This is a genomic window from Micromonospora globbae (genome assembly GCF_036184225.1).
GTDB lineage: Bacteria > Actinomycetota > Actinomycetes > Mycobacteriales > Micromonosporaceae > Micromonospora > Micromonospora globbae.
Genome location: NZ_CP108084.1, coordinates 5951139 through 6006591, shown reverse-complemented (window position 1 = coordinate 6006591; position 55453 = coordinate 5951139). Strand labels below are relative to the sequence as shown.

Below are 55453 nucleotides of genomic sequence, written 5' to 3'. Positions count from 1 at the left end.
TGTGGCCCGGAACGCCATCCGCCTACCCGCCCGGTCCCGCGACATTCGTTCGGGCCGGTGCGGACCGATCCCCGGCCGGGCCGCGGATCCGTGCAGTCCACACGGCATCGGTGAGCCGGGCGACCGGCGGTCGCGACCGGACGGGCAGCCCCTCCGCGGACGGTTCCGACAGGGTGCGCGGGCCGTCGGATACGCCACCGCGGCGCGGGGTGGGCGGGACGGGACGGTGGTGACCGGGCGCCCGGCCGACGACGGTGCCCCAGATACGGGGCAGCTCGACAGGACCCGGTCAACGAGGGTGGTCCGCCCGGGCCGTGGACGAGCCTCGCAATCGTCGCCGTGGGCGCGCCCGCGCCCGTCGCGGTCCGATCGGGTGCCGACGGCCTCAGCGGCGGCGGTTGCGGGCGCGGGATGAGCGCAGCCGGCGCAGCCGGCCGACGAGCACCGGCTCGGCGGCGAGCGCCGCCGGGTTGTCGAGCAGCGCGTTGAGCAGCTGGTAGTAGCGGGTGGCGGAGAGACCGAAGGCGTCCCGGATGGCCTGTTCCTTCGCACCGGCGTGCCGCCACCACTGCCGCTCGAAGGCGAGGATGGCGTGTTCCCGCTCGGTCAGGACCGGGCCGGAATCCGCCGGCGCCGCGCGGTCGCCGTCCTCGCGTACCGTCCCGGGCCCCGCGGTCTCCTCCGCCGTCCGGTCGCCGTCCTCACGTACGGTCTCGGCCGCCGGCGCGGAGCGAGGCGGCGGCACGGACGCGGACCCGGTGCGCCCGCGCGACGACGGCGGCCGGGTGGCGGCGTCGGGCGCTCCGGCGGGCGGCTCGGCGGCCGGGGCGGCGTCGGCGGACTGCATGGCGCTCCTCGGACGGACGGGCCGGCACCGCGACGCCGACCGGGGGGAACCCCAGCCTAACCAGGGGCGACGCGAGCCGCATCCGGGCGTGCCGGGGCCCGCCCGGTCACCCGGCGGGCCGCCCTCCCCGAACGGCCCGCCGTTGCGACCGGACGATCAGGAGATGTCGCGCCGGCGCATCGCCCAGAGCGCCGCACCGAGGATGACCGCGACGCCCACCACGAAGAGCACCGAGGACTGCTGCCAGGTGACGTCGAAGGTGTCCGGCTTGCACTCACCGAAGACCGTGGCGTTGCAGGACTGCCAGTCCTCCAGGGTCACCTTCTTCTGCATCCAGGCCACCGCGTACGTCGGCAGCAGCCACGCCTCCGGGAAGCGCACCCCGGCCATGTCCAGCAGGATGCCGAGACCGAACTGACCGACGACCATGACGGCGACGACGCCGCCGAGCGCCATGGCGGTGTGCCGTCCCAGCGAGGCCAGGGCGAAGCCCACCGCCGTGACGGCGAGCACCAGCGCCACGGCGCGCAGCCCGGTGAGGGTGAACGACTGCCACACCCCGGCCGTCATCTTCTCCGTGTTCCCGCGGAACGTGGCGACCAGCCAGAACCCGGCGAACCAGGCCACCGCGGCGGCCAGGGTCACCGTGAGCAGCCCGGTGAGCAGCGCCGCGAGTTTGGTCAGCAGGACGGTCAACCGCCGTGGCCGCCACAGCAGGAGGTTCATCATCCCGCCGGTGCTCCACTCGGCGCCCACGAAGGACGCGCCGATGACGAAGCCGACCAGCGCGAGGATGCCGGCGAACGGGATCAGCGTCTCGGCGAAGCTCTCGCGGAAGTCGAACGTCGACGGGAGGAACCACGAGGTCTCGATCGCCTCGCGGGGCGGCGGGCTGATCACCGAGCAGTCGTCGGGGTAGCGGCCGTCGTCGGCCGTACCGGCCGCCTTGGCCGCCTCGCAGGCCGCCTTCTCCTGCGCGGTCCAGCGCACCTGCTCCTGGTACGACTGCTCGGCCTGACGCTCGGCGCGGGCGATGGCGTCGGCGTCCAGCTTCTCGTTCGTGAGGAACGTCCCGACCACGACGGCGAGCAGCACGAGCAGGCCGAGGAGCGTCATGTAGCGGGTGAAGCGCCGCTTGACGAGCCGGCGCAGCTCCGTACGGTAGAGGCTCACGCCCCCCACCTCCCTCCGGCGGCGCCGGACTGCTCCGGCCCACCGACCTTCGTGGACTGGTCGACCTGCCGGTGCTGGCCGGGCACCGGCGCCGTGGCGGTCAGTTCGAGGAAGACGCTCTCCAGGTCGACGGTGACGGGCGTCAGCTCGCTCACGTAGAGGCCCTGCTCGGCGAGGAGCCGCGTGACCGTGGCCGGCTTGTCGACGCCGGCGAGCATCAGATGGTCCGCCTGCCCGGTGACGCGGACCCCGGCCCGCGTGAGCACCTCGGTGGCGGCCGGCAGGTCGGCGGCGGCCTCCAGGCGTACGCGCACCGCGCCGGAGGAGTGCTGGGCGAGCACCTCGTCGACGGGGCCGAAGGCCACCCGGCGGCCCAGCGAGATGATCGTGACCGAGTCGCAGATCAGCTGGATCTCGCCGAGGATGTGGCTGGAGAGCACGACGGTCATGCCGGACTCGGCGAGGGTGCGCATCAGCGTACGCATCTCGCGGATGCCGCCCGGGTCGAGGCCGTTGGCCGGCTCGTCGAGGATCAGCAGCTTCGGGTTCTTGAGCAGCGCCGAGGCGACGGCCAGGCGCTGCTTCATGCCGAGCGAGTACGTCTTGACCCGCTCGCCCGCCCGGTCACGCAGCCCGACGAGTTCCAGCACCTCGTCGACGCGGGTGGCCGGCACGTCACCGGCGGACGCCAGCAACGACAGCGTGTCCCGGGCCGTGAAGTGCGGGAAGAACTGCGGGCTCTCGACGATGGCGCCGACCTGCCCGGCGACGACCGGCAGGGCCTCCGGCACCTCCTGACCGAGGATCCGCATCCGGCCGGCGTTGGGCCGGATGAGGCCGAGCAGCGTCCGCAGGGTCGTCGTCTTGCCGGACCCGTTCGGACCCAGGAAGCCGTGCACCTGCCCGGCCTCCACCCGCATGTCGAAGCCGTCCAGCGCGTTGCGGGTCCCGCGCCGGCGGCTCTTGTAGGTCTTCCGTAGACCTTCGATCTCCAGGACAGCTGGCAAGCTGCACCTCCCCCGATGGTGGGCGTGACAGCCGACACCATACGCGGTATGCACCTCGGCTCAATACCCGGTATGCACGACGCGCCGCTCAGGCGCAGATGACGTGCACCCCGGCGGCGCGGAACGCCGCCACCACCTCGGGATTCGCGCCGGAGTCGGTGACCAGGGTCTCCACCCGGTCCACCGAGCAGATGCGGGCGAAGGCGTGACCGCCCAGCTTGGACGAGTCCGCGATGATCACCACCCGCTTGGCACGGGCCACCATGAGGCTGTTCATGGCCGCCTCACCCTCGTGGTGGGCGGCGGCGCCGAGCTGCGGATCGATGGCGTCGACACCGAGCAGGGCGACGTCCAGGGTTACCTCGCGCAGCAGCGCCCCGCCCAGCGGGCCCACCAGTTCGAAGGACTTCGGCCGGACCACGCCGCCGGCCACCACGACCTTCATGCGCGAGCGGACGAGCAGTTCGTTGGCGATGTTCAGCGCGTTGGTCACCACGGTCAGCTGGGCGCCCTCGGCGCTGGTGTTCAGGTCGGGACGCACGGCCAGGGCCCGGGCCACCTCGGTGCTGGTGGTGCCGCCGTTGAGGCCGACCACGGTGCCAGGCGAGACGAGCGCCGCGGCGGCCGTGCCGATCCGTTGCTTCTCGGCCGAGTGCTTGGCCGTCTTGTAGCGCAACGGCAGGTCGTACGAGACCCCGTTGGCCACGGCGCCGCCCCGCGTACGCGTGATCATCTGCTGCTGGGCGAGCTGGTCGAAGTCCCGCCGGATGGTCGCCTGGGAGACGCTCAGCCGCTCGGCCGCCTCCTCGACGCTGACGCGGCCGCTGTCGGTCAGCATCTCGAGCAGCGCGTTCCATCTGGCGTACCGGTCCACCGCGCGGGCCCTCCCAGCGACTGCACGATTGGTGATTGATTGCGTGCACACTAGTGCGCGAAACTACGAGGGCGCAAAACATCGACCTGCTCGATCGGCCCATCGGTTGCCACGAGCACCCCCGTTCGCGCAGAATGGCGCGCGAAAGCCGGGTAAATCGAGCCGTATTGCGCACGGCCGCCTGCTGCGAGGAGTCCTCATGGCGTACGTGGACGCGGAGATCGCGAGCCAGCCCGACTGCTGGCGCAGGGCGGCCGAACTCGCCGCCGGCGTCCGCGCCGACCTGCCCCGATGCGGCGAGCGGGTCGCCGTCGTCGGGTGCGGCACGTCGTGGTTCATGGCCATGGCGTACGCGGCCCTGCGCGAGCAGGCCGGCCAGGGCGAGACGGACGCCTTCCAGGCCTCCGAGTTCCCGGCCGGGCGGCGCTACGACCGGCTGGTCGCCATCACGCGATCCGGCACCACCACCGAGGTGGTCGACCTGCTCCGCGCGCTGCGCGGACACGTGCCGACGACCGTCCTCGTGGGTGACCCGGAGACGCCCGCCGTGCGGCTCGCCGACGCCACCGTGACGCTCTCCTTCGCCGACGAGCGCTCGGTGGTGCAGACCCGCTTCGCGACGACCGCGCTGGCCCTGCTGCGCGCGCACCTCGGCGAGAACGTGGAGACGCTGGCCGCGGACGCCGAGGTGGCCGTCCGCGCCCCGCTGCCGATCGAGCCGACCCGCATCGAGCAGGTCACCTTCCTCGGTCGGGGATGGACGGTCGGCCTGGCCCAGGAGGCCGCGCTCAAGTGCCGCGAGGCCGCCACGTTCTGGGCCGAGGCGTACCCGGCCATGGACTACCGGCACGGCCCGATCTCGATCGCCGCCCCCGGACGGCTCGTCTGGGCGTTCGGCACGCTTCCCGAGGGCCTCGTCGAGAACGTCACGGCCACCGGCGCCGCGTTCGTCCACAGCCGTACCCACGGCTGCCGGACGGTGCTGGGCAGTTGGGCGGCGGGCCGCACCCCCGTGGACCCGATGGCCGACCTGATCCTGGCCCAGCGGTTCGCGGTGGCGCTCGCCACCAGCCGGGGCCTCGACCCGGACGCGCCCCGGCACCTGACCCGGTCCGTGGTGCTCACGTGAGCGATCGCACCATCCGCCACGGCGGTGCGGCGGTCGCGCCGCCGGAGAACGGCAGGGTGGGCGGCGGTGACGTCGTCGTGGCCGTGGACGTGGGCGGCACCGGCATGAAGTGCGCCCTGGTCGGCCCGGACGGCGCCACCGTGCACACCGAACGGCATCCCACCGACGCGGGACGCGGACCGGCGGCCGTGGTCGACACCATCCTCGACGTCGCCGACGGGCTCGCCGCCAAGGCACGCGCCGACGGCCGCACCCCGGTCGCGCTCGGGATCGCCGTACCGGGGATCGTCGACGAGGCACGCGGCGTCGCCGTCTGGTCGGCGAACGTCGGCTTCCGCGACGTACCGCTGCGGGACCTCGCGGTGACGCGGCTCGGCCTGCCCACCGCGATCGGGCACGACGTACGCGCGGGCGGTCTCGCCGAGGCCCGGCTCGGCGCGGGACGGGGCGCCGGGCACGTCCTCTTCGTGGCCATCGGGACCGGCATCGCGGCCGCGCACGTGGTCGACGGTTCCGCGAGCGTCGGCGCACACGGCGCCGCCGGGGAGATCGGGCACATCCTGGTCCGCCCGGGCGGCCCGCGCTGCGGCTGCGGCCGGCCCGGATGCCTCGAAGCGGTCGCCTCCGCCTCCGCGGTCGGCCGCCGGTACGCCGAACTCGCCGGGACGCCCGCCACCGCCGCCGACGTGGCCGAGCGGGCCGCCGCCGGCGAGCCGCTCGCGGCGCAGGTCTGGACCGAGACCGTCGAGGCGCTCGCCGACGGGCTGGCCAGCGGGCAGGCCCTCTTCGACGTCGCCACGATCGTGGTCGGCGGCGGGCTCGCGCAGGCCGGTGAGCGGCTACTCGGCCCGCTCCGCGCGGCGCTGCACGAACGGATGACCTTCCACCGGGAGCCGCGGCTGGTCGCGGCGGCCCTCGGCGACGAGGCCGGCTGCCTCGGCGCCGCCCTGCTCGCACTCGACGCCCTCGGCGTCCCGAGAAGCATGGAGACGCGATGACCCAGCGGGTGAGCGGCAAGGTGGTGACCCCGACCGGAGTCATCCGGCAGGGCTGCGTCGAGTGGGACGGCGACCGGATCACCGCGGTGGCCGAGTACCCGTCGATCCGCGACGGGCACTGGATCCTCCCCGGCTTCGTGGACATGCACACCCACGGCGGCGGCGGCCACACCTTCACCACCGGGGACGCCGACCAGGCCCGGGAGGCGGCCACCTTCCACCTGCGGCACGGTACGACCACGCTGCTGGCCAGCCTCGTCAGCTCGCCGTTCGCGCTGATGCGGGCGGCCACCGCCGCGTTCCGCCCGCTCGTGGACGAGGGGGTGCTGGCCGGCATCCACTTCGAGGGGCCGTACCTCTCGACGGCCCGCTGCGGCGCGCAGAACCCCGAACACCTGCGCGACCCCTCCACCGACGAACTGGCCGAGCTCATCGAGCTGGGCGGCGACGCCATCCGGATGGTCACGCTCGCGCCCGAGCGGGACGGCGCGCTGGAGGCCGTCAAGCTGCTCACCGCGCACCGGGTCGTCGCCGCCGTGGGTCACACCGACGCCACGTACGACGAGACCCGCGCCGCCGTGGCGGCCGGCGCGAGCGTCGCCACCCACCTGTTCAACGGGATGCGGCCGGTGCACCACCGCGAGCCGGGCCCGGTCGTGGCGCTGTTGGAGGCGCCGAACGTCATCTGCGAGCTGGTGGCCGACGGGGTGCACCTGCACGACGGGATGCTCACGTTCGCCACCTCGGTGGCCGGTCCGGAACGGGCCGCGCTGGTCACCGACGCGATGGCCGCCGCCGGCATGCCCGACGGCGAGTACGAGCTGGGCGGCCAGGCCGTGACGGTCAGCGACGGCGTGGCCCGGCTGAGCCGCGACGGCGCCATCGCCGGCAGCACGCTCACCATGGACGCGGCGCTGCGGCACGCGGTCGCCGCCGGGATCCCCATGGCGGACGCGGCCCGGATGGTCGCCACCACCCCGGCCCGCGCCATCGGTCTCGGCGACCGGCTGGGCGCCCTCCAGGTGGGCCTGCGCGCCGACCTCGTGGTGCTGGACGACGACCTCAACGTGGTGCGTGTGCTGCGCGCCGGCGCCTGGCAGGAGTGACGCGTCAGCCGGCGGTGGGGATCTCCACGCCGAGCACCGCCTGCTCGTCGGGCCGGTGCACCAGCACCTCCGACAGGTACGACTGCACGGCCGGCGCCATGCCGACGTCCCGGCCGGCGCGCTCGGAGAGCAGCCACTTGTGCTCGATGATCTGCGTGAACAGCTCCTGCGGCTCCAGCTTGCGGCGCAGGTGCGCGGGCACGGCGCGGACCACCGGCTCGAAGACCTCGGTCAGCCAGCGGTGCGCGGCCTGCTGCTCGTCCGTGAGGTCGCTCTCGGCCCGGTACGCGTCCAGGTCGTTGAGGAGCTTGCGCGCCTGGTTCTCCTCGGCGTCCAGGCCGGTGAGGCGCAGCAGCCGCCGGCTGTGGTAGCCGGCGTCGACCACCTTCGGGCGCACCAGGTAACGCCCGTCGTCGATGGTCGACACGGCGATCTCGGCGACGTCGAACCCGAGCTCGTTGAGGCGGCGGATCCGGGTGTCGATGTCGTGCCGGGCGTCCCGCTCGACCTGCTGCTCGTAGGTGATCTCGTGCCAGAGCCGCTCGTACCGCTGCACGACCTCCTCGCTGACCTTCTCCGGGTCGATCGACGGGTGCAGCAGCCCCGCGGCCTCCAGGTCCAGCGCCTCACCGAAGATGTTGACCCGCGCGATCTCCAGGTCCTCGTTGCGCTGTCCATTGGAGAGCGACCGGTGCAGCGCGCCCGTCTCGGCGTCGACGAGGTACGCCGCGAACGCGCCGGCGTCCCGGCGGAACAGCGTGTTCGACAGCGAGCAGTCGCCCCAGAAGAAGCCGGTGAGGTGCATCCGGACCAGCAGCGCGGCGAGCGCGTCGAGCAGCCGGTTCATCGTCTCGGGCCGCAGGGTGTGCGAGAACAGCGCCCGGTAGGGCAGCGAGAACTGCAGGTGCCGGGTGATCAGCACCGGGTCCAGCGGCTCGCCGTCGTCGCTCTGCCGGTCGGCGACGATCGCCACCGCCTCCACCGCCGGGAAGTCGATCCGCTCCAGCGCGCGGAGCAGGTCGTACTCCCGCTCCGCGACCCGCTCGGCGGTCTCCTTCACGGCGTACACGTAGTCGCCGAGCCGGACGAAGCGGACGATGTGCCGGGAGATGCCCTGCGGCAGCGCCACCAGGTGCTGGGCAGGCCACTCCTCCAGCGGAGTCGACCACGGCAGGTCGAGCAGCGCCGGGTCCACGAGGGCAGACGTGATCCGCACGGAGACAAGCATGACAAGCGTCGCCCCCGAGCGCTTCCCATCGTGGCTGGGCCCACAGCGGCACCCGGTAGCGTGGTCGGGTGCGAGAGACCCCGGTGGTACGCGTGCGGCCGCGCCCGGTGCGGCCCGCCGGCTGGTGGTACGACGCGCTGCTGCTCGCCGCGCTGGTCGGGCTGACCGTGGCGCTCGTCACCCACCAGCTCTTCGGCGTCGACCGGGCGGTGGCGGACTGGGCGCAGGAGCACCGGCCGGCGGCCGCGTACTGGGTGGCCCGCGTGTTGAACCTGCTCGGCCAGGGCACGCCGCTGACCCTGATCGCGGTCGGTCTCGGGGTGCTGCTGGCCGTCCGCGTCCGCTCGGTCCGGCCGGTCCTGCCGCCGCTCGCGGCGTTCGTGCTCACGTACCTGACCATCGGGCCGCTGAAGGTGTGGACCGCCCGGCCAGCGCCGAGCGCCAGCGTGAAGAAGCCGTTCCTCCCGCCCGACCAGACCCTCCCGCTCTTCCAGGAGGACCTGCCGCTGCGCTTCGCGCAGTCGTACCCGTCCGGGCACGTGGCCAACGCGATCGTCTGGTACGGCATGCTCGCGCTGCTGCTCGCCCCGCTGCTGCGCACCTACGGGCGCACGATCCCGCCCCGGCTGGTCCTCGCCGTCCGGGTGCTGCCGCCGTTGATCGTCCTGACCACCACCACCTACCTCGGCTGGCACTGGCTCACCGACTCGGTGGCCGGTCTGCTGCTCGGCCTCCTCCTCGACCGGCTGCTGCACCGGGTGCCGTGGGACGACGTACCCCTGCCGGCCCGCCTGCCCGGATCGGCCCGTACCCGGCTGTTCACCTCCGGCCCGTAGCCTGACCCGACGTGAACCAGCTCGAACGCCGGTTGGGCGTACCCGACGCCGTGGTCATCGGGCTCGGGTCGATGCTCGGCGCGGGCGTCTTCGTCGTGTTCGGCCCGGCCGCCGCGGCGGCCGGCGGCGCCGGGCTGCTCCCCGCCCTCGTGCTGGCCGGATTCATCGCGTTCTGCAACGCGACCAGCTCCGCCCGGCTGGCCGCCCGCTACCCGGAGTCCGGCGGCACGTACGTGTACGGGCGGGAACGCCTCGGGCCGTTCGCCGGTTTCCTGGCCGGTTGGGGCTTCGTGGCCGGCAAGACGGCGAGCTGCGCGGCGATGGCGCTGACCATCGGGGCGTACCTCTGGCCGGGACACGCGCGGGTGGTGGCGGTGGCCGCGGTGCTCGCGGTGACGGCCGTGAACCTGCGCGGCATCGGCCGGACCGCCACCGCCACGAAGATCCTGGTGGCGCTGGTGCTCGCGGTGCTGGCGCTCGTCGCCGTCACCGGTCTGGCCGGCGGGCCGGTCGAACTGGACCGGCTGGGCGACCCCGGCGGCTCCGGCCGGGGCGTGCTCACGGCCGCCGGCCTGCTCTTCTTCGCCTTCGCGGGGTACGCCCGGATCGCCACGCTGGGCGAGGAGGTCCGCGACCCGGAGCGCACGATCCCCCGCGCGGTGCCCCTCGCGCTCGGCCTGGTGCTCGCGATCTACCTGGTCCTCGCCGTGGTCGCCCTCGGCGTGCTCGGCAGCGACCGGCTGGCCAACTCCGCCGCGCCGCTCGCCGACGTGGTGGCCGCCGCCGGGCTGCCCGGGCTGGCGTGGGTGGTGCGGGCCGGCGCCACCGTCGCGGTGACCGGGGTGCTGCTCTCCCTGCTCGCCGGGGTGGGGCGCACCCTGCTCGCGATGGCCCGCCGCCGGGACGTGCCGGGCGCCCTCGCCGCCGTCCACCCCCGGTACCGGGTGCCCCACCGCGCCGAACTGGCCGTCGCCGCCGTGGTGGTCGTCGTGGTGTCGCTCGGCGACGTCCGCCACGCCATCGGCTTCTCCAGCTGCACGGTGCTGGTCTACTACGCGATCACCAACGCGGCGGCGTTGACCCTCGGCCGGGATCCCCGCCGGAAACTGCCGGTGCAGGTGCTCGCCGCGCTGGGGCTGGCCGGCTGCCTGCTGCTCGCCGTCAACCTGCCCGCGAGCAGCGTGATCGCCGGCTTCGCGGTGCTGGCAGCCGGCGCGGCCGGCTACGCCCTCCGCGCCTCGCGGTCCCATCCACCCGGCCCGCCCTCCCGGTCCCACCCGCCCCGGTGATCATGAGGTTATTGCCCTCGTCGACGGCGTGTCGCGGCAGTAACTTCATGATCGACGGGGCTGGCTGACCCCGGGGCGCGGCGCGCGGTCAGCTGTTCGGGAGTGCGGGGTGGCGGCCGGGGGTGTCGTCGTCCGGACTGGCCTTCGGGGGCCCGCCGTTGCTGCCGTTGCCGCCGTTGCGGGGCGTCGCGTCCGGTTGGTCGCCGCCCGGCTGCACGGGCAGGGTCGGATGGGGCACCGGCGGCGCACACTGCCGGGTCAGCCAGTCCAGCCCGGCCCGGCGGGCGACCACGGTCAGCCGGTCGCCCGCGAAGATCACCTGCCGTGGGTCGAGGTCCCGCCACCAGATCGTCCGCCCGCCCCCGGCCGGTGTACGGGCGATGAGGCGTACCTGGCCGTCGCGGGACACGGCGCCGAGCGGGCGCCCGTCCAGCTCGGAGCCGGCCGCCACGGGCACCTCGGCCACCGGCAGCGCGTGCCGGCCGACCGGGATCGTGGCGATCACGGCCCGCTCGGTCAACGCGCCCGTGAAGGCGGGTGCCGCCAGGTAGGAGACCGACCGGGAGACACCGAGGTTGAACGCCTCCTCGACCCGCTCGGCGAAGTCGTTCTCGAACAGCCGCAGCACCACCCGCAGGTCCGCGCGGATGTCCCGGGCGGCGAGGGCCGCCTCCAGGTTCGCCACGTCGTCCGTGGAGACGATCACCAGTGCCTGGCAGTCGGCCACCGAGGCGGCCTCCAGCGTCTCCGGCTGGGCGGCGTCGCCGACGATGAGCGGCACCTCCAACTGCCGGGCCAGGGTGCCGCCGCGCGGCTCCGGGTTCTTGTCGATGGCCACGACCTCGACGTCGTACTCGCGCAGCTGGGCCATGACCCGCGTGCCCACGTTGCCGAGACCGACCACCACGACGTGCCCCGAGCGGTGCGGCTGGAGCCGGCCGGTGTGCAGGGCCAGCCGGGCGTTGACGATCCCGTCGACCACGACGGCGGTGATGAGCGGGATCAGCGCCAGCCCGGCGAGGTTCAGCACCACCTGCATGACCTGCTCGTACGCCGACTGCTCGGTGTCCGGGTCGGCGCCGCTCAGCGTGGTGACCAGGGTGAGGTAGAGCGCCTCGGCGGGCGAGACGTCCCCGGCCTGCGCGATCAGCGCCCCGAGCAGCACGACCACGGCGAGCACGAACATCATGGCGATGCCGATCTTGCGGGTGGCGAAGCCCCGGACCGCCCGCAGCAGCACGGCGACGGGCCGGCGCCGGCGCCGCGCCCGGACGAGCCGCCGCGCCGCGACCTCGGTGCCGGGTGGCTGGCCGGTCGCCTCGGCGAGCACCAGGTCGGCCGTGGACGGGTCGGCCGGGAGCAGCACCATCCGCTGCGGGTCGCTCTGGTCGGCCAGCCCGCAGACCACGTCCTGCTCGCGTACGTCGGCCCGGCGCGCCAGCCGCAGCGTACGGCCCCGGTGCTGGAAGTGCGTCGGGTCGACCTCGCCGAGCGCCGCCGCGACGAACGCCGGCGCGGCCATCTCCGCGTCGGAGAGCACCTCGACGGGAGCCTTGAGCAGCGTACGGACGCCGTCGGCGAGGGTGCCGTTGAACATCCGCAGCACCTGGCGGACGTGCCTGTCGACCGCCTGCGCGCAGAGCGCGGCGTGCAAATTGCCCACGTCGTCCTGGTCGAGCAGGGCCACCCCGGCCGCCCCGGGCAGGTTGGCGGCCCGGAACGTCGCCTCGTCGAGCCGGTCCGAGCGGACCACCCGGACGCCCTTGAGCGTCGCCACGTCGGCACCGTTGGAGCGGTGCCGCTCCGGCACCACGACGGTCACGCGCGCACCGCCGGCGGGGAGGTCGCTCTCCAGCAGGGCCTTGGCCACGTAGTAGGCCAGCGAGTCACGCCCGCAGACGACGTAGTGCGGGCGCGGATCGCCCGCTGGTCGGAGCCGCCAGTTCCACTCGACCGCCCGACGTGCCCGGTCCCGCCACGGCTCCCCCATGCCCGGATCGTAATCACGACGACCACGCTGAGCGAGACCTGCCGGTTCGTCCCAGGCCAGGCATGGGGCCCGGACCGGCGGGTAGAGCAGCCGCATGCAGACCTTCCTCCCGTACCCGGACTTCCTGGCCAGCGCCCGGGCGCTGGACCAGAAGCGGCTGGGCAAGCAGCGGGTGGAGACCATCCAGGTCCTGCGCGGGCTGACCTGGCCGACGTACGGGTGGCGCAACCACCCCGCCGTGAAGATGTGGGCCGGGTACGAGGAGGCGTTGACCCGGTACGGGCTGGACATGTGCGCCGTCTGGTCCGAACCCGGTCGGGCGGACACCTGCGCCGCCACCATGACCCGGGACCTCGCCGCGGCGTGCGGCGTCCAGACGGTCCGTACGCAGGAGGAACTGGCCGCCGCCGGTGAGCTGCCGCCCTGGCTGGGCCGGGAGGACCTGCACCTCAGCCACCGGTCCTCCCTCGTGCGGAAGGACCCCGCGCACTACCGCCCCCTCTTCGGCGACGTGCCGCCCGACCTCGAGTACGTCTGGCCCGCCTCGGACCGGGAGCGCCGCTGCCTCACGGCCGAGGCGAACGGAAGAGACCCTTCCTGACGTCATGCGTTAATGAGGGCACTTCCTTGTGTGCCGGCCGGAGGAGGTCCGCCATGGCGCTGTCCCGTCTGGTCGGTCGGCTGCTCGGCGTACGGCCGCACACGGTCGACCCCGGCGGCGGTGGCGCGCCGCGGGTGCCGCATCCGGTCGCGGCGGTCGTGGTGGGCGGCGGGGTCGCCGGCATGTCGGCGGCCGTGGTGCTCGCCGAGCGGGGCGTACGGGTCACGGTGCTGGAGGCGGCCAAGTCGCTCGGCGGGCGGCTGGGCGCCTGGCCGGAGCGGCTCGCCGACGGGACGCAACAGGTGGAGCACGGCTTCCACGCGTTCTTCCGGCAGTACTACAACTGGCGGGCGATCCTCCGGCGGATCGACCCGGCCCTGGGCTTCCTGCGGCCCGTGCCGGGCTATCCGATCCTGTCGGCGCGGTGGCCGACCGAGGAGTTCGGCGACCTGCCGGCCGCGCCTCCCCTGAACCTGCTCGCCCTGCTGGCGCGCAGCCCGAGCCTGCGCCTCGCGGACCTGCGGCGCATGGACCGCGACGCGGCCCTGCCGCTGCTCACCTACCATCCGGTGCGCACCTACGCCGACCTCGACGCGAGGACCGCCGACGAACTGCTCGACTCGCTGCGGCTGCCGGACCGGGCCCGCGCGATGCTCTTCGAGGTCTTCTCGCACTCGTTCTTCAACCACGAGGCCGAGATGTCGGCCGCCGAACTGGTCGCGCAGTTCCACTTCTATCTCCTCGGAAACGGGGAGGGGCTGGCCTTCGACGCGCCGGACGAGGACTACGCGACGGCGATCTGGGCGCCGCTGACCCGGCACGTCGAGCGGCACGGCGGGCGGGTGCTCACCGGGACGCCGGCCGCCGCGCTGCACCGCACCGACGGCGGCTGGCGGGTCGTGGGCGGTGACGGCGCGGCGTACGACGCCCCGTACGTCGTGCTGGCCGTCGACCCGCCGGCCCTCGCCGCGCTCGTCGACGCCTCCCCCGGCCTCGCCGCGCACGCCCCGCGGCTGGTGGCCCGGATGCCCGCGTTCGGCACGCCCGGCCCGCCGTACGCGGTGGCCCGCTACTGGTTCGACGGGGACGTACGCCCCGACCGGGCGGTCTTCAGCGGGGTCTCCCGCCAGTCCACGCTGGACTCGGTGACGCTCTACCACCGGCTGGAGCGGGAACCCCGCCGGTGGGCCGAACGCACCGGCGGCAGCGTGGTGGAGCTGCACGCGTACGCCTGCGAACCGGGCGTGCCCGCCGCGGAGCTGGCGGAGCGGATGCGCGCCGAGCTGGCGGCCCTCTGGCCGGAGGTGGCCGGGCTGCGGGTCCGCGAGCTGCGTGCGCGGGTGGAGGCGCGGGCGCCGGCCTTCACCCCGGGCAGCCACGCCGCACGGCCGGGGGTACGCACCGACGCGGCGGGCCTCCTCCTGGCCGGTGACGGCATCACCGCGGGCATCCCCAGCGCGTTGATGGAACGCGCGGCGGCCACCGGGATCATCGCCGCCAACCACATCCTGCGCGCCGAGGGTGGGGCCGCCGAGCCGGTGCGCTCGGTGCGTCCGCGCGGCCTGCTCGCGAAGCGACGGTGACCGGGCGGGCCGGGGAGCGCCGGCACGTCTACGGTGACCGGTACGTCCGGCGGACGCCGGCCCCGGCTCGCTCAGTCGGCCGGCGGCGTCCAGGCGAAGCGGGGCGTACGCCGTTCCCGGACGGCCGCGACGCCCTCCCGCGCCTCGCCGCTCTCCCGCGCCGTCCGGTGCCAGTGGGCGATCCGGTCCGGGCCGGCGCGGCCGTCGACGATCTCCTTGGCGGCCGTGACGCTGATCGGTGAGCGCGCGGCGATCATCGAGGTGATCTCCTCTACGCGGTCGGTGAGCCGCTCGCCGGCGACCACCTCGTCGACCAGGCCGATCCGCAGGGCCCGCTCGGCGTCGATCAGCTCGGCCGTGAACAGCAGGTGCTTCGCGGCGGACGGCCCCACGAGCCGGGCCAGCCGCCGCGTGGTCGGTGCGGGGTAGACGATGCCGAGCCGGGCGGGCGGCACGCCGAACCGCGCGTCGGCGGTGGCGATCCGCAGGTCGCAGGCGGCCGCGAGCTGGCATCCGCCGCCGACGCACGCGCCGCGTACGGCCGCGATGGTCGGCTTGGCGAAGGCCGCCAACCGCTCCTCGGCGACGACCGCGATGCTCCCGTCGCCTGCGGCCAGCAGTTCGTCGAGGTCGGTGAGGTCGGCGCCGGCGCAGAACGTGTCGCCCGCGCCGGTGAGCACCAGCGCGCGGACCGCCGGGTCGGTCTCGAGTTCGTCGAGCAGCGGCGGGAGCTGCCGCCACATGGCCGGGGTCATGGCGTTGCGCCGTGCCGGGTTACGGATGACCACCGTCGCCACCGGCCCGGCCACCTCGACGACGAGTTCCGCGTCCGCCACCGTCACCCTCCTCGCCCGGTGCCGGTGACCCTAACGGCGCGGGCCCGGCGGCCACCGCACGGGGTGGCCGCCGGGCTCGGACGATGCCGGTGTCAGCTCCGGCCGGTCCGCACGACCTGGGCGAGGACCGCCGTCACCCAGACCCAGCCGGCCGTCACGGCGACCCCGAAGCCGACCATGGTCACCGGCCCCGGCGCCACGATCATGGCGATCCAGGCCACCGCGAAGTAGGCGCCGACGGCCAGGCTCAGCCCGGCGCGGACACGGTCGCCCGACCGCGCCGATCGGCGGGCCAGCAGCACGGCGGCCACGATCAGCGAGACGAAGGCGACCGCCGCCGCGAGGAAGTGCAGTCCACCGTGCCAGCTGATCTGCCCCGGACCGCGGGGGGTGCCGGCGGGGAACCCGTCGCCCGGGTCGGCGCTGAAGACGCCGGCGCCCACCAGCCCGATCCCGTAGAGGGTGAACAGCCGCGGCAGCCAGACGGTGCCGTCGGGCGCGACCCGCGTGAGCGCCCGCGCGGCGCCGATGGCGAGCAGACCGGTGACCAGGAACGTGAGGATCTGGATCCAGCCCAGCTCACCCGTGCTCAGCACGCTCACCGGGTGGCGACGGAAGTCGAAGCCGTCCCGGGTGAAACCCTGGACGAGCGCGGACCCGACGAAGATCGGGCCCGCCAGCATGCCCCCGACCAGCAGGAGCCGGTCCCGGCCGACGGCCTCGGCCGGGCGCGCGAGGGGGAACGTCATCGCCTTGGTCACCGGTCCGCCCTCCTCAGCCCTGCTGCCGCATCTGGCCGATGCGGATCTTGTTTCCGAACGGGTCGCGGATGCCGAAGTCGATCCCGTAGGGCCGCTCGGTCGGCTCGTCGGTGATCTCGACGCCCTTGGCGACCAGCGTCTCGTACGTCTTGTGCGCGTCGTCGGTCGTGATGGAGAGCCAGCCCCCCATGGCGCCCTTGGTCAGCAGCTCGCGGACCTGCTCGGCGGTGGCCGGGTCGAGCGCCGGCGGGCCGGGCTTCTCCAGCAGGATCTCGCGGTCCCGGTCGCCCGGGACGTTCACCGTGAGCCACCGCATGAAGCCGAGGTCGACGTCGGTGTTCACCTCGAAGCCGAGCTTGCCGACGTAGAAGTCGAGCGCCTCGTCCTGGTCGAGGACGTAGATCTGGGAGCGGGTCAGTGCGTTCATCGTCATGCCCAAGACGCTAGAGGGCCGCACCGACCTGCTGCTTATCCAAAACTGCTGGGTCTGGTCCAGGCCTTCGTGAAGCAGGTCGGCACGTTCGCCGGCACCTTGCGCCTGCGGTACTCCGTCGGGGACTCCCCGACGATCTGCCGGAACGTGCGGCTGAACGTGCCGAGGCTGCTGAACCCGACGGCGAAGCAGATGTCGGTGATGTCCTGCTCGGTCTGCACGAGCAGGTACATGGCCCGCTCGACCCGCCGCCGCTGGAGGTAGCGGTGCGGGGTCTCGCCGAACGTGGCGCGGAACGTGCGGATGAAGTGCGCCTCGGACACGTGGGCGATGCGGGCCAGCGCGGGGATGTCCAGCGGGTCGGCGTACGCCCGGTCCATGGCGTCCCGGGCGCGCAGCATCGCCCGGTTGGATTCCTCGACCGCCCTGCTCATCGGTCCCCTCCGCGTGCCGTCACCCGACAGGCTAGTCCCCGGACCCGGCCGGCTCGACGGACGGCCGGGCCGGTGCCGGCCGCGGGCTTGCTCCTGACGTAACGGCAGGTCATAGCGTGGCCGCATGGGTGGTCGGCACGAGGTCGGACAGCGGTGGAGCGTGGGCGAGCTGGCCCGCGCGACGGGCCTCACGGTCCGCACACTGCACCACTACGACGCGCTCGGCCTGGTCTCGCCGGGCGAGCGGTCCGCGCGGGGGCACCGCCGGTACACGGCGGCCGACGTACGGCGGCTGTACCGCGTCCGCGCGCTGCGCCAGCTCGGCCTGTCACTGCCGGAGATCGCCGGGGTGCTCGACCGCACCGACGGGGAACCGGCGGACCTGCGGCGGCTCCTCACCGCGCAGCTGGGCGAGGTACGGGCCCAGGTCGCGCGGCTCGCCCGGCTGGAGTCCCAGCTCGGCGAGTTGGTGGCACAGCTGGACGCCGAGGACGTGCCGCAGCCCGAACGGTTCCTCACGACCCTGGAGACGATGTCGATGTACGAGCGGTACTTCACCGAGGACCAGCGTGACCGGCTCGCCGAGCGCCGCGACGCCCTGGGCACCGAGGCCGTGGACGCTGCCCGCGCCGAGGCGGGCACCCTGATCGCGGAGGCGATCCGGCACCACCGCGCCGGGACGCCGGTGACCGACCCGGCCGTACGCGAGCTGGCCGGCCGGTGGAGCGCCCTGGGCGCGCTGCTCGGCACCGACGGACCACGGGAACAGGCGTCGGCGCGCCGCTTCTGGGACGACCACCGCGAGGAGATCAGCCAGCGGATGCCGTGGCCCGCCGACGACTTCGTCGGCGCCGTGGAGTACCTGCGCCGGGCCCGGCTCGCCGTCGAGGCGGGCTGACCGCGGGTCGGCCGGCGGGCCGATGTCCACCGCGCCGGTCAGACCTGCCCGGCCCCGGCCATCCGCAGCAGCTCGACGGTGGCCGGGCCGGGCGGCGCGGCCGTCGGCACGGCGATCGAGACCTGCCACGCCGGCGCGTCCTCCGCCGCGAGCGTCGCCACGTGCAGCCCCTTGGCGTGCGCCTTCCGGGTCACCGGGGCGGGCACGAGGGCCACGCCGAGATCCTGGTGGACGAAGTCCAGCAGGGTGTGCACGTCGTTGACCTCGACCGAGATCCGGCGCTCGACCTGCGCGAACGTCTGGTCGTTGACGCGCCGGGCGCCCCAGTCGGCGCTGAAGTCGACGAAGTCCTCGCCGGCGAGCGCGGCCACGTCGACGGTGTCCCGCTCGGCGAACGGGTGCGCGGGGTGGCAGAGCAGCACCATCCGCTCGGCGGCCAGCGGCACGAGCCGTACGCCGTCCGGGGCGGGGCCGGGGAGCGCCACGAACCCCACGTTGAGCCGGCCCAGCCGGATCTGCTCGACGACGTGTCCCGAGCCGGCGTGGCGCAGCCGGATCTCCACGCCGGGATGCGCCCGGCGGAACGCGGCCAGCAGCGGGGGCAGGTCGATGACGCCGAGGCACTGCTCGGTGCCGACGGTGAGGCTGCCCCGCAACAGCCCCCGCACGGCGGCCACGGCGTCGCGGGCCGCCGCGGCGCTGGCGAGCGTCCGGTGCGCCTCGGCGAGCAGGGCCCGCCCCGCGTCGGTCAGCTCGACCCGGCGGGTGCTGCGCACGAAGAGCTCGGCGTCGAGATCCCGCTCCAGGGCACGGATGGAAGCGGATAATCCGGACTGCGCCACGCGCATCCGCTCCGCCGCTCGGGTGAAGTGCCGCTCCTCGGCGACGGCCACGAAGTACTCAAGGTGCCGCAGTTCCACGACTGAGCAGTCTAGGTGCTGAATCTGAGCGGTTTCTGCTGTTGGACGGCGGGGGCCGTCCCGTTGAAGGCTGGAGCGGGCGCCGCGAGGGCGGCCCCGTGACGAGGAGGTTCGTGCCATGCAAAGCCGCCGCATCGGCGACGTTCAGGTGAGCGCGATCGGTCTCGGTGGCATGCCGATGTCCATCGAGGGCCGGCCGGACGAGGAGCGCTCGATCCGTACCATCCACGCCGCGCTGGACGCCGGGATCAACCTGATCGACACCGCCGACGCGTACCACCTGCACGCCGACGAGGTGGGCCACAACGAGTCGCTCATCGCCAGGGCGCTGGCCACCTACGGCGGCGACACGTCGCACGTGCTGGTCGCCACAAAGGGCGGGCACCTGCGGCCGGGCGACGGCAGCTGGACGATCAACGGCTCCCCCGAGTACCTGAAGCGGGCGTGTGAGGCGTCGCTCAAGCGGCTCGGTGTGGACGCCATCGGCCTCTACCAGCACCACCGCCCGGACCCGAAGGTCCCGTACGCCGAATCCATCGGCGCCATCCGCGACCTGCTCGACGAGGGCAAGATCCGCATGGCCGGCATCTCGAACGCCGACCCGGACCAGATCCGCGAGGCCCAGGAGATCCTCGGCGGCCGGCTGGTGTCGGTGCAGAACCAGTTCTCGCCGGCCTTCCGCTCCTCCGAACCGGAACTGGAGCTGTGCGACCAGCTCGGCATCGCGTTCCTGCCGTGGTCCCCGCTGGGCGGCATCGGCCGCGCCGACCAGTTGGGCGGGCACGCCGCCGCCTTCGCGGCGATCGCCGAGCGCCACGGAGTCAGCCCGCAGCGGGTCTGCCTCGCCTGGCAGCTGGCCAAGTCCCCGGTGGTCATCCCGATCCCCGGCGCCAGCCGCCCGGAGACCATCCGCGACTCGGCCCAGGCGCCCGAGCTCACCCTCACCGCCGACGAACTCGCCAGCCTCGGCTGAGCCCCGACCCGCCGAACGGGGGCGGTGGCGCCGCGCCGCCACCGCCCCCGACCCAGACGAAGGAGAGCAGTGGACAGCACGTACGTCGCCGCGCCGGAACGGTACGGCAGCATGGAGTACCGCCGGTGCGGCCGCAGCGGCCTGAAGCTGCCCGCCGTCTCGCTCGGGCTCTGGCACAACTTCGGCGGCAACCGGCCCCTGGAGACCCAGCGGGCCATCCTGCGCCGCGCCTTCGACCTGGGCATCACCCACTTCGACCTGGCCAACAACTACGGCCCGCCGTACGGGTCGGCCGAGGAGAATTTCGGCCGGATCCTGGCCGGCGACTTCCGCCCGTACCGCGACGAGCTGGTCATCTCCACGAAGGCCGGGTACGACATGTGGCCCGGCCCGTACGGGGAGTGGGGCTCCCGCAAGTACCTGACGGCGTCGCTGGACCAGTCGCTGCGCCGGATGGGCCTGGAGTACGTCGACATCTTCTACTCCCACCGCTTCGACCCGGACACCCCGCTGGAAGAGACGATGGGTGCGCTGGACGCGGCTGTACGGGCCGGCAAGGCGCTCTATGTCGGCATCTCGTCGTACTCGCCGGCCCGCACCGCCGAGGCGGCGAAGATCCTCCGCGACCTCGGCACGCCCCTGCTGATCCACCAGCCGTCGTACTCGATGCTGAACCGCTGGATCGAGGACGGCCTGCTCGACGTGCTGGAGCGGGAGGGCGTGGGCTGCATCGGCTTCTCGCCCCTGGCCCAGGGCATGCTCACCGACCGCTACCTCGACGGGGTGCCCGCCGACTCGCGAGCACGCGCGCAGAGCTCCCTGTTCCCCGAGTGGCTGACCGACGAGAACCTGGGCAAGATCCGGGCCCTGAACGCCATCGCCGCCCGACGCGGGCAGAGCCTCGCCCAGATGGCGATCGCCTGGACGCTGCGCGACGCGCGGATGACCTCGACGGTGCTCGGCGCGAGCAGCGTCGCCCAGTTGGAGGCGAACGTGGCGGCGCTGGAGAAGCCCACGTTCACCGACGAGGAGCTGACCGAGATCGACAGGTACGCCACCGAGTCGGGGATCAACCTCTGGGCTACGTCGAGTTCGGCCTGACCAGCCGCGTCCCGTCCGGCCCCCCGAACCACGTCCCGTTCGGCCGGCCGCCACGGTGGCCGGCCCGGATCGGTGTCCGCGGCCGACCTAGGGTGATCGCCATGGCCGACATCGACTTCGCCACGCCGCCGACGCTCCCGCAGCCCAACGGGTACAGCCACGTCGCCACCATCGGTCCGGGCCACCGGCTGGTCTGGACGTCGGGTCAGGTGCCGATCGCCGCCGACGGCACCCCTGGGCCCGCTGGCGACTGGGAGGCCCAGACACGCCAGGCGATGCAGAACGTCGGCTTGGCCCTGACCGCCGCGGGCGCGACCTGGGACGACGTCTTCAAGCTCACCATCTACGTCGTCGACACCTCCGCGCTGGCGACCGTACGCGCGGTACGGGACGAGTTCGTCAACGTGGAACGGCCGCCGACCAGCTCGCTCGTCCAGGTGGCAGGTCTGTTCCGACCAGATCTGCTGATCGAGGTCGAGGCGGTCGCCGCGATCGCCGACCGCTAGACCCCACGTGCGAGCGTGCCTGGTGGATCTGGAGCCCCCGGCCGGGATCGAACCGGCGACATCTCGCTTACAAGCTCTGTGCACCGCATCCGCACACGTCCGGGAACGGCTGCAAGGTCGAAGCTCTGTCCGTCCCTGCGCTCGCCAGCGTGCCGCCGTCCGGCGGCGTTGCTGTCAGCGTTGCTGTCGACAGCCGTGCCGCCGGCCCGTCAGACTGACCCGTTTGTCCCCTGCTTCTGGTCCTGGTCCCGATCGTCGTGGACGTCCTGAACCCACGGATGCCGGCGACCCGGTTGCTGACGCTGCCGTGGGGCATGGCCGTCGAGCAGCTCCTCAGTGCCGTGGCTGTCAGGTGAAGAAGTCGGTGAGATCGCCCAGCGGCGTATTCGGCGGTGCCAAAGCGGCAGAGAAGAGCAACCACATACCGCGCGGCGGACTAAAGAGCGCCTCCATCATGCTGTTCCCGCCCATGTGGCAGGCTGCCAGCCATGCTTCCTCATGATCGTCAAAGCCAATCGGATCTGTCGTCGAGCCGATGGGCTGAGGGTGACATCGTCTGGAGGCTTAGAGGTGGAGCCGAAAAGAACACTAAAGGACGTCTCGTAACTCGGTGAAGGCGTTGCCCGGTAGGGGGTGGCCGGTCACCCTGCCAGGATGGTGTTGTGCAGGTGGGCGATACCGGAAGCGGTGTCGGCCAATGTGCGGGCGGCGCGGCGGTAGTCGCGCAGGATCTTGAAGCACTTCATCCTGGCCAGGGCGTGTTCGACCTGCGCTCGGACGGTGCGGTGCTGGGCGTTGAGGTCTTGCTTCCAGCCCGGTAGCGGGCTGCCGTCGCGTGGCTTGCGATACGGCATGATCACCTCGCGGTTGCCCTGGTAGCCGCCGTCGGCCATGACCGGTCGCCCGTCCAGCTTCTGATCAATGCCCGAGGTGCGGTAGACGATCGTGTCGTTGCGATTGCCTGGCTGCGGGTCGCCGAGGGCGATGACCAGGCGGGTGCTGGCGTCGATGGCAACCTGCAGGTTCGTCGAGTAGCGGTAGTTCTTGCTCGGAGCGGCCAGTCGGTGGTCCCGGGTCGGGATCAGGGTGCCGTCGACGATGGCGATCTGCTCGGCCGGCCGCCGCCGCGCCGGCGCCAGTGCGAGGAGCGGGCCGAGGGTGTCGATGACCCGGTGCGCAGCAGAGTGCGACACCCCGAACAGCGGGCCGATCTGTCGCATCGTCAGGTTGGTCCGCCAGTACGCGGCCACCAGCAGCACCCGGTCGGGCAGGTCGAGTGCCCACTGCCGGCCCGGCCGGCCGTCAGCGATGGCATCCCCGCCCCGCTCGGCGACCAGGCGGACCAGCCGCCGGAACTGGGCGGGCTGCAGCCCGGTGAACGGAAAAATCCACTCGGTCCGGGCTGCGGAGATCACCTGCACCCAGGCATCCTCGATGATCGTCCTCAGCAGACAGACACCGGGGTTACGAGACGTCCCTTAGTCGCCTCATACTCGCTTTCACGACAGCAGGAGGCTTGGGGTCTGCTGCACCGGTAGGTGACGACCGAGATGGCTTGCGCTGGTGGCGGGCTGGAAGGACGTCGCTGTGCCCAAGCCCTACCCTCGTGAGTTCCGCGATGATGTCTGCGGGTGGCCCGTGACCATGATCCGGGCGTGACGGTCGAGCAGATCGCGAAGGACTTAGCCCACCCGGTGACCCGTTCTGCCACCCGCCGAAACCCTGCCCCGGCGACGGAGGTCGCGCAGTGTCAGCTTGGGAATCGGATTGATTCACACGGTGGGTAGCCGCGCCGGCTGGTCGAGAAATGCGTAACGTTCGGGTTGAGGCCGTCGACGTGCCCAGCGTGAGCCGGTGTTGACCTCTGCATCGGGCACGCATCGGGCACGAGCTGCCAGAGCCGCTACTCGACCGTCATCCCGCCTGCCGCGCAGACAGTGGGGTGAATCGTTCGGTGCCGGTGACGCGGAGCAGGTCGAGCGCCGAGCTTTCGGGTGTGCCGGGTGCGGCCGAGTAGACAATGAGAGTTTGATCGGCGTCCGGTACCAGGAGGGTGTCGCAGTCGAGGATGAGCGGCCCGAGTTCGGGGTGCTGGATGGTTGTTGTGGTGGCGCGTAACTGTTCCGAACGCCCGGCTCGCCACAGGTCGTCGAACCGGTTGCTGCCGGAGCGCAGATCGGCGATGAGGCGGTTGAGGTCGGGGTCGCCGGGGTAGCGGGCCTGGGCGGTTCGCAGGCACCCGACGCAGTGGGCGGCCGTTGCCGCCTCCTCCTCCGGTGTCAGCGTTATTCGGTCCGGGTCGGTGCTCAGAAAGCGCTGCCGAATGAGATTGCGTTGCGCGGGTGGCCATTCGGAGAAGTCGCCGAAGAGCGCGGCAGCAAGGGGATTCCAGGCGAGGATATCGGACTTGGCCGACAACACCACGGCGGGCAGGTCCGACATCCGATCCAGGAGCCGCAGCACGCTCGGACGTATCAGCATCGGGACGCGTCCGGCCTGCGGCGGCTCGGATCCGGCCAGCCGGAATACGAGGTCGCGGTCGCTGTCGCTGAGTCGCAATACCCTGGTCAGCGCGCCGAGTACCTGGCTGGAGGGTTTGGGGCCGCGTCCCTGCTCGAGCCGGACCACGTAGTCGACGCTGAGGCCCGCCAGCTGAGCGACCTCTTCGCGGCGCAGCCCCGGTACCTGTCTGCGCGGCCCGGTCGAGAGGCCGACGTCGACCGGTCTCACCCGTGCGCGTGCGGTGCGCAGCACCGCCGCCAGTTCGGCTTTGTCCACGCATCCATCCTGCCGCAGCACTGAAGCCTGGGGGTGGTACCGCGGGTCCCATGCCTGGGCAGCCCTGGCGGGCGGCAGACGCGGCGGGGACGCTATCGGCATGGCATCAACGACGACTGCTCTGGTTACCGGGGCGAACAAAGGGCTGGGACGCGAAACCGTACGTAGGCTCGCGGGGCTGGGCTGGCAGGTGTTCCTCGCCGCGCGGGACACGACGCGCGGCATGGCGGCGGCGGCCGAGCTGGTCGGCGACGGGTTGAACGTGGAGTTCGTACCGCTCGATGTGACCTCGGATGAATCCGTCATCGCGGCTGCCGGAACGGTGAAGGCGCGTGCGGGGCGGCTGGACGTATTGGTGAACAACGCCGGCATCGGTGGCACGAACAGCGCTCCGGCCGATACCCCGGCGTTCGATCTGCGGGAGGTGTTCGAGGTGAACGTGTTTGGCCCGGTCCGAGTGACACACGCGTTCCTGCCACTGCTACGCGCCGCCGAGCACCCCCGGATCGTGATGGTGTCCAGCGGAATGGGATCGGTCGCCACAATCACCGATCCAAGCCTGAGCGGATTAGTGCCCCCCACTCTCGCTTATCCGGCGTCGAAATCGGCACTTAACATGATCACCACTCAATACGCCAGCGCATTGAGTAATATCAAGATCAATGCGGTCGATCCCGGCTACACCGCCACCGACATGACCAACAATTCGGGTTTCCAAACGGTGACCGAAGGGACCGATGCAATCGTACGGCTGGCCGATATCGGCCCCGACGGACCGACCGGTGGGTTCTTCGACCGCACCGGCCCCGTTCCGTGGTGACCGTGGCCGTCCGCTTCCGCGGACCGCTGACGTCCGGATCAATGGGCGCGGGATCGGCACCGCGTGTCCCCGCCGCTGATCCTGTGTCTGATTGTATGGGTGTGGGATCGAGACAAGAATGGTGAGCACTGTGGGAGACCGTGATTCGAGCAAGGGGAGCGACATCCTGTCGATCGGGTTGCATCCGAGCACCGTGGACTACAGCCGGTACCCCGGTCTGGACGAGGCGACTCTGGCCGCACGAATCGAGGCGGGCGAGGCTGCGCTGCGCGTGGCCGGATTCGATTTCGTGTCGTGCCAGGTGCCTGCTGTGCCGGACGAGGCCGAGGCGAAGGTGCGCGAGTGTGCCGCCACAGGGTCGTTTCGAGTCGCGATGATCGGGGCAGGTGTGCGGATGGCACCCGAGCACACCCTGCTGTTCGAACGGCTCGTAAATGTGCTCAATGAGATGCAGCCGGGTATCAAGTTTTGCTTCAACACCTCACCGGAAACCACGATCGACGCGCTGCGACGATGGGTGCAACCGACGCAGCGCGACAAGGGCTGACAATCGGAACCTTTGACCAGAGCCCGCAGGTCTACTGCGATGAGGCCGTGGTGGGGTTGCGGCACGTGTACCCCGGGCAGGCCCCGGCCTGCCGGCAATAGCCGACGCGAGGGGATCGCAGAGGCTCCGGGGCCAAGGGCGGCCCGCAGGGCCGTCGCGAAGCGATGCGAAGCACCCTTGCTCGCCGAGACGCTTGCAGACGAGACAGCTTGCCCGGTCACTGCAACACCGGGCCATCCCGTCGGCCATCGACCCGCCCTCTTGGGGAGCGGGCCGCCGCCCGGCCCGCCACATCAAGCGGACCTTGACGCAGGTTCGGACGCTGGCGGGTCGGGCGGTGGTCTGCTCGGCTCGCCCGGGTCGAGGGCAGGCGGGATGGCCACCGCAACCACCCACGGACCGTGACCCGCCGACGGAGCCCCGGCCATCCTGGAGCCGGAGCGCCCCCGCCGGAGGCGCACTAACCGCAACCCCGCGACCGCCGCCAACTCGCCGACGCGGCCGACGTGCCCTCCCCTAAGCCGCGCGGGCTGCTGGCCGCGCGGCCCGGCCGGCTGCCGGCCCACCACCTCCCCGGTCAACAGTCTGTCGTTCTGCGGCGGCCCTCCGGGCTCCCCGCTCTCCGCGCCAGCCGCCGGGCATCCGGCGTGACGGCCGCAAAGCGACAGCGGCAGCGGCCGGCGCGCGCCCAGGCGGCGGCGCGTGCGGCCCGTTGCGGGCCGCCTTGAAGACGTACAGAAACTTTGAACACATCGCCGGCTGCCGGTCGGCTCGTACGTGTGTACGACTACTCTCCTTCGGGTGGAGGTACGTGGTCGATGGTGGAACGGGAGTTGGGGCCGCTTGGCCCGACGGGACATCTGGCTGACTTCCGACGGCCGGCTCTGGCGGGTTCGCGGCCGCCTCGGCGGTGATGGAGGGCGCGAGATCATCCACGACTTCAACGACGAGGGATCCGCGCGGGCAATGGTCGACCGGATGATGAAAGCCTCGGCCGGCACGTGGCGTGATCTCACGGAGGCGATGCGGCAGGAGTCCAACCGCCGGCGCAGTGACTAACCTTGCCCGCCGCATGCATCTGCCCGGACGTGTACACCGCACCATGGCGGCAGGTTCGCCGCCCACACCCGCCAGCCGCCGTCGTCCCGCCGGGCCTCGAACCGCCACGGCTGTTCGGTGCCGTTGAGAATCGTCTGACCCCTCCACCAGATCGCCCTGACGTGCACCGTCACCGTCGCCCGGCCTTCGCCCTGGCTGTCGACGTCGATCGGTCCAACCGTCCCAAGCTTCGACGGCACCTCGCCACGCTGCATCTCGCCGCGGTAGTGGCGCCACTGCCGCAGCAGTTCGTCATGGTGCCTCGCGGCCAGCACCCGTGACAGCCCCAACTCCTCGCCGCTGCTCATCTGGAGCACATACACGTTCACCGCAGCGTCCGGGCTGGCTTCACCGCGCTCTGCCTCGGCCTGCTTCAGAACAGCCCACGACACCGGAACGGCGACGATCCCTGTACACAGCACCGCGACAAGCGAGAGCACTACCCATGGCCAGTGACGCGGTGAGCGGACAAGTGCCGGCTTGCGGGCCGCCCGACGATGCGGCAGAGCCGATCCCTCCCCTGGTCCCATGTACGGCAACATATGCCGATCTTGGCTTTCCATCTACAGCCAGCGACCGACTCGGCCTGTCGAGCGACCAATTCGGTTCGTACTTACGATGACGGCACCGTCTCAGTAGGAGGCACTCATGGGTAAGCGCGGTGACCTCTATCCGTTCCTAGACGGGCTGGACAGCCCGATGTTCGTCGTCACCACCGTCGACCCAAGATCGGGTGAGCGTGCGGGCTGCTTGGTGGGCTTCGCCTCGCAGTGCAGTATCGAACCCGACCGGTTCGTGGTGTGGCTGTCGCAGAACAATCACACGTACCGGGTCGCCATGAACGCTGAACTCCTGGCCGTACATAGTCTGGCTGACGATCAGCGTGATCTCGCTGAGCTGTTCGGCGGCCGGACCGGTGATGAGGTGGACAAGTTCGACCGGTGCGCGTGGCAACCGGGCGCATCGGGCGTTCCGATCATCGACGACTGCCCCCGCCGGTTCGTCGGCAAGATCCTCGACCGGGCTGTGTGGGGCAATCACACGGGGTTCCTACTCGAACCCCTGTGGGCTGCCGGTGAGCCTGGCCCGCCACCGCTGATGTTCTCCGCCGTCGCGGACCTGAGCGCCGGCCACGAGGCCTAGAACTCATGCTTCTCGATCAGTCCAGGTACGGTTAGCGCTGTTGCCAGAGGCGTTGAAGCGCGAGAGCGCGTGCCTCGATCAGCCGCATACGAGGCATCCACTCGCTCGGTTCGGTCCAGTCGGCCTGGCCGGTGATCTGGTCCGGGTGCTTCCGGTACAGCAAGCCTGATTCGGTGATGAAGAATCCGTCCGCAACCACGGAGGCCGCGAGCAACAAGCCGGTGTCTTCGCCGCCGGGCAAGGCCATCCACCCACCCAACGCGAAAGCTAGCTCTCGCCGAATGCACAGGGTTGCCGGATGCACTGGTAGCCGGTAGCTGTTCTGCTGGAAGTAGTTGAGCACATCGGTCCGTCGCAGCTTCCCTCCGGGCGGGTCCGCGTGCTGCCACCCGACAGTTGATCCGTCCGGCATCAGGTCAAGGACACTCGATGTCGTCCAGCCAACATCCGGGTGGCTAGTAAGGGCATCGATCTCGCGTGCCAGAGCGCCAGGGGTGAGCTGGTCGTCGGCATCGAGAACGCGCAAGAGAGCACCATCACTACGGGCCATGGCCATGTTGCGAGCGACGGCAGGACCGCCCGGCTTGCCGGTCGCAACGAAGATGCGGGAGTCAGCGGGCAAGGCAGCCGCTACGGCACCAGTGCGGCCGTCCTCCTGGACCAGCCATTGCCAGTCCCAACCCTCTGGCAGCTCCTGGGAGCGCAGTGATTCGTACGAGTCGGCGAGGTAGGGGATGCTAGGCCCGTGTACAGGTGTGATGACCGAGATCAGTCTTCTCACTCCGACCACCGCGCCAGCTTCGTCGTGTAGACGAATTCGGTTCGGTCGCCCGGGAGAACAACGTTCGAGACCTCAACCACGCAGTCGTTGGTGTCGATGGAGATCTTCCGGAGAATGAGCACCGACACTCCAGGCGGCAGGCTCAACGCCTCCGCTTCCTCGGGTCGGGGTGGCCGGGCGGTGATCTCGTCAACGATCCGGTCAAGCTCAATGCCGATGGTGAGTAGCTGGTGCTGAGTGCCGCCCGGCCATGGTTCGTTGTGTGCGTCGAGCAGAGCCGGATTCTCCGCGGCCACGTCATAGACCATGTACGAGGTGTTGAGGCTCAGCGGGACCCTTTCTCGCCGGGAGCCGGTCCGGTAGATGCGTTGCAGCATCTTCGCGCCTACCGGAACGCCGAACGTGCGTGCCAGCTCGGCGCTCGCCGGCACGGTGCGGTACTCCGCCGAGAACTCCAAGTCCTGCATGGTCAAGCCAGTGTCGCGCTCCGTCGCACCCGTCCGGCGCCGCTGGGATTCAGGCAGTCGCGCGCGGTCTTTCTCCCATTGGTACCTCTCGGGCGAGCGCCGCACAGGCTGACGTGGTGCTCGGACGAAGGTGCCTCGTCCGTGTAGGCGGTCCACGAGCCCTTCGGCTTCCAAGGTGTCCAGGGCTTGGCGGACAACCGGCAGGCTCACGCCGTACTCAGCCTTCAACGCCTGCTCGTTCGGCAGCTTGATGCCCGGCTGGAGTTCACCGGAGTGGATCTTCTCTCGCCAGTCTGCGGCGATCCGCTCCCATTTGGCCACGTCCCAACCCCTCCTCATGTCGCCCACCAGTTTAGGTCTTCATGAAGTCTTGACGCATCGAACAACTGCAACCTATGGTGTTCATGTCTTCATGAAGACATGAAGACTACGGAAGCGCACCGACATGCGGTGCCCCGAATGACAGGAGACAGCCCGTGAAGCTGTACGTGGACACCACGCGCAAGCAGGTGACGGCGTCGAGGGACCCGGAGCCGAAGAACGACCAGAACGGTCAGCAGAAGTCCGAGAAGAACACGGGCCGGCCCATGTGGTCCACCCAGGTCTTCGTTCTCGACGAGACGGGCGGCGAGGTCATCACCATCACCACGGCGGGTGAGAAGCCGGCGGTGAAGGTGGGTGACTTCGTCGAGGTCGAGCAGTTGGAGGCCATTCCGTGGGCGACCAACGGGCGTAACGGCGTCGCGTTCCGGGCGGTGTCGCTGAAGCCGAAGACTGGCACGTCGGCTGGCAAGTAGGTCTCTTCGCACGTCGTGCTGTGTGAGCCGCTGGTGTCCGTGGCTCGCTGAAGCGGCCTGACTGGTCCGCTGACCAACCTCTGAACGGTCCGGGAGTGTTCCTGACTCCTACGCTCCCGGCCTGGTCGCCACCGGCGGTGGTGACGAAAGGAAATTGGCCCGGGGTCGGTACTGACTCCTACATCTGCCGACCCCGGTGCCATCCACTCATCCGATCCCAACTCGCGATTGGGAGGACTCGTCGTGTCCAAGTCTAGCCCTCGCCGGTTCGCCGGCAAGTCAACCGGAACGGTGACGGTCATCGAGGCCAAGGTTCACCGTTCCTCCGCCCGCAACGCCAAAGTGGCGTTCATCCTGACGGCGGTCATCGTCGGCGTTCTGTCCGCCGTGGTGGCCGCCGCGTACTGGCACCCGATCGTGGCTCTGATCGTGGGTGCCCTGATCGGCGTCCCGTGCGGTGCGGCCGTCTGGCTGCTCGTCCGCGTCTGGCCGGTCCTTCGCCTGCTGTGGTGGTGGACGACCGAAATTGTTTTGGCGGTGCTGCTGCTGACCGGCTGGGTGCAGCTGGCCAACCACACCTCGACCGTGGTGATGCTGCTCGTCGTCGCCCTGGTCGTCGGCGTCCCCGCCGCCATCCCGGCGGTTCGCCGTCAGGTGATCGCCTGGGCGTGGTGCCTGGTCGTGCGGCACCGGCTGCGCGTGTGCTTCGCACAGTTCATCATCGCCAACCAGTCCGGCAGCCTGCCGCTGATCCTGTGGGCGCGTCCCACGCCGGTCGGTGAGCGGGTCTGGGTGTACCTGCGGCCTGGCTTGTCGGCCAAGGACCTGGAATCCCGCCTCGACAAGATCGCCGTGACCTGTCACGCCTCCACCGTGCTCATCGAGCGCGCTTCGGAGACCAACGCCGCGTATCTGCGGTTCGACATCAAGCGCCGTGAGGTGCTCACCGCCCACGTGGGCTCCCCGTTGGTCGACGCCATCGACCGGAACGCGCCCGTCTCGGCGTCGCCGTTGACGGTGCCCACCGCCCTGGACCTGCCGGACGTCGACGCGCCGACGATCACCCTCCCGGCCCAGGGCAAGCCCGCCGGCAAGAAGCCGCCGGCCAGCACGGCCAACGGCAGCAAGCCCGCGGCTGCGTCCTCGACGCCTGAGGACGACGTGTCGGACTGGATCTGACCCATGACGCAGATCGAGTACGACGAGGCCACCGACGGCTTCTACTTCCACTGCTACGCCTGCGGCCGCGACGGCCGGTCGTGGGACTACCGCCGTGACGCCGAGCTCGACGCCGACAGGCACGACGAGCAGCACGACGACGGCGTGATCTGACCCCAACCAACCCCGGGACGCGAGGAGCCCTACGGGCTCGTTCGTGTGGCTCCTCGCGCCCACCAACCCGCCCAAAGGGAGGGCACCATGACAGCCACATCATCCGCCCCCGCTGCTGGGGTGCCGGTGGGTCCTGGCCTGTCGATGTTCGACCCGATCTTCATCGGCATCGACGAGTTCGGCCAGCCCGTCTACCTGGACGTCATCTACCGCAACATCCTCATCGCCGGAGAACCGGGCGGCGGTAAGTCCGGCCTGGTCAACAACATCTGCGGCCACGGCGCGCTGTGCGACAACACCCGCCTCGTGCTCTTCGACGCCAAACTCGTCGAACTCGGCCCCTGGCGCGACCTGGCCGACGCGTTCATCGGCCCCGACATCGACCAGGGCATCGAGGTGCTACGTCGCCTCCTGGTCGTCGCCACCAACCGCTACACCTGGCTGCTGGCCAACCGGCGCCGCAAGCTCGCCCCCGGCGACGGCATGTCGGTCATCGTCACCATCATCGACGAACTCGCCATGTACTCCACCGTCCTGGGCACCAAAGCCCAGCAGGAAGAGTTCTCGTCCCTCCTCCGGGGCCTTGTGTCGCTCGGCCGGGCCTGTGGCATGCCCGTCGTCGCCGCCACCCAACGGCCGTCCTGGGACATCATCCCCGCCAGCCTGCGGGACCTGTTCGGCTACCGGGCCGCGTTCCGCTGCACCTCGCTGAACAGCTCGAACATCATCCTCGGCCAAGGCTGGGCCGAGCAGGGCTACACCGCCTCCGACATCTCACCCACCAACCAGGGCGCGGCCTACCTCCTCGCCGAAGGCGGCGTTCCCCGCCGCATCAAGGCCGCCTACCTCACCGACACCGACATCTACAACATCGCCGACTACGCCGCCTGGACCCGTCGCCCCGCCGGCACCAGCACCCCGGCTGGCAGCCCCACCGACTGGGAGGCCGTGGCATGACCACCCGCGAACGGGCCTACGCCAAGGCCAACAACCAACGCGCCGCCCAATACACCGAGATGTGGATCGTCGGCACCCCGGACGATCTGGCCGTGATGATCCACGTCGCCAGCCGTACCGGCCGGCTCGTCTACGTCTCCGCCCCGCACCAGATGGGGCCGGAGGACACCCGTCACCGCCGCTACCTGCGGCTTCGCTCCAACTAAATCGGCCGACAGGACCAGACGACGCCTGGCAGCAGAGCTGGTCCTGCCGACCTCCCACCAACAGCCCCGAAAGGACGTGGCTGCCATGAAGGCTACCCAGAAACCGCCCACCACCGCGCAAGTCACCACTGCTGACCTGCTGCGGATGGCTGCCCTCTACCTGCGCCGGCACGGCTGGCACCAGGGCACCTACTACGACACCACCATCGACACCCCGACCCCGCCGGCGTGTGCCGCCGGGGCCATCGGCATCGCGTGTGCCGGCCACACCGTGGAGCACTTCTCCCAGCTCGACGGCGACGCCCTCGCCGACTACCTCGCCGCGCTCGCCGCGTTCGTCGATTACCTCGACATCCACTACCCGCTGTTCCTCGTCGACGAGGACGGCTACGTCATCGACGAACACACCTCGCCCTACTCCTGGAACGACGACCCGCTCTGCACCGCAGAGCAGGTGATCGCGGCCCTTGAGGGTGCCGCGAAGGAGTGGGACCGCCTCCACACGCAGGGAGGCGAGAACTGATGTTCACCGTCAAGGCGTCCTTGACGCACACCCCTATTCGGCGCAAGCGGCGTGAGGTCGTCGAGAACGACGAGTTCGCCGCGTTCGCCCGCCGGATCATCCGCGCCCACGGCCGACGCGTCGCCGCTGGTGACGTGGAAGCCCTCCGCGACCTGGTCGCTCTCTCCTCGGCCATTGACGACGCGATCGGTGAGGCCGTGATCGGGCTGCGGGCCTTCGGCTACTCGTGGGCGGAGATCGGCCAACGGCTCGGCATCAGCAAGCAAGCCGCCCAGCAGCGGTGGGGCGGTGAGAAGCCGTGACTGACCTGCGCGCCGTCGACCTCGACACGCTCGCCGACCGCACCGGTATCCGGGGCGAGTTCTACGACCCGGCCGGCACCCGCTACGGGTTTCCCACCTTCCCCTACCAGGCCGCCCCCAACGGGCTGGCCACCCGCCGGCAACTGCGTGCCGCCGGCCTGCGCCCCGGCGGTCACGACCCGGTCGCCCAGATCCTCTGGCGACGCGGCAAGCGCGTCGCCTACCTCTACCGCCTCGACCTCGCCGCACCCAAACGGGTTGCTACCCCGGCCCAGCGCGAGGCCATCGCCAAGGCCCTTCGGGCTCGCCGTACCTGCCGCCTGTGCGGCCTGGTGCAGGCCTACTACATCCCCCGCCGCTACGGCTGCTGCCTCGACTGCCACGAAGGGAGCCCATCGTGAGCTTCAACCTGTCTGACCCGTGCCTGTGGTGCATCGAGGGCGTCGCCCCTGATGGCGTTCACGACGTCCTCGGCCCGGTCTACAAGCTGTGCCGCGCCTGCCTGAAGGTCTGCCCGACCTGCGAAGGCGAGGGCCTGTACCCGGCCGCACCGACCTGCCTGTCCTGCCTGCTTGACAGGCTCGCCGCTCTCGGCTTGTCCCCGCTGTTCTGCCTCGGCTGCTCCGGCGTCATCGACCTGGTCGACCTCGACACCAAGCCGGAGGTGACTCCTCATGGCCGGCACTGATCCGAGCACTGTCACTGAACAGTTCGCTGCCGAGTACGCCCGCAACGCCGTGCCCACCATGCTCAAGGCGATTGCGTCCATCAAGCGTTACAACCGGTTCGTTCTGCTCGGCGCACTGGCGACCAGCTACCTGCACCAGGCCCACTACCTGTGGACCCAGAACGCCGGCTACTTCGCCTACCTGGTGCCGCTGATCTTCGACGCCGCGATGGTGTCGATGCTGACCGTCGTCCGCACCTCCGGCATCGCCCGCGACGCCAAACGGGGCGCGTTGGTTGTCTTCTCCGGTGCCGCCCTGTTGTCGGCCACCATCAACTTCGCCTCACCCGGCAGCCTCGGCCTGCGGCTGGTCTTCGCCCTGGTCGTCGTCCTCGTCATCGGCGTCGAACTCGTCGCCGGACGCATCCGACCCGACTTCGCCGCCATCGAAGCCGAAGCCGCCGCCCTCCTGACCGCCGCCCGCGACCTGGCCGCCAAGGATGACTCGGCCACCGATCCCACCGACACTCCGGCCACCGCGCCGCCCGTCGACACCGACCCGGCCGCGTCGCCGGCCGTCGACACCCCGCCGGCTACGCCGGCTGTCATCGCCGCGCCCGTCACCCCGGCACCGATCGTCCGGCCGGAAGTGCCGGCGCACCTGGTACCCACCGCCCGCTTCGTCATCGGCCGACACCAGCAGACCAACGGCCGCCCCATCACCGTCGACGAACTCGCCGGCCTGCTCTCGGTCGGCCCGGACATCGCCCGGGAACTCCTGCACACCCTCGCCGGCCACAACCCGGCCGTCAACGGCACCCCCGTCACGGGTGGTGCCCGATGACCATCCACGTCGTCGACACCGAACACGTCACCCACACCTGCCCGGCCTGGCCCGGCGAGCCGCACCCCTACGACACCCGACGCACGGTCATCCACGTCATCCCCGGCGGCCCCTGCCGCACCCCGGTCACCATCCGCTGCGGCCAGGTGACCACCACCATTGCGTGCTATCGGCACGAACCGGCCGACCGCCAGTGCGGCGCCTGCCGGCTCATCGTCACCCAACACACCATCACCACCCGGCACCTCGACGAGGTGCCCGCCTGATGGCGTCGACGCTGGACCTCACACCCCGGACCGCTCTGGCCCGGGGTGTGGGCTCGAACGCCGACACCACCCCCGTCTACGCCTACACCGCCGCCGGCTCCGCCTTCATCCGCGCCACCCAACCGGACTACTTCGGCTGGCTCGACCACGTCCGCGCCGCCGCCGGCTGCACCCGACCGATCCGCCTCGCCGGCCAGCTGCTCACCGTCGACTCCGCCACCGGCCGGGTCCTCGGCCAGAAGCACACCGACGCCATGCCCGACTCGGCCATCTACACCGCCTGCGGCAACCGCCGGTCCAGGGTCTGCCCCTCATGTGCGCAGACCTACCAGCGCGACGCGTTCCAACTCCTGCGCGCCGGCCTGGTCGGCGGCAAGGGCGTGCCCGAGACGGTCGCGCAGCATCCGGCGGTGTTTCCGACGTTCACGGCTCCGTCGTTTGGCCCCGTGCATGCTCGGGTGGTCAAGCGGCACACCTGCGCCAACCGTCGCCGCTGTGACTGCCGCGCCGAGCCGTGCCACGCCCGCCGGGACGTTGGCGTCTGCGACCACGGCCGGCCCGCCGTCTGCTGGGCACGCCATGAGGCCGGGGACGCGGTGCTCGGGCAGCCGTTGTGCCTGGACTGCTACGACCACGACCACCAGGTCGTCTGGAACATCTTCTCCGGCGAGCTCTGGCACCGCACCAAACAAGCCGCGGAACGCCACCTTGCCAAACTCGCCCGCCAACGCGGCATCCCCCGCGTCGAGGTCATTACCGAATTCGGCAACATCCGCAAGGTCCCACCTGTGCGGCTGTCGCCCGGGAAGGTCGCCGAGCTGCAAGCCCGGGGAGCGGTGCACTTCCACGCCATCGCCCGCCTCGACGGCGTCAACGGCCAGGACCCCGACGCCATCGTTCCCCCACCGGCTGGGTTCACCGTGGCTGACCTCGTCGACGCGTTCCGGCACGCCGCCGCCCAGGTCGCTTTCCACACCCCGCCGCACCCCGACCGGCCAGACGGATGGCTCATCGCCTGGGGCGAGCAGCTCGACATCCGCCCCATCAGCACCGGGATCGACGGGGACGTCACTGACGGCATGGTCGCCGGCTACCTTGCCAAGTACGCCACCAAAAGCACCGAGGCCACTGGGCACACCTCCACACGCCTGACTGCGGACACGATCGGCGACTACGCCGACCCCGACGGCGACCACACCGCCCGCCTCATCGACGCCTGCTGGCGCATCGGCCGACCCACCCACACACCCCGGCCCCTCCTCGACCGGCCCCGCGAGCACCGGCCCACACCCGGCTTCGTTCAGCCGTGGCAGTGCCCCGACTGCGGCACCCACACCCGCTACGCCGCCTGCCCCACCTGCACCGCCGACCGTCAAGCCGCCCTTGACGCCCAACCGGCCAGCAGACCCGAACCCGGCCCCTATGCCCGGCTGCGGCGCTGGGCGCACATGCTCGGCTACGGCGGCCACTTCCTCACCAAAGGCCGCCGCTACTCGGTGACGTTTCAACTCCTGCGCGACACCCGCATCGCCTACCGCCGGCACGAGCACCACCACCAGGCCGACGAGCACAGCAGCGGGCTTCGCGCCGTCGAGCACCTCGACGACACCACGCTCGTCGTCGGCACCCTCACCTTCGCCGGCGTCGGCTGGCACACCACCGGAGACGCCCTCCTCGCCAACACCGCCGCCGCCATGGCACGCGAGCGACGAACCGCCGGCCGCGAAGAACTCGCCCACGAACTCGCCACTACCCCGGCCGGCACCTCGTCGGTCGCTGCCTGATCCCTGACTCCGCCGCACGAGGAAGGCCACCAGTTGGACAACACCTCCACCCCGATCACTCCTCGCGTGCTGCGCGTTGAGGAAGCCGCCCGAGCGCTCGGCATCGGCCGCTCGCTTGTCTACAACCTGATCCGCTCCGGCCGGCTGCGCTCCTTCAAGGTCGGCAGCCGCCGCCTCATCCCCGCCGCCGCCATCGACGAAACGATCGCCATGCTCACGGAAGAAGCCGCCTGATGCCCAAACAGCCCAAGCAGCGCCAGTCCACCGCCCGCCGCAACCCCAACGGCGAAGGCTCCATCTACCAGCGCTCCAGCGACGGCCGCTGGGTCGGGCAGGCATACGTGCTCACCACCGACGGCACCCGGAAACGCAAGTTCGTCTACGGGGCCACCTGGGACGAAGCTCACGCCAAGCTCGTCGAGTTGAAATCACGATCACAACGCGGCATACCGGTTCCCGACCGGGCCTGGAAGCTCGCCGACTACCTGCCCTACTGGCTGGCCGCGTACGTCACCGACCTCAAGCCCACGACCGCACGCGGCTACGAAAGCGCCGTCCGGCTTCACCTGATCCCGGCACTCGGCAGCAAGCGCCTCGACGGCTTGCAGGTTCAGCACGTCAAGGCGTTCATGGACGACTTCCGGCGCAAGTGCCTCTGCTGCACCAACGGCTTGGACCAGATCCGTCCGGTTGACCGTCGGTGCTGCTCCGTCGGCCGATGCTGCGAGCGTTACCCGAGCGCCCGGCAGATTCAGTTCGTCCATGCCGTGCTGCGTAACGCGCTTCAACACGCGATGCGGGAGGAGCTGGTGTCGCGCAACGTCGCCAAGCTCGTCCGGGTTCCCTCGCCCCGGTACAAGGTCGGCAAGGGCTTGTCGGTCGACCAGGTGCGCAAGCTCCTTGCCGCCTCCGCCGGCCACCGGCTCCACGCCCTCTACGTCGTGGCGGCCACGATGGGTCTTCGGCGCGGCGAGCTGGTCGGGCTCCGCTGGTCGGACGTCGACCTGGACGAAGGCACCCTGCGGGTCCAGCAGACCGTCCAGCGGGTGGCGGGGAAGCTCCACGTCCTGGACGCCAAGACCGAGGACTCCGAAGCGGTGCTACCGCTGCCCGAGGTCACCTGGCTCACTCTCCTTGAGCACCAGGAGCGCCAGCAAACCGAGCGGGCGGCGCTGGCCGAGGTCTGGGAGGACCACGACCTGGTCTTCCCCTCCGAGCGAGGCACCCCGATGGAGCCGACCAACCTCAGCCGCTCGTTCGCTCGGCTGCGGCACGTCGCCGGCCTGCCCGGTGTTCGCCTGCACGACCTCCGGCACACCGTCGTGTCCCTGCTCATGGAGCTGGGCGTTCCGCCGCACGTCGTCCAAGCCATCGCCCGGCACGCCGACGTCAAGGTCACGCTGAAGGTCTACGCTCACGCCAACCTTGACGCGATGCGTCAGGCCCTCGGCAAGCTCGACGGGTGGCTGTCATGAGGGCGGTTGCTGTCAGCGTTGCTGTCAACCGGCCCTCGCCCACGGATGCCCGCCGCGAATTGCCTGGTGGATTTGGAGCCCCCGGCCGGGATCGAACCGGCGACATCTCGCTTACAAGGCGAGTGCTCTGGCCAGCTGAGCTACAGGGGCGCTGGTGTCGTCGCCAGCATAGCGACTGACGTCCCGTTTTCCCGCTCGGCAGGCCTCCCGAGCACGGGAAACGTCAACATCCCGACGGCTGTCGGGCGCCCGGCGGCCGGCAGCCGCGCCGATTGATGTCCGCCCGTGCCCGCTTGACCGGAATGCGTACCGGCCCGGAGTAGTAAAGATCGCCCCCACCTTGGCAGCGTCAGGAAAGGCGTTTACCGTGCAGTGACACGGACGACACCCCCGGCCGCCCCGCGACCGGTCGCCGCCCGTTGGCCGGCGCGACGTGCGCCGGTCGCTCCTTCACTCGGATCGTCCGGCACGTTCCTGCCGGTGAAAGGAAGCGCACCACCATGGCCACGGTCACCTACGCCAAGGCGTCCCGGATCTACCCGGGCACCGAGCGTCCCGCTGTCAACAAGCTCGACCTCGAGATCGGCGACGGCGAGTTCCTCGTCCTGGTCGGCCCCTCCGGTTGCGGTAAGTCCACGAGCCTGCGGATGCTCGCCGGCCTCGAGGACGTCGACGAGGGTTCCATCTACATCGACCAGCGCGACGTCACCCACCTTCCCCCGAAGTCCCGCGACATCGCGATGGTCTTCCAGAACTACGCCCTCTACCCGCACATGACGGTGTACGAGAACATGGCGTTCGCGCTGAAGCTCCGCAAGACCCCGAAGTCGGAGATCGACCGACGGGTGAAGGAGGCGGCCGGGCTGCTCCAGCTGGAGGAGTTCCTCAACCGCAAGCCGAAGGCCCTCTCCGGTGGTCAGCGCCAGCGGGTGGCCATGGGCCGCGCGATCGTCCGCGAGCCGCAGGTCTTCCTCATGGACGAGCCGCTGTCGAACCTCGACGCCAAGCTCCGCGTGCAGACCCGTACGCAGATCGCGTCGCTGCAGGCCAAGCTCGGTGTCACCACCGTCTACGTCACGCACGACCAGGTCGAGGCCATGACCATGGGCCACCGGGTCGCCGTGCTGCTCGACGGTGAGCTCCAGCAGGTCGACACCCCCCGGGCGCTCTACGACACCCCGGCCAACGTCTTCGTCGCCGGCTTCATGGGCTCCCCCGCCATGAACATCAAGACGGTGCCGCTGACCGAGAAGGGCGCCGAGTTCGCCGAGATGTTCGTGCCGCTGACCCGCGAGCAGGCGGAGGCCGCCAAGGCCGACGGCGGCGACGGCAAGGTGACCGTCGGCTTCCGCCCGGAGGACTGCGACCTGGTCAGCCCGACCGAGGGTGGCCTGCCGATCGTGGTGGAGCTGGTCGAGGACCTCGGCTCCGACGCCAACGTCTACGGCCACGCCGCGCTGGGTGGCGCCTCCGAGCGCTTCGTCGTCCGCACCGACCGCCGGACCATGCCGAACATGGGTGACACCGTGTTCGTCAAGCCGCGCGCCGACCGCACCCACGTGTTCCACGCCGCTACCGGCAAGCGGATCTGACGTACGACGAAAGGGGCGGCCCGCCACGGCGGACCGCCCCTTTCCGTTTGCCTGCGTCGGTCTCAGTCGCCCATCGCGCGGCGGCGGGCCACCTCGGCGAGGGTGACCGCGGCGGCCACGCTCGCGTTCAGCGACTCCACCTCGGAGACCATCGGGATACGTACGGTGAGGTCGCAGGTCTCCCCCACGAGCCGGGACAGCCCCCGCCCCTCCGAGCCGACCACCACGACCAGCGGGCCGACCGCGGCCTCCAGGTCGTAGAGGTCGGTCTCGCCGTCGGCGTCCAGCCCGACCACCATGAAACCGGCGTCCTGGGCGGCCTTCAGCGACCGGGTCAGGTTGGTCACCTGGGCCACGGGGACGCGCGCGGCCGCGCCGGCGCTGGTCCGCCAGGCGGTCGCCGTGATCCCGGCGGCCCTCCGCTCGGGTACGAAGACACCCTGCGCGCCGAACGCGGCGGCCGAGCGGAGCACGGCGCCCAGGTTGCGCGGGTCGGTGACCCCGTCGAGCGCCACCAGCAGCGGGGCCGGGTGCTCCACGGCGGCGGCGATCATGTCCTCGAACGGCTGGTACGCGAACGGCGGCACCTGGAGACCGACGCCCTGGTGCAGCACCCCGCCGGTCATCCGGTCCAGCTCGGCCCGGCTCACCTCGAGGATCGCGATGCCCCGGTCGGCGGCCGTCCGGACGATCTCGTTGACCCGGTCGTCGATGTCGATGCCCTGCGCCGTGTAGAGCGCGGTCGCGGGCACGCCGGCCCGCAGCGACTCCACCACCGGGTTCCGGCCGACCAGCAGCTCGGGCGCCTCGCGGGGCGGGGTGAACTTGCGTCCGGGCGCGACCCGCGGGCCACCGCGACCGGCCGGCTTGCCACCCCGCGGCGCGGGCTTGGCGGCGCCCTTGCCCTTGCCCCAGGTGGTGTCCTTCGTGCCCGGCTGTCCGATCTTGGGGGCCCGCCCCTGCTCGGCGGCGGCCCGGCGCTCCTTCTCCTGCTTCCAGGCGGTGCGCTTGGGCAGCTTCTCGGTGCCCGAGTACGCCTTGTGCCACGGCCGCTCGTCGGCCGGCAGGGTGCGCCCCCGGCCGGCGAGGGCGTCCCGGTTCTTGCCGCCGGAGCCCTTGGGGGCGCCCGCCTTGGGCGTCACCCGCCGACCACGGCGCTGGGAGTTGCCGGCCATCAGCTCTTCTCTCCAATAGTCCAACGGGGGCCCTGGGGGGTGTCCTCGACCACCACGCCGGCCAGCTTGAGCTGGTCGCGTACGGCGTCCGCGGCGGCCCAGTCCTTGCGGGCCCGGGCCTGCGCGCGCTGTTCCAGGGCCAGTGCGATGAGGGAGTCCACGACGCCGCGCAGGTCGTCCGCCCGGCCGCCGCCGGTCCACGCCGGGTCGAGGGGGTCGAGGCCGAGGATATCCAGCATGGCGCGGGTGGCGGCCAGCGTGGTGCGGAGCGTCACGTCGTCCCCGCCGGTCAGGGCGGTGTTGCCGTCCCGGACCACCTCGTGCAGGACGGCCAGGGCGGCGGACGTGTTCAGGTCGTCGTCCATCGCGTCGACGAACCCGGCCGGCAGTTCGCCCAGCTGCCCCGCGCCGACCCGCTCCGCGGCCCGCTGCACGAACCCCTCGATCCGCCGGTACGCGGTGGCCGCCTCGCGGAGCGCGTCCTCGGAGTAGTCGATGCGGGAGCGGTAGTGCGCCGCCGCGTAGTAGTAGCGCAGCTCCACCGGGCGTACGCCGAGCGAGTCCACGTACGCGAGGTCGAGGGTGTTGCCGAGCGACTTGCCCATCTTGGCCCCGCCGATGCTGAGCAGGCCGTGGTGCACCCAGTAGCGGGCGAACGGCAGGCCGGCGGCCCGGGACTGGGCGAGCTCGTTCTCGTGGTGCGGGAAGGTGAGGTCCAGCCCACCGCCGTGGATGTCGAACTCCGGCCCGAGGTAGCGCCAGCACATGGCCGAGCACTCGATGTGCCAGCCAGGGCGGCCCCGACCCCACGGCGACGGCCAGTACGCGTTCTCCGGCTCGTCTGGTTTGGCGCCCTTCCACAGGGCGAAGTCACGCGGGTCGCGCTTGCCCCGGTCGGGTGCGTCGCCGGCGGACTGCATGTCCTCCGGCGACTGGTTGGAGAGCGACCCGTACTCGGGCCACGACGTGACGTCGAAGTAGACGTCGCCGGAGCCGTCGAGGGCCGGGTACGCGTGCCCGTCGGCGATCAGCTTGCCGATCAGCTCCTGCATCTCGGGGATGTGCCCGGTGGCCCGCGGCTCGTACGTGGGCGGCAGCACGTTGAGCTGCCGGTACGCGTCGGCCAGGATCAGCTCGTTGGCGTACGCGATCGACCAGAAGGGTCGCCCCTGCTCCTGTGCCTTCACGAGGATCTTGTCGTCGATGTCCGTCAGGTTGCGGACGAACGTGACCTCGTAACCCTTGGCCACCAGCCAGCGGCGCAGGATGTCGTAGTTCACCCCGGAGCGAAGGTGGCCGATGTGCGGCGGGGCCTGGAGGGTGAGGCCACACAGGTAGACGCTCACCGTGCCGGCTTCCCGGGGGACGAAGTCCCGGACCGATCGGGTGGCGGTGTCGTACAGGCGCAGCGTCACCGTACAAGGGTAGCCGTCCGCGCATTTCCGGATCGGCCGGTGGCTCGTCGTACGCTCCCAGTCATGGACACGGCGGCACGGCCCGGAGGCGGCCCGACGGCGCGGGCCGCGGGCGGGCCTCCCGGCGAGCCGGCGGCCCGGGCCGCGGGCCGTGCTCCGGGCGGACCGGCGGCGGTCGACGGCGCTGCCGGCGGGGCCACGGCGCGGGCTGTCGGCGGCGGGTCTGCCGCCCGGGCCGGTGAGGACCAGGGCGGCGCGGGCGGACGGGCCGGCGAGACGGCGCAGACCCTGGAGCGCGGGCTGCGTCTGCTGCACCTGGTGGCCGAGGCGTCGGGCGGGCTGACCGTCACCGAGGCCGCCAACCGGCTCGGCATCGGGCGGGCGGCGGTGTACCGGCTGGCCGGGCCGCTCACCGCGCACGGCATGCTCCGCCGCGACGAGGCCGGGCGGCTCCGGTTGGGGGCGGGCGTGCTGCACCTCGCCCGCCGGGCGCAGCCGCTGCTGGCCGAGGGGGCGCTGCCCGCGCTGCGTCGCCTCGCCGAGCAGGCCGGCGCCACCGCGCACCTCACCGTCGTCGAGGGCGGTGAGGGGGTGGCCCTGGCCGTGGTGGAGCCGAGCTGGACGTCGTTCCACGTGGCGTACCGGACGGGGGCACGGCACCCGCTGGACCGGGGCGCCGCCGGCCGGGCGATCCTGGCAGGTCGGTCCGGCTCCGCCGATCCGGTGAGCAGCAGCGGGGAACTGCAGGCCGGGGCGTACGGGGTGGCCGCACCGGTGCTCGGGGTGCCCGGGCTGGAGGCGAGCGTCGGTGTGGTGGCGCTGGCGCCGCTGGACGTGGACTCGGTGGGCGCCCAGGTGCGCGCCGCGGCGACGGCGATCGCCACCGCCCTCCGCTGACCGGCTTCCGCTGGCCGCGCGATACCACATCCGGCACCCCGGCGGGTGGTTGTGCACAGGAGCCACCGTCGCCGTGGCGGGCGGTCGTCCACAGGGGTGCCCAGTGCCCGACCAGCGCCACGAGGGTGGCGGTATGCCTCCTCGTCCCCACCGGCCGGACGCGCTCGCCGGGCAGGTCTTCCGCGGCTCGGACGCCGTCCGGCAGGGGTTGCTCACCCACCACCAACTCCGCGGGCGCTCGTGGGTCCGCGTCATGCACGACGTGTACGCCGACGCCCGCCTGGCCCGTGACCACGGGCTCGTCTGCCGGGCGGCCCTTCTGAAACTGCCGTCCGAGGCGGTGCTCGCCGGCCCGTCGGCGGCGTACCTGCACGGCGTCGCGCACGCCGCGGCCTTCTCCGACGACGTGCACGTCCTGGTGCCCCGGGCCATCCGGATCGACTCGCCCCGCGGCATCCGGGTGCACTCCGCTGGCCCCGCCACTCCCGGCACCGACCCGACCGGCGCCCCGCCGGGCGCGCACGTCCCGACCGGCGCCACGCTGGACGCGCACGTCCCGGGCGGCGCCCCACCGGGCACGCACGTCCCGGGTGGCGCACCACCGGGTCGGGTCCGCCGGTCCGATCCCACCGCCGCGGCCTGGGAGTGCGCGGTCTGGCTCGATCCGGTCCGCGCGGTCGGCATCGTCGACGCGCTTCTCGCGAAGGGTCTCACCAGCCGCGCCGCGCTCGCGGACCTGGCCGCCGCGAACCTCGCCCGGCCGGGCGGCCGGCGGGCGGGCTGGCTCTTCGGCCTGGCGGACGCCGCCGCCCAGTCGCCGCCCGAGTCGCACCTGCGGATGCGGCTGGTGCTCGCCGGGCTTCCCCGCCCGGTGGCTCGGTTTCCGGTACGCCTGCCGACCGGCCCGTTCCAGCCCGGCCTCGCGTGGCCGGGGTACCGGGTGGCGGTCGAGTACGACGGCCCGTGGCGGCGCGACCTACCCCACCGCCCGCGCCCCGGCCCCGACCGGACCCACGTGCCGCGCCCTGATCCGCTCTCCCGGCCGCGCCTCGACCGGTTCGTCGCGGCCGGCTGGCTCGTCCTGCACGTGACGGATCGGCGGATGGCCGAGGACTTCCCCGGTGTCGTCCGGGAGGTCCGCGCCGCCCTGCGAGCGCGCGGCTGGCGGCGATGACCCCGGATCAGCTCGTCGCCGGGGACGTCGCGCGAGGCGGCCCCGGCGCCGCGCCGATCGGCGGCGCTCGGGCACCGCCACGCTCGCGAGTCGGTCGCCTCAGCGCTCGGCGGCGAGCACCGGCTCCGGCACGGCGGCCGTCGCGGAGGGCTCGCGCAGCTCGTCGACGCGGACGAGGGCGACGCCGGCCACGATGAGCACCCCGCCGACCAGCTGCACCACCGTCGGCAGCTCGCCGAGGACCAGCCAGGCGATCAGGACGGCGAACATGACCTCGGTGAGCCCCACGAAGGAGGACAGGCGGGGCCCGAGGATCCGCGCCCCGGCGATGCCGGTGAGGTACGCGACCACGGCGGCGACCAGCGAGAGCCCGGCGATCGGCACGAGCCAGCTCGTCTGCTGCCCGGCGAAGGTGACCTCGCCGAACGTGGCGTTCAGCGGCAGCGCCCCGACCAGCCCGAGCCCGCCCAGCGCGACGGCGCCGACGCCCATCCCGCCGCTGGCGAGCACCACCGAGGGCAGCTCGGGGTCGACCCGGCCGGCGAGCACGTAGTAGCCAGCCAGGCCGACGGCCGCGCCGAGCCCCCAGAGCACGCCGAGGGGGTCGAGTCGCCCGGCGCCGGTGAGGTCGAGGACGAACACGAGGCCGGCCAGCGCCGCGGCGGCGCCCGCCACGGTCAGCCGGCGGGGCCGCTGCCCGTGGACCAGCCACGTCCAGCCGACGACGAGGATGATGCCGAGGTACTCCAGCAGCAGGGCGACACCGACGGGGAGGTAGCGGACGGCGTTGAAGAAGCAGACCTGGGCGAGCGCCACCCCGAGCAGCCCGAAGACGCCCAGCACACCGATGTTGCGCCGCAGCACGTGCCACCGGCCGCGCAGGGACAGCAGCGCCGGTGCCGCGAGGACCAGCGCCGCGATCCCGACCCGGGCGATGACGGCGGACGGCGCGGACCATCCGTCCTCGATCAGCGACCGGGCGAAGGTGCCGGACGTGGCGAACGTGACCGCGGAGAGCAGGGCGAGGCCGAGGCCCAGCCCGGTGGCGGGTGACTGCTGCATCGGGCGCTCCTTGGCACTCCGGCGAGTAATGGGCAAACTAGGGCTATACCGATGACGCTAGGCGGCCATCCCGACAGGAGTCAAGTTGCTTTTCGCCCATGACACCGAATGCTCCCTGATCGCCGCCGCCGCTCTGGTCAACACCGGCGGGGGCGACGGCGAAGGGCTGCCCGACGTCGCGGCCCTCGACGAGTTCTACGCCGCGCACGCCTACAGCGGCCGGCACGAGCACACCGAGGCGGAACTGGCGTCGGTCCACGACCTGCGGCCCCGGCTGCGCCGGATCTGGGACGCCGACGTGCACGAGGTGGTCGCCATCGTGAACGGGCTGCTCCGCGAGCACGCCGCCCTGCCGCAGCTGATCGAGCACGACGACGAGCCGTACCACTTCCACGCCGTCCCCCGGGACGCGCCGCTGGCGACCCGGATGGCCGTCGAGGCGGCCATGGCGATCGCGGACCTGGTCCGCAGTGGCGAGCTCAGCCGCCTCCGCGTCTGCGCCCACCCGGACTGCGACAACGTCCTGGTGGATCTCTCGCGCAACCGGTCCCGCCGGTTCTGCGAGGCGGGCTGCGGCAACCGCGCCGCCGTCAGCGCGTACCGGGCGCGCAAGGCCGCCGCCAGGGGCTGACCGTCCGTCGCGACGGGCCGGACGACCACCCCGTGCCGCCGCCACGGCGACCGGCGGGACGCGCGACGCCGGCGGCACGGGGACGGGGCGTCAGGGGTGCGTCATCCGGAGCAAATCGAGCGCCTCCTCGAGCTGCGTCTCGGAGAGCTTGCCCGAGTCCACGTGCCCCCGGGAGATGACCACCTCGCGGATCGACACCTGCTTCGCCAGCGCCTCCTTCGCGATCGAGGCCGCCTCGTCGTAGCCCAGGTAGCGGTTGAGCGGGGTGACGATCGAGGGGGAACCCTCGGCGTACGCCAGGCAGACCTCGGCGTCCGCGACCAGCCCGACCACGCAGCGGTCCGCGAGCAGCCGGCTCGACGCGGCCAGCAGTTTGATGGACTCCAGCAGGTTGCGGGCCATCACCGGCAGCATGACGTTCAACTCGAAATCGCCCTGGGAACCCGCGAAGCCGACGGCGGCGTCGTTGCCGATCACCTGGGCGCAGACCTGGCGGACCGCCTCGCAGACCACCGGGTTCACCTTGCCCGGCATGATCGACGAGCCGGGCTGGAGGTCGGGGATGCGCAGCTCGCGCAGGCCGGCCCGGGGCCCCGAACCCATCCAGCGGATGTCGTTGGCGATCTTGTAGAGGCCCACGGCGATCGTACGGAGCTGGCCGGAGGTCTCCACGAGCGCGTCCCGGGCGCCCTGCGCCTCGAAGTGGTTGCGCGCCTCCGTCAGCGGCAGCCCGGTCGACGCGCGCAGCTTCTCGATGACCCGCGCCGCGAAGCCGAGCGGCGTGTTGATGCCGGTGCCCACGGCCGTGCCACCCAGCGGCAGCTCGGCCAGCCGCGGCAGCACCGCCTCCAGCCGCTCGACGCCGTAGCGCACCTGGGCCGCGTACCCGCCGAACTCCTGGCCGAGCGTGACCGGGGTGGCATCCATGAGGTGCGTACGCCCCGCCTTCACGACGGTCTCGAACTCGGCCGCCTTCCCCTCCAGCGCCCCGGCCAGATGACGCAGCGAGGGGATCAGGTCCTCCACCACGAACTGGGTGGCGGCCAGGTGGATCGAGGACGGGAAGACGTCGTTGCTGGACTGCGACGCGTTCACGTCGTCGTTCGGGTGCACGTTGCGTCCCAGCTCGCGGCTGGCCAGCGTCGCGATCACCTCGTTGGCGTTCATGTTGGACGAGGTGCCCGAGCCGGTCTGGAACACGTCGACCGGGAACTGGTCGTCGTAGCCGCCGTCGGCCACGTGCGCGGCGGCCGTGACGATCGCCTCGGCCACGTCCGCCCCGATCACGCCCAGCTCGCCGTTGACCTGCGCGGCAGCGCCCTTGATCTGCGCGAGCGCCTTGATCTGCGCCGGTTCGATGCCCCGGCCGGAGATCGGGAAGTTCTGCACGGCGCGCTGCGTCTGCGCCCGCCACAGCGCCTCGGCGGGCACCTCCACCTCGCCCATCGAGTCGCGTTCGATCCGGTAACCCGTCGCCTCTGGAGTCGTCACGCGTACCATCCTGCCGCGCGCGACGGCGGCGTGCAGATGATCGCGCTCACGTGTGCCGGTCCACCTCCCGCGGTGGGCGGGATGCCCGCGGCGGCGACGGGAGCGCGCGGCGCCGGGGTCGCTCAGTCCCGCTCGGCCAGGAACCGCTTCACCTCGTGCCGCTCCGGCGCCTCCACCTCGCGGAACAGGGCGAGCGCGCGGGTCCAGTGGCTGCGCGCGCCCGCCGGGTCGGAGTCCCGCAGGCAGCGGGCTATCCCGTCCAGGGCTCGGGCCCGCTCGTACCGGGAGTTGAGCCGGGTGGCGTCCACCAGCACGCGCCGGTGCAGGTCCAGCGCGCTGGCCACGTCGCCCTGCGCCAACAGGGCGAGCCCCAGCAGGTTCCGGCAGGCGAGCGCCGCGATGGGGTCACCCATCTCGGTGACGAGCACGAACGCCTCCCGGTGGCGTGCCGCGGCGCTCTCCGGCTGGCCGAGGGCGCGCTCGACGGCACCGATGTCGTTGAGCACCTCGGCCTCACCGAGCCGGTTGCCGGACCGTCGCTTGAGCCGGAGCGCGAGATGCAGACGACGGAGGGCGCCCTCGTGGTCGCCGAGCCGCGCCCGGACGGCCCCGAGGTGACCGATGGCGTGGGGAATGAGGCGCAGCTCCCCGACCTCCCGGGCCAACGCCAGCTGCAGACGGGTGACGCGCTGCGCCTCCTCGTACCGTCCCCAGGCGAGCAGGGCCACGGCCTTGTTGTTCAGCGTCGCCACGAGCCCGCCGAGCTGGCCCGTCTCCCACAGCAGGGGTGTGGCCGCGTCGAAGTGCCGCATCGCGGGGCCGAAGCGGCGGTCCGTGGCGTGCGCCGCCGCGAGGTTCCGGTGGATGGTGGCGGCCCCCTGGTCGTCGCCGAGCCGCTGGCGGTCCCGCAGCGCCGTCTCCATCAGGTCGATCGTCTCGGGGAAGCGGCCCAGCCGGTAGTACGCGGACGAGAGGTAGTTGCGCATCGTGGCGCTCGCCGCCAGGTCGCCCAGCCGCTCGGCGGCGCGGAGGCCGGCGCTGTGCGTCTCGATCAGCTCGTCCAGATGCCCCCGGCGAACCAGAAGTGCCAGGTCGCCCGGGCCAACTGCCAGCACTGCCGCGGCAGCCCGGCCTGCTCGGCCAGGTGGACGGCGGCGACGAGGGATGAGCGATTGGCCTCGAACCAGCCCTCACCCGCCGCCAGACCCGCCTCGACCAGGTCCGGCCGGCGTGGCTCGGGAAACTCGACGCCCACCCTGCTCGCGGCCGGCTCGCCGAGCGCGGAGACCGCCCAGGCGGTGTCCACGTAGTGGTCCAGCAGCGCGTCGAGTGCCACCCGCCGCCCGTCGTCGCTGTCACGGCTCGCCACCAGGAGCCGGGCGTACTCACGCACGAGGTCGTGGAAGCGGAACCGCCCCGGGTCCGGCTCGTTGACGAGGTGCGCGTCGACCAGTTCGTCGACGAGGTGTTCCGCGGCGGGCAACGGCACGTCGGCCAGCGCGGCGGCGGCCAGGGCGTCGAACTCCGCTCCCGGGTACAGCCCGAGCAGCCGGAACATCCGCTGCGCGGCGGGACTCACCTGCGCGTACGACAGGGCGAAGGCCTGGCCGACGGAGCGGTCGCCGGCCACCAGCTCGGTGAGCACGTCCCGACCGTCGGCGAGCCGGGCGGCGAGGTCGGCGATGCGCCACCGGGGACGGTGCGCGAGCCGCGCCCCGGCGAGCCGGATGGCCAGGGGCAGCCGGCCGCACCGGCGGACCACCTCGGCGGCGGCCTGCGGCTCGGCGGCCACCCGTTCGGGGCCGACGACCCGCGCCAGCAGGTCCACCCCCTCGTCGGGGTCGAGGAGGTCGAGTGACGACGGCCGCCCCTCGTCGAGGCCGGTCAGCCGGCGCCGGCTCGTGACGAGGGTGAGACAACCCGGCCCGCTGGGCAGCAGCGGCACCACCTGGGCGGCGGACGCCGCGTTGTCCAGGACCACGACGGCGCGCCGATGCGCGAGCTCGCTGCGCCAGAGCGCGACCCGTTCGTCGGCCTCGGCGGGGATGCGGTCCCCGGGCACCCCGAGCTGGCGCAGCAGCGCGGCGAGCGCCGCCGCCGGGGACAGCGGCCCCCGCTCGCTGTGCCCGTGCAGGTCGATGAAGAGCTGCGCGTCCGGGTACCGGTCGCTCAACGCCGTGGCGAGGTGGACGGCCAGGGTGGTCTTGCCGCTGCCGGGCATCCCGTCGATCAGCTGGACCCGGGTGCGTCCCTCCTCGATCTCCTTGACCAGCCGCGCCAGGGTCTCCTGCCGGCCGGTGAAGTCGCTGATGGCGCGCGGCAGGCAGCGGACCGGCGCGGTCGAGCGGCTCTCCGGGCCGGCGAGCGCGAGGTCGCCGGCGAGCACCCGCTGGTGGATCTCCTGCAACGTCGCGCCCGGCTCGATGCCCAGTTCCTCGGCGTAGAGCCGCCGCCCCTCGCGGTACACGGCGAGCGCGTCCGCCTGCCGGCCGACCGCCGAGAGGGCGAGCATCACCTGCCCGCGCAGCCGCTCCCGCAGCGGGTTGCGGGACAGTGCCTCGGTGAGCACGGCCAGGATCTCGGCCGCCTGCCCGAGCCGCAGCTCGACGTCCACGCACTCCTCGAGCGCCGTGAAGCCCTTCTCGTCGAGGGCCTGCGCCCCCCGCCGTACGCTGCGGCTCGCGGTCCCGCTCAGCGCCGGCCCCCGCCAGAGGGCGATGGCGGCGCGGAAGTGCCGCTGGGCCTCGGCGAGCTGCCCGGCGGCGACGGCGGCGCGGGCGGTGTCGACGTACCGTGCGAACACCTGGGCGTCCAGCTCGCCCGGCCCGACCCGGATGCCGTAGCCGACCGGATCGCTGACGATCGTCGCGGGCGGGACGCCGAGCTGGTCCAGCCGGCGCCGCAGACGCGACACGCACGTCTGCACCTGGGCGCGGGCGGTGGCCGGCGGCCGCTCCTCCCAGATCGCGTCGACCAGTTCCTCCACCGGCACGATCCCGTTGGGCCGCAGCAGCAGCATGGCGAGCACGACCCGGTCCCGGCCCGCGGTGACGGTGACGTCGCCGTCACCGATCCGCAGGGGTCCCAGGATCCTGAACCGCAATGCCGCTCCCTAGATGATGCCGTGACGGTCCGTAGCGTAGCCCGGTCGTGACGGGATGCCATCGCCCGGTGATAGCGATGTGAGAGCGGATCGGCAGAAACCGGCTTCACCCTTAGGACGGGTTGCCGGCGACGGCATCCGACGGGGGCGGTGCGCCCGTCCAACCCCCCAGGGGCGGGCGCACCGACGTCGACCGGTCAACGCCGAAGGGCGCCGGGCGAGCCGCCCGACGCCCCTGTCCCATCCGTACGCGTCAGCGGCTACCGATCGTCAGCACGGGCTTGGTGACCTCGGCGAAGAAGTCGTTGCCCTTGTCGTCCACGACGATGAAGGCGGGGAAGTCCTCCACCTCGATCTTCCAGACCGCCTCCATGCCCAGCTCGGGGTACTCGAGCACCTCGACGTGCTTGATGCAGTCCTGCGCCAGCCGGGCCGCCGGGCCGCCGATGGAACCCAGGTAGAAGCCGCCGTACTGCTGGCAGGCGCGGGTCACCTGCGCCGACCGGTTGCCCTTGGCCAGCATCACGTACGAGCCGCCGGCCGCCTGGAACTTCTCCACGTACGCGTCCATCCGACCGGCGGTGGTCGGGCCGAACGAGCCGGAGGCGTAGCCCTCGGGGGTCTTCGCCGGGCCGGCGTAGTAGACGGCGTGGTCGCGCAGGTACTGCGGCATCGGCTCGCCCGCGTCCAACCGCTCGGCGATCTTGGCGTGGGCGATGTCCCGGGCCACCACCAGCGGGCCGCTCAACGACAGCCGGGTCTTCACCGGGTACTTGCCGAGTTCGGCGCGGATCTCGTCCATCGGCCGGTTGAGGTCGACGCGCACCACCTCGGAGCTGTCGAGCTGCGCCTCGGTGACGTCCGGCAGGTAGCGCGCCGGGTCGGTCTCCAGGCGCTCCAGCCACACCCCCGACGGGGTGATCTTGGCGACCGCCTGCCGGTCGGCCGAGCAGGAGACGGCGATCGCCACGGGGCACGACGCGCCGTGCCGCGGCAGCCGGACGACCCGCACGTCGTGGCAGAAGTAGCGGCCACCGAACTGCGCGCCGATGCCGAAGTTGCGGGTCAGCTCCAGCACCTCGGCCTCCAGCTCCAGGTCGCGGAAGCCGTGGCCGGCCATGGAGCCGGAGGTGGGCAGGTTGTCCAGGTACTTGGCGCTCGCGTACTTGGCGGTCTTCAGCGCGTACTCGGCCGAGGTGCCGCCGATGACGATGGCCAGGTGGTACGGCGGGCAGGCCGAGGTGCCGATGAGCCGCAGCTTCTCCTCCAGGAACCGCATCATCCGCGTCGGGTTCAGCAGTGCCTTGGTCTCCTGGTAGAGGAACGACTTGTTCGCCGAGCCCCCGCCCTTGGCCATGAACAGGAACTTGTACGCGTCCGGGTGCCCGTCCGGGTCCTCGGCGTAGATCTCCACCTGCGCGGGCAGGTTGGTGCCGGTGTTGCGCTCCTCCCACATGGTCAGCGGCGCGAGCTGGGAGTAGCGCAGGTTGAGCCGCGTGTACGCCTGCCAGACGCCGCGCGAGATGGCCTCGGCGTCGGTGCCGTCGGTCAGCACGTGCCGGCCCCGCTTGCCCATCACGATGGCCGTGCCGGTGTCCTGACACATCGGAAGGACGCCCCCGGCCGCGATGTTGGCGTTGCGGAGCAGGTCGAGTGCCACGAACCGGTCGTTCGGGGAGGCGGCGGGGTCGTCGATGATCGACCGCAGCTGGGCCAGGTGGGCGGGGCGCAGGAAGTGGGCGATGTCGTGCATCGCCTCGGCGGTCAGCGCGGTGAGCGCGGCCGGCTCCACGGTGAGGAACCGGCGACCCCCCGGGCCGTGCACGACGTCGACGCCCTCGTCGGTGATCAGGCGGTACTCCGTCTGGTCGGGGCCGGTCGGCAGCAGGGGGGCGTACGAGAAGGCGGCGGCACTGCTCATGAGCGGAAAGCCTAGGGCAGACCCGTCGATCATTCCCACCCGCCGGGTGCCCGCTGGGACGCCGCTCTCACCGCCGCCGTCGGCACGGTCCGACGTGGGCGCCGTCAGCCACCCGCCCGTTCCGGGCACAGCTCGCGCTTGGGGCCGCAGGTGTCGTCCACGCCGGGCGACGGTCCGCTGCCGCCCGGGGCGGTGCCACCGTTCGCCGGGGCGGTGCCGCCGGGCGCGGGGGCGGTGCCGCCGTTCGCCGCAGCGCCGAAGCGGACGTACGCGATCTCCCGCCCCTCACCGATCACCATGCCGCCGGGACCGACCGCGAGCGCGTTCGCCGAGGTCCGCAGGACGGCCAGCTCCCGACCGGTACGCGGGTCGAGCGCGATGAGCCGGGACGGCTTCTCGTCCACGACGACCGCCGCGTACGGGGTGAGCGCCGCGCCCGCCTTGCCGCCGGCCGGACGGGTCCAGAGCACCTGCTCGCCGGCCAGCCCGCGCGCCACGACCGACCGTTGGTCGGCGGCGCGGGCCACCGCGTACCGGTCGTCCACGGCCAGCAGACGCTCACCGTCGGCGCCGACCCAGAGCAGCCGTCCGTTGTACCCGTCGAGGACCGCCTCCCGGCCGTCCGGCCCCACCCCGACGAGCACGTTCCGGGCGCCCTGCGGGTCCTCCCGCTGCGCGCAGCCGGCGTTGTCGGCGGTGCGCAGGTTGATCCCCGCCCGGCGCCAGACCTCCTGCCCGGTCGCGGGGTCGACGCCGGAGATCGCGAAGAGGCAGCTGCCGTCCTGGGAGCGGGCGGTGATGCGCAGCAACCGGCCGCCCACCACCGAGAGGCGCTCCTCGCGGCCCGGTTGGACGTTCCTCAGCACCGAGCCGTTCGCCGTGTCCACCACGTGCACCTGGCCGTCGACCGGGAACCCGAGCAGCGGCGGCGCGGGCTCCGGGCCGGCCGCCGCCTCGTCGATCCGCTTCGCGGTCAGCCGCCGCGTGCCGCGCAGGCCGGGGTTGTCGGCGAACAGCCCGCTGCCCACCCCGGGCAGGAACGCCGTCCACAGTGGCGTGGTGCCGCGCGGGTCCCACGCGCTCAGCGTGCAGTCGGTCGGCTGCGCGCAGCGCGCGTCCAGCAGCAGGTTGCGGTACGTCCAGACGGCCACCGCGTCGTCGTCGCGCCGCCGGGTCACCCCGGTCGTGGGGTCGAGCACCTCGTACCCCTTGACCAGCAGCTTGCCCACGACGACCACCGCGTCGCGGTCGCCGCCGGCGACCGCAGCCCAGTCGGCCTTGCGCTCCCAGAGCTGGCCGCCGGTCGCCAGGGCGCGCGCCTCGACCCGGGTACGCTGCTCGACCACGACGGTGTCGCCCGCGATGGTGACGCTCTTCGGGGTGCCGTCGACCCGCTCCTGCCAGGCCACCTGCGGCTGGGCGAGCGACTCGCTCCGGTCGACCCAGTCCCACATCCGCGGGAACGGGTTCCACACCCCGGTCGCGGCGAGGACGACGACCGCGATCAGCGCGAGCAGCAGAACGCCGCGCACGCCGAGGCCGCTCCCCTTCGCCACACCGGACACCGTAGCCACGATCACGGCCGTCCCGTACGCCCGTGCCGCCGTGTCGCCGCGCTTTCTGGCGCGGAAGGTGTTATCTGGGGCCCCTGCTCGACCTCAGGCGTCAGGACGGGTCCCCGCCTGCCGGCGGGCGGCCGAGCGCACCAGCGGCAGCGTGCGGTACGGGATCTGCTCGGCCAGCGCGATGATCGTCGAGGCCCGGGTGATCCCCTCGGAGGAGACGATCTGGTCGATCACCCGCTGGAGGTCGGCGTTCGACCGGGCCACGATCCGGCAGAGCAGGTCGCCGGAGCCGGTGATGGTGTGCGCCTCCAGCACCTCGGGGATGCCCGCGAGGTGGGCGGTGACCGGGTCGTGCCCGTGCCGCTGGCTGATCTCCAGGGTGACGAAGCTGGTCACCCCGAAGCCGATCGCGGCCGGCGCGATCTCCGGACCGAACCCGGTGATGACGCCCCGGCCGACCAGCTTGTCCAGCCGCGCCTGGACGGTGCCCCGGGCCACGCCGAGCCGGCGCGAGCACTCCAGCACGCCGATCCGGGGTTCCTCCGCGAACAGTTCGATCAATCGCGCGTCGAGGTCGTCGAGCTGTACACCCTGCACACCGTTCACGGGATACGACGGTACCGAATGCGCAACCTGACCACCGTTTACGGCGACAGTTGCCCAGCTCACCCCGGCGCAGCGATCCTCGCCACATACCCATCCCCACGGCGGCCCACGAGGCCGGCCGGTACGCAAGGGAGGCCACCATGACCCAGGCGATCGACCGACCCCAGTCGACCGAGGACGTCGACGTCGACCGGCTCGTCGGTGCCGTCGACCACGACATCACCCGCGACCCGTTCCCGGTCAAGGGCCTCGACCACGTGCACTTCCTGGTGGGCAACGCGAAGCAGGCCGCCCACTACTACTCCACCGCTTTCGGCATGACCTGCGTGGCCTACCGGGGGCCGGAGCAGGGCTACCGGGACCACGCCCAGTACGTGCTGACCAGCGGCTCGGCCCGGTTCCTGCTCACCGGCGTGGTCCGTCCCGGCGCCGAGGGCGCCGAGCACGTCACGAAGCACAGCGACGGTGTCAGCGACATCGCGCTGGAGGTGCCGGACGTGGACGCCGCGTA

Annotated in this window: 57 protein-coding genes, 1 tRNA gene and 1 pseudogene (1 of these 59 running past the window's edge); 34 read left to right on the top strand and 25 right to left on the bottom strand. The window is 72.1% G+C overall.

The features are described from left to right. Window positions 1–385: 385 nt before the first annotated feature. The 4 genes from OG994_RS27360 to OG994_RS27345 all read right to left on the bottom strand — a co-directional run bounded on the left by OG994_RS27360 (window position 386) and on the right by OG994_RS27345 (window position 3901). Entirely contained in the window at window positions 386–847 is a 462-nt protein-coding gene (locus tag OG994_RS27360) for a DUF3263 domain-containing protein (protein ID WP_328851442.1), read from the bottom strand. A gap of 156 nt (window positions 848–1003) precedes the next feature. Then, on the bottom strand, window positions 1004–2020 hold the full coding sequence (locus OG994_RS27355) for an ABC transporter permease subunit (RefSeq protein WP_328851441.1): 1017 nt from the start codon (window positions 2018–2020) through the stop codon (window positions 1004–1006). Next, a complete protein-coding gene (locus tag OG994_RS27350; protein ID WP_328851440.1) occupies window positions 2017–3027 on the bottom strand; it encodes an ATP-binding cassette domain-containing protein in 1011 nt (336 codons plus the stop codon). The genes OG994_RS27355 and OG994_RS27350 overlap by 4 nt, the downstream gene beginning before the upstream one ends. A gap of 88 nt (window positions 3028–3115) precedes the next feature. Next, a complete protein-coding gene (locus tag OG994_RS27345; RefSeq protein WP_120329581.1) occupies window positions 3116–3901 on the bottom strand; it encodes a DeoR/GlpR family DNA-binding transcription regulator in 786 nt (261 codons plus the stop codon). Window positions 3902–4100: 199 nt separating this feature from the next. Here OG994_RS27345 and OG994_RS27340 point away from each other — a divergent pair, with 199 nt between their 5' ends. Genes OG994_RS27340 through nagA form a run of 3 tightly spaced genes read left to right on the top strand, consistent with a single transcriptional unit; the run spans window position 4101 to window position 7134 of the window. Continuing rightward, window positions 4101–5030 carry an SIS domain-containing protein gene (locus tag OG994_RS27340; RefSeq protein ID WP_328851439.1) on the top strand — a complete coding sequence of 310 codons (930 nt, stop codon included), beginning with the start codon at window positions 4101–4103 and terminating at the stop codon, window positions 5028–5030. 56 nt (window positions 5031–5086) lie between these two features. Next, the gene (locus OG994_RS27335; RefSeq protein ID WP_328853809.1) at window positions 5087–6028 is read left to right on the top strand and encodes an ROK family protein; all 942 of its coding nucleotides are present in this window, start codon (window positions 5087–5089) and stop codon (window positions 6026–6028) included. After that, a complete protein-coding gene (gene nagA / locus OG994_RS27330; RefSeq protein ID WP_328851438.1) occupies window positions 6025–7134 on the top strand; it encodes an N-acetylglucosamine-6-phosphate deacetylase in 1110 nt (369 codons plus the stop codon). The genes OG994_RS27335 and nagA overlap by 4 nt, the downstream gene beginning before the upstream one ends. Before the next feature lie 4 nt (window positions 7135–7138). On the opposite strand, the gene OG994_RS27325 is transcribed toward nagA, so the two are convergent. Then, complete coding sequence (locus OG994_RS27325) at window positions 7139–8362, bottom strand: DUF4032 domain-containing protein (RefSeq protein WP_120329577.1); 1224 nt, start codon at window positions 8360–8362, stop codon at window positions 7139–7141. A gap of 68 nt (window positions 8363–8430) precedes the next feature. On the opposite strand from OG994_RS27325, the gene OG994_RS27320 reads away from it, so the two are divergent. Further along, on the top strand, window positions 8431–9198 hold the full coding sequence (locus OG994_RS27320) for a phosphatase PAP2 family protein (protein WP_120329576.1): 768 nt from the start codon (window positions 8431–8433) through the stop codon (window positions 9196–9198). An 11-nt stretch (window positions 9199–9209) separates the two neighbouring features. Then, window positions 9210–10487: an APC family permease gene (locus OG994_RS27315; RefSeq protein ID WP_328851437.1), complete on the top strand. Its 1278-nt coding sequence runs from the start codon at window positions 9210–9212 to the stop codon at window positions 10485–10487. A gap of 88 nt (window positions 10488–10575) precedes the next feature. On the opposite strand, the gene OG994_RS27310 is transcribed toward OG994_RS27315, so the two are convergent. After that, the gene (locus tag OG994_RS27310; protein ID WP_120329574.1) at window positions 10576–12477 is read right to left on the bottom strand and encodes an NAD-binding protein; all 1902 of its coding nucleotides are present in this window, start codon (window positions 12475–12477) and stop codon (window positions 10576–10578) included. Window positions 12478–12571: 94 nt separating this feature from the next. On the opposite strand from OG994_RS27310, the gene OG994_RS27305 reads away from it, so the two are divergent. Further along, a complete protein-coding gene (locus tag OG994_RS27305) occupies window positions 12572–13078 on the top strand; it encodes an MSMEG_6728 family protein (RefSeq protein WP_120329573.1) in 507 nt (168 codons plus the stop codon). A gap of 53 nt (window positions 13079–13131) precedes the next feature. Next, window positions 13132–14661: an FAD-dependent oxidoreductase gene (locus tag OG994_RS27300; protein WP_328851436.1), complete on the top strand. Its 1530-nt coding sequence runs from the start codon at window positions 13132–13134 to the stop codon at window positions 14659–14661. Between the two features lie 71 nt (window positions 14662–14732). On the opposite strand, the gene OG994_RS27295 is transcribed toward OG994_RS27300, so the two are convergent. From OG994_RS27295 to OG994_RS27280, 4 genes are all read right to left on the bottom strand, one after another. Continuing rightward, window positions 14733–15503 (bottom strand): enoyl-CoA hydratase/isomerase family protein, encoded by a 771-nt coding sequence (locus OG994_RS27295; RefSeq protein ID WP_328851435.1) that lies wholly within the window; start codon window positions 15501–15503, stop codon window positions 14733–14735. Window positions 15504–15589: 86 nt separating this feature from the next. Next, window positions 15590–16258 carry a DUF998 domain-containing protein gene (locus OG994_RS27290; protein WP_120329570.1) on the bottom strand — a complete coding sequence of 223 codons (669 nt, stop codon included), beginning with the start codon at window positions 16256–16258 and terminating at the stop codon, window positions 15590–15592. Window positions 16259–16271: 13 nt separating this feature from the next. Beyond that, on the bottom strand, window positions 16272–16691 hold the full coding sequence (locus tag OG994_RS27285) for a VOC family protein (RefSeq protein WP_120329569.1): 420 nt from the start codon (window positions 16689–16691) through the stop codon (window positions 16272–16274). A gap of 35 nt (window positions 16692–16726) precedes the next feature. Next, entirely contained in the window at window positions 16727–17125 is a 399-nt protein-coding gene (locus tag OG994_RS27280; protein WP_120329568.1) for a helix-turn-helix domain-containing protein, read from the bottom strand. Between the two features lie 124 nt (window positions 17126–17249). Between OG994_RS27280 and OG994_RS27275 the strand changes: the two genes are divergently transcribed. Further along, window positions 17250–18023 (top strand): MerR family transcriptional regulator, encoded by a 774-nt coding sequence (locus OG994_RS27275; protein ID WP_328851434.1) that lies wholly within the window; start codon window positions 17250–17252, stop codon window positions 18021–18023. Between the two features lie 38 nt (window positions 18024–18061). Here OG994_RS27275 and OG994_RS27270 read toward each other — a convergent pair whose 3' ends face one another. Continuing rightward, complete coding sequence (locus OG994_RS27270; RefSeq protein WP_328851433.1) at window positions 18062–18943, bottom strand: LysR family transcriptional regulator; 882 nt, start codon at window positions 18941–18943, stop codon at window positions 18062–18064. Between the two features lie 118 nt (window positions 18944–19061). On the opposite strand from OG994_RS27270, the gene OG994_RS27265 reads away from it, so the two are divergent. The 3 genes from OG994_RS27265 to OG994_RS27255 all read left to right on the top strand — a co-directional run bounded on the left by OG994_RS27265 (window position 19062) and on the right by OG994_RS27255 (window position 21523). Further along, window positions 19062–19916, top strand: coding sequence for an aldo/keto reductase (locus OG994_RS27265; RefSeq protein WP_120329565.1), 855 nt, complete (start codon window positions 19062–19064; stop codon window positions 19914–19916). Window positions 19917–19985: 69 nt separating this feature from the next. Beyond that, on the top strand, window positions 19986–21017 hold the full coding sequence (gene mgrA, locus OG994_RS27260; protein ID WP_204985228.1) for an L-glyceraldehyde 3-phosphate reductase: 1032 nt from the start codon (window positions 19986–19988) through the stop codon (window positions 21015–21017). A gap of 101 nt (window positions 21018–21118) precedes the next feature. Next, a complete protein-coding gene (locus tag OG994_RS27255) occupies window positions 21119–21523 on the top strand; it encodes a RidA family protein (RefSeq protein ID WP_328851432.1) in 405 nt (134 codons plus the stop codon). Window positions 21524–22164: 641 nt separating this feature from the next. Here the strand turns inward: OG994_RS27255 and OG994_RS27250 are convergent. Both OG994_RS27250 and OG994_RS27245 read right to left on the bottom strand, forming a co-directional pair. Further along, a complete protein-coding gene (locus OG994_RS27250) occupies window positions 22165–22944 on the bottom strand; it encodes a transposase family protein (protein WP_328851431.1) in 780 nt (259 codons plus the stop codon). A gap of 493 nt (window positions 22945–23437) precedes the next feature. Then, window positions 23438–24301, bottom strand: coding sequence for a helix-turn-helix transcriptional regulator (locus OG994_RS27245; RefSeq protein ID WP_328851430.1), 864 nt, complete (start codon window positions 24299–24301; stop codon window positions 23438–23440). A gap of 100 nt (window positions 24302–24401) precedes the next feature. Between OG994_RS27245 and OG994_RS27240 the strand changes: the two genes are divergently transcribed. From OG994_RS27240 to OG994_RS27230, 3 genes are all read left to right on the top strand, one after another. Further along, window positions 24402–25121 (top strand): SDR family oxidoreductase, encoded by a 720-nt coding sequence (locus tag OG994_RS27240; protein WP_328851429.1) that lies wholly within the window; start codon window positions 24402–24404, stop codon window positions 25119–25121. A gap of 130 nt (window positions 25122–25251) precedes the next feature. Beyond that, window positions 25252–25668 carry a hypothetical protein gene (locus tag OG994_RS27235; RefSeq protein WP_328851428.1) on the top strand — a complete coding sequence of 139 codons (417 nt, stop codon included), beginning with the start codon at window positions 25252–25254 and terminating at the stop codon, window positions 25666–25668. Window positions 25669–26469: 801 nt separating this feature from the next. Beyond that, complete coding sequence (locus tag OG994_RS27230; RefSeq protein WP_328851427.1) at window positions 26470–26727, top strand: hypothetical protein; 258 nt, start codon at window positions 26470–26472, stop codon at window positions 26725–26727. Here OG994_RS27230 and OG994_RS27225 read toward each other — a convergent pair. Next, on the bottom strand, window positions 26724–27206 hold the full coding sequence (locus OG994_RS27225; protein WP_328851426.1) for a hypothetical protein: 483 nt from the start codon (window positions 27204–27206) through the stop codon (window positions 26724–26726). The two genes, OG994_RS27230 and OG994_RS27225, sit on opposite strands and share 4 nt — an antisense overlap. A 208-nt stretch (window positions 27207–27414) precedes the next feature. Between OG994_RS27225 and OG994_RS27220 the strand changes: the two genes are divergently transcribed. Then, window positions 27415–27909 (top strand): flavin reductase family protein, encoded by a 495-nt coding sequence (locus OG994_RS27220; RefSeq protein ID WP_328851425.1) that lies wholly within the window; start codon window positions 27415–27417, stop codon window positions 27907–27909. Window positions 27910–27940: 31 nt separating this feature from the next. Here OG994_RS27220 and OG994_RS27215 read toward each other — a convergent pair whose 3' ends face one another. Together OG994_RS27215 and OG994_RS27210 are read right to left on the bottom strand one after the other, a co-directional pair. Continuing rightward, window positions 27941–28690, bottom strand: a complete 750-nt coding sequence (locus OG994_RS27215; RefSeq protein WP_328851424.1) for a glycosyltransferase family 2 protein — start codon at window positions 28688–28690, stop codon at window positions 27941–27943. Then, window positions 28687–29478: a GntR family transcriptional regulator gene (locus OG994_RS27210; protein WP_328851423.1), complete on the bottom strand. Its 792-nt coding sequence runs from the start codon at window positions 29476–29478 to the stop codon at window positions 28687–28689. The genes OG994_RS27215 and OG994_RS27210 overlap by 4 nt, the downstream gene beginning before the upstream one ends. Window positions 29479–29633: 155 nt before the next feature. On the opposite strand from OG994_RS27210, the gene OG994_RS27205 reads away from it, so the two are divergent. The 14 genes from OG994_RS27205 (at window position 29634) to OG994_RS27140 (ending at window position 38310) form a co-directional block, all read left to right on the top strand. Beyond that, the gene (locus tag OG994_RS27205) at window positions 29634–29954 is read left to right on the top strand and encodes a hypothetical protein (RefSeq protein WP_328851422.1); all 321 of its coding nucleotides are present in this window, start codon (window positions 29634–29636) and stop codon (window positions 29952–29954) included. A gap of 291 nt (window positions 29955–30245) precedes the next feature. Beyond that, window positions 30246–31133 (top strand): hypothetical protein, encoded by an 888-nt coding sequence (locus OG994_RS27200; protein WP_328853808.1) that lies wholly within the window; start codon window positions 30246–30248, stop codon window positions 31131–31133. A gap of 3 nt (window positions 31134–31136) precedes the next feature. Beyond that, on the top strand, window positions 31137–31286 hold the full coding sequence (locus tag OG994_RS27195; protein ID WP_328851421.1) for a hypothetical protein: 150 nt from the start codon (window positions 31137–31139) through the stop codon (window positions 31284–31286). Window positions 31287–31373: 87 nt separating this feature from the next. Beyond that, a complete protein-coding gene (locus OG994_RS27190; RefSeq protein ID WP_328851420.1) occupies window positions 31374–32243 on the top strand; it encodes an FtsK/SpoIIIE domain-containing protein in 870 nt (289 codons plus the stop codon). Continuing rightward, window positions 32240–32449: a hypothetical protein gene (locus OG994_RS27185; protein ID WP_328851419.1), complete on the top strand. Its 210-nt coding sequence runs from the start codon at window positions 32240–32242 to the stop codon at window positions 32447–32449. Before OG994_RS27190 ends, OG994_RS27185 begins: the two co-directional genes overlap by 4 nt. Before the next feature lie 85 nt (window positions 32450–32534). Beyond that, entirely contained in the window at window positions 32535–32972 is a 438-nt protein-coding gene (locus OG994_RS27180; protein ID WP_328851418.1) for a DUF6197 family protein, read from the top strand. Beyond that, window positions 32972–33274, top strand: a complete 303-nt coding sequence (locus OG994_RS27175) for a hypothetical protein (RefSeq protein WP_328851417.1) — start codon at window positions 32972–32974, stop codon at window positions 33272–33274. The genes OG994_RS27180 and OG994_RS27175 overlap by 1 nt, the downstream gene beginning before the upstream one ends. A 5-nt stretch (window positions 33275–33279) precedes the next feature. Next, a complete protein-coding gene (locus tag OG994_RS27170) occupies window positions 33280–33675 on the top strand; it encodes an RRQRL motif-containing zinc-binding protein (protein WP_328853807.1) in 396 nt (131 codons plus the stop codon). Continuing rightward, window positions 33672–33962, top strand: a complete 291-nt coding sequence (locus OG994_RS27165) for a hypothetical protein (protein ID WP_328851416.1) — start codon at window positions 33672–33674, stop codon at window positions 33960–33962. Before OG994_RS27170 ends, OG994_RS27165 begins: the two co-directional genes overlap by 4 nt. Continuing rightward, a complete protein-coding gene (locus OG994_RS27160; protein ID WP_328851415.1) occupies window positions 33949–34785 on the top strand; it encodes a DUF2637 domain-containing protein in 837 nt (278 codons plus the stop codon). Before OG994_RS27165 ends, OG994_RS27160 begins: the two co-directional genes overlap by 14 nt. Next, on the top strand, window positions 34782–35051 hold the full coding sequence (locus tag OG994_RS27155) for a hypothetical protein (protein ID WP_328851414.1): 270 nt from the start codon (window positions 34782–34784) through the stop codon (window positions 35049–35051). Before OG994_RS27160 ends, OG994_RS27155 begins: the two co-directional genes overlap by 4 nt. After that, a complete protein-coding gene (locus OG994_RS27150; protein ID WP_328851413.1) occupies window positions 35051–36835 on the top strand; it encodes a replication initiator in 1785 nt (594 codons plus the stop codon). Before OG994_RS27155 ends, OG994_RS27150 begins: the two co-directional genes overlap by 1 nt. Before the next feature lie 33 nt (window positions 36836–36868). Continuing rightward, window positions 36869–37069 (top strand): helix-turn-helix domain-containing protein, encoded by a 201-nt coding sequence (locus tag OG994_RS27145; RefSeq protein ID WP_328851412.1) that lies wholly within the window; start codon window positions 36869–36871, stop codon window positions 37067–37069. Next, complete coding sequence (locus OG994_RS27140) at window positions 37069–38310, top strand: tyrosine-type recombinase/integrase (protein ID WP_328851411.1); 1242 nt, start codon at window positions 37069–37071, stop codon at window positions 38308–38310. Before OG994_RS27145 ends, OG994_RS27140 begins: the two co-directional genes overlap by 1 nt. Before the next feature lie 73 nt (window positions 38311–38383). Here the strand turns inward: OG994_RS27140 and OG994_RS27135 are convergent. Further along, window positions 38384–38460, bottom strand: a tRNA-Thr gene (locus OG994_RS27135). A 350-nt stretch (window positions 38461–38810) separates the two neighbouring features. Between OG994_RS27135 and OG994_RS27130 the strand changes: the two genes are divergently transcribed. Then, window positions 38811–39902 carry an ABC transporter ATP-binding protein gene (locus tag OG994_RS27130; RefSeq protein ID WP_328851410.1) on the top strand — a complete coding sequence of 364 codons (1092 nt, stop codon included), beginning with the start codon at window positions 38811–38813 and terminating at the stop codon, window positions 39900–39902. 62 nt (window positions 39903–39964) lie between these two features. Here the strand turns inward: OG994_RS27130 and rlmB are convergent, their stop codons facing one another. Together rlmB and cysS are read right to left on the bottom strand one after the other, a co-directional pair. Further along, window positions 39965–41077, bottom strand: a complete 1113-nt coding sequence (gene rlmB, locus OG994_RS27125; RefSeq protein ID WP_120329913.1) for a 23S rRNA (guanosine(2251)-2'-O)-methyltransferase RlmB — start codon at window positions 41075–41077, stop codon at window positions 39965–39967. Then, on the bottom strand, window positions 41077–42492 hold the full coding sequence (gene cysS, locus OG994_RS27120) for a cysteine--tRNA ligase (protein WP_120329912.1): 1416 nt from the start codon (window positions 42490–42492) through the stop codon (window positions 41077–41079). Before cysS ends, rlmB begins: the two co-directional genes overlap by 1 nt. Window positions 42493–42780: 288 nt before the next feature. On the opposite strand from cysS, the gene OG994_RS27115 reads away from it, so the two are divergent. Continuing rightward, entirely contained in the window at window positions 42781–43389 is a 609-nt protein-coding gene (locus tag OG994_RS27115; RefSeq protein WP_120329941.1) for an IclR family transcriptional regulator, read from the top strand. Between the two features lie 133 nt (window positions 43390–43522). Further along, window positions 43523–44563, top strand: a complete 1041-nt coding sequence (locus OG994_RS27110) for a hypothetical protein (protein WP_328851409.1) — start codon at window positions 43523–43525, stop codon at window positions 44561–44563. A 99-nt stretch (window positions 44564–44662) separates the two neighbouring features. On the opposite strand, the gene OG994_RS27105 is transcribed toward OG994_RS27110, so the two are convergent. Continuing rightward, entirely contained in the window at window positions 44663–45625 is a 963-nt protein-coding gene (locus tag OG994_RS27105; RefSeq protein WP_328851408.1) for an EamA family transporter, read from the bottom strand. 85 nt (window positions 45626–45710) lie between these two features. Between OG994_RS27105 and OG994_RS27100 the strand changes: the two genes are divergently transcribed. Continuing rightward, on the top strand, window positions 45711–46256 hold the full coding sequence (locus tag OG994_RS27100; protein WP_120329909.1) for a CGNR zinc finger domain-containing protein: 546 nt from the start codon (window positions 45711–45713) through the stop codon (window positions 46254–46256). Window positions 46257–46346: 90 nt separating this feature from the next. Here OG994_RS27100 and OG994_RS27095 read toward each other — a convergent pair whose 3' ends face one another. From OG994_RS27095 to OG994_RS27075, 5 genes and pseudogenes are all read right to left on the bottom strand, one after another. Further along, on the bottom strand, window positions 46347–47756 hold the full coding sequence (locus tag OG994_RS27095; protein WP_192902199.1) for a class II fumarate hydratase: 1410 nt from the start codon (window positions 47754–47756) through the stop codon (window positions 46347–46349). Window positions 47757–47869: 113 nt separating this feature from the next. Next, window positions 47870–50850 (bottom strand): annotated as a pseudogene (locus tag OG994_RS27090) (BTAD domain-containing putative transcriptional regulator). Window positions 50851–51103: 253 nt separating this feature from the next. Further along, window positions 51104–52771 (bottom strand): fumarate hydratase, encoded by a 1668-nt coding sequence (locus OG994_RS27085; RefSeq protein ID WP_328851407.1) that lies wholly within the window; start codon window positions 52769–52771, stop codon window positions 51104–51106. Window positions 52772–52875: 104 nt separating this feature from the next. After that, window positions 52876–54327, bottom strand: coding sequence for an outer membrane protein assembly factor BamB family protein (locus OG994_RS27080; RefSeq protein WP_328851406.1), 1452 nt, complete (start codon window positions 54325–54327; stop codon window positions 52876–52878). A gap of 102 nt (window positions 54328–54429) precedes the next feature. Next, a complete protein-coding gene (locus OG994_RS27075) occupies window positions 54430–54942 on the bottom strand; it encodes an Lrp/AsnC family transcriptional regulator (protein WP_120329905.1) in 513 nt (170 codons plus the stop codon). 140 nt (window positions 54943–55082) lie between these two features. On the opposite strand from OG994_RS27075, the gene hppD reads away from it, so the two are divergent. Continuing rightward, window positions 55083–55453: the start of a 4-hydroxyphenylpyruvate dioxygenase gene (hppD, locus tag OG994_RS27070; RefSeq protein ID WP_328851405.1), read on the top strand. It continues 835 nt past the right edge of the window; the window shows 371 of its 1206 coding nt (coding positions 1–371); its start codon is at window positions 55083–55085; the stop codon falls past the right edge of the window.

Bases quoted from the DNA above. Each gene is read 5' to 3' on its own strand.
- OG994_RS27360 (WP_328851442.1), bottom strand. From the start codon at position 847: ATGCAGTCCGCCGACGCCGCCCCGGCCGCCGAGCCGCCCGCCGGAGCG.
- OG994_RS27340 (WP_328851439.1), top strand. From the start codon at position 4,101: ATGGCGTACGTGGACGCGGAGATCGCGAGCCAGCCCGACTGCTGGCGC.
- nagA (WP_328851438.1), top strand. From the start codon at position 6,025: ATGACCCAGCGGGTGAGCGGCAAGGTGGTGACCCCGACCGGAGTCATC.
- OG994_RS27325 (WP_120329577.1), bottom strand. From the start codon at position 8,362: ATGCTTGTCTCCGTGCGGATCACGTCTGCCCTCGTGGACCCGGCGCTG.
- OG994_RS27310 (WP_120329574.1), bottom strand. From the start codon at position 12,477: ATGGGGGAGCCGTGGCGGGACCGGGCACGTCGGGCGGTCGAGTGGAAC.
- OG994_RS27305 (WP_120329573.1), top strand. From the start codon at position 12,572: ATGCAGACCTTCCTCCCGTACCCGGACTTCCTGGCCAGCGCCCGGGCG.
- OG994_RS27300 (WP_328851436.1), top strand. From the start codon at position 13,132: ATGGCGCTGTCCCGTCTGGTCGGTCGGCTGCTCGGCGTACGGCCGCAC.
- OG994_RS27285 (WP_120329569.1), bottom strand. From the start codon at position 16,691: ATGACGATGAACGCACTGACCCGCTCCCAGATCTACGTCCTCGACCAG.
- OG994_RS27280 (WP_120329568.1), bottom strand. From the start codon at position 17,125: ATGAGCAGGGCGGTCGAGGAATCCAACCGGGCGATGCTGCGCGCCCGG.
- OG994_RS27275 (WP_328851434.1), top strand. From the start codon at position 17,250: ATGGGTGGTCGGCACGAGGTCGGACAGCGGTGGAGCGTGGGCGAGCTG.
- OG994_RS27265 (WP_120329565.1), top strand. From the start codon at position 19,062: ATGCAAAGCCGCCGCATCGGCGACGTTCAGGTGAGCGCGATCGGTCTC.
- OG994_RS27255 (WP_328851432.1), top strand. From the start codon at position 21,119: ATGGCCGACATCGACTTCGCCACGCCGCCGACGCTCCCGCAGCCCAAC.
- OG994_RS27240 (WP_328851429.1), top strand. From the start codon at position 24,402: ATGGCATCAACGACGACTGCTCTGGTTACCGGGGCGAACAAAGGGCTG.
- OG994_RS27220 (WP_328851425.1), top strand. From the start codon at position 27,415: ATGGGTAAGCGCGGTGACCTCTATCCGTTCCTAGACGGGCTGGACAGC.
- OG994_RS27195 (WP_328851421.1), top strand. From the start codon at position 31,137: ATGACGCAGATCGAGTACGACGAGGCCACCGACGGCTTCTACTTCCAC.
- OG994_RS27190 (WP_328851420.1), top strand. From the start codon at position 31,374: ATGACAGCCACATCATCCGCCCCCGCTGCTGGGGTGCCGGTGGGTCCT.
- OG994_RS27185 (WP_328851419.1), top strand. From the start codon at position 32,240: ATGACCACCCGCGAACGGGCCTACGCCAAGGCCAACAACCAACGCGCC.
- OG994_RS27180 (WP_328851418.1), top strand. From the start codon at position 32,535: ATGAAGGCTACCCAGAAACCGCCCACCACCGCGCAAGTCACCACTGCT.
- OG994_RS27175 (WP_328851417.1), top strand. From the start codon at position 32,972: ATGTTCACCGTCAAGGCGTCCTTGACGCACACCCCTATTCGGCGCAAG.
- OG994_RS27160 (WP_328851415.1), top strand. From the start codon at position 33,949: ATGGCCGGCACTGATCCGAGCACTGTCACTGAACAGTTCGCTGCCGAG.
- OG994_RS27155 (WP_328851414.1), top strand. From the start codon at position 34,782: ATGACCATCCACGTCGTCGACACCGAACACGTCACCCACACCTGCCCG.
- OG994_RS27150 (WP_328851413.1), top strand. From the start codon at position 35,051: ATGGCGTCGACGCTGGACCTCACACCCCGGACCGCTCTGGCCCGGGGT.
- OG994_RS27140 (WP_328851411.1), top strand. From the start codon at position 37,069: ATGCCCAAACAGCCCAAGCAGCGCCAGTCCACCGCCCGCCGCAACCCC.
- OG994_RS27130 (WP_328851410.1), top strand. From the start codon at position 38,811: ATGGCCACGGTCACCTACGCCAAGGCGTCCCGGATCTACCCGGGCACC.
- rlmB (WP_120329913.1), bottom strand. From the start codon at position 41,077: ATGGCCGGCAACTCCCAGCGCCGTGGTCGGCGGGTGACGCCCAAGGCG.
- OG994_RS27110 (WP_328851409.1), top strand. From the start codon at position 43,523: ATGCCTCCTCGTCCCCACCGGCCGGACGCGCTCGCCGGGCAGGTCTTC.
- OG994_RS27105 (WP_328851408.1), bottom strand. From the start codon at position 45,625: ATGCAGCAGTCACCCGCCACCGGGCTGGGCCTCGGCCTCGCCCTGCTC.
- OG994_RS27095 (WP_192902199.1), bottom strand. From the start codon at position 47,756: ATGGTACGCGTGACGACTCCAGAGGCGACGGGTTACCGGATCGAACGC.
- OG994_RS27085 (WP_328851407.1), bottom strand. From the start codon at position 52,771: ATGAGCAGTGCCGCCGCCTTCTCGTACGCCCCCCTGCTGCCGACCGGC.